A 54,209-nucleotide genomic window follows, 5' to 3' on the forward strand; every position below is an offset into this window, starting at 1 on the left:
TCGGCCACACGCCGAACACTTCGTTGTTCGAAGGCGTGCTGGACGCCAAAGACGGTTACCTGGTGGTGCAGGGCGGCCGCGAAGGCAACGCCACTGCCACCAACATCGAAGGTATCTTCGCCGCCGGTGACGTGGCTGACCACGTGTATCGTCAGGCCATCACCTCGGCCGGTGCTGGCTGCATGGCGGCATTGGATGCCGAGCGTTACCTCGACGGCCTGCAGAACGCTGCGTTCTAACTAACACCGCAAAACAAATGTGGGAGGGGGCAAGTCGAATCGTCGCACCGCCCCTCCCACATTTTGATCCGCGTATGATTCAGGATTTTCGAGTCAGGGGCTGGGCGGTGAACTTTACACCGGCCAGGCCGTTTGCGATCAATGCGCGGATATTGCCGTGGTCACTGCCCTCAGGCGTTGCCACCACCGAGCGGTAATGCTCACCAAATGCCAACAACGCTTCCTGGTCGCTCAAGCCTTCCAGCAGTGCCAGGCCCAAGGTCTTGCACGACCCTTCGTTCTGCCCCGCCGCATTTTCTACATCACCATTGGTAAAGGCTTGGGGCTGGTAGTCATAACCTGCGGCAACAAACGCCAAGGTATCGGCAAAAACGTGTTCGCCGCTGTTGAGGCTGGCGCGCAGGGTGTTCAGGTCAGTCATGGGTTTTTCCTTTGGCGAACGCCGCCTGCTGGTCGGCACTGGCTTCTTTTTGGTACTGGGCTTTCCACTCGGCGTACGGCATGCCGTACACCACTTCACGGGCGTCATCGAGGCTGACGTCGATCTGGCGTTCATCGGCCGCGGCCTTGTACCACTTGGACAAGCAGTTACGGCAGAAGCCCGAGAGGTTCATCAGGTCGATGTTCTGCACATCCTTGCGGCTGTCCAGGTGGGCCACCAGCCGGCGGAAGGCGGCGGCTTCGAGTTCGAGGCGTTGTTGGTCGTTCATAGGGCTCACTGACAATTCAGGGGTGGCGGCTGGCTGCCAGGGTAATCGAAACCGATTCGGCAAAGCGCAGCGCATGGGGCTTGTCCACTTCGACTTCGGCGTACAGCACCGACTCATTGCTCATCACCAAATCCAGCAGCTCCTGGGTCAGGCGCTCCAGCAGGGCAAAACGGTTGCCCTCGACGTGGGCGATGATCGCCTTAGTGATGGTGCGGTAGTTCAGCGCGTGGTCGATATCGTTGTCGCGCACGGCTTCCTGGGCGGCATACAGGATGGTCAGGTTGATCAGCACATCCTGTTTGTTGAGGATCTCGTCCTCGTTGATGCCGATAAAGGTGCGCAGGCACAGGTCCTTGACCCGGATGCGCGCCATGCCTGGTTGAAGTTGTGGCATTGCTACTTGCTCCGTCCGATCAGTTGCAGGAACTCCATGCGCGTGGTGTTCGACTCGCGGAACGCGCCGAGCATCACCGAGGTGTTCATGGTTGAATTCTGTTTTTCCACGCCGCGCATCATCATGCACATGTGCTTGGCTTCGATTACCACCGCCACACCGGCTGCCTGGGTCACGTCCTGGATAGCGTCGGCAATTTGCCGGGTGAGGTTTTCCTGGATCTGCAGGCGGCGTGCAAACATATCGACGATGCGCGCCAGTTTCGACAGGCCCAATACCTTGCCGGTCGGAATATAGGCCACGTGGGCCTTGCCGATGAAGGGCAGCAGGTGGTGCTCGCACAGCGAGTACAGCTCGATGTCCTTGAGGATCACCATCTCGTCATTGTCAGAGGTAAACAGCGCGCCGTTGACGATCTCTTCCAGGTTCTGCTCATAGCCATGACACAGGTATTGCATGGCCTTGGCGGCGCGCTTGGGGGTGTCGAGCAAGCCTTCGCGCTCGGGGTCTTCGCCCAAGCCCTTGAGGATCTCGCGGTAATGGTGGGGCAGGGATAAGGTCATACAACATCCTCACAAACGGCTTACTTGATATGCCGCCCGCCGTTGACGGTCAGGGTGGTACCGGTGACATAGGGGTTGTCCAGCAGGTAGCGCACGCTCTGGTAGATCACCTCGGGCCCGGGTTCGATGCCCAGTGCCGACTTGGCCAGTACCGTGGCGCGGTAGGCTGCGTCGTCGCCGTCGTTGAACATCACCATGGCCGGCGCGATGCCGTTGACCTTGATCGACGGCGCAAACTGCGCGGCAAACGACAGCGTCAGGCTGTCGAGCCCTGCCTTGGTGGCGCAATAGGCGATGTGTCGGCGGCTGCCCTTGCGCACCACGTCATCGCTGATATGCACGATATCGGCGGGTGAAGAGCGTTGCAGCAAAGGCGAACAATGCAGGTTGATCAGGTACGGCGCAAGCATGTGTACGCTGAACATGTCGGTAAAAGCGCGGCTTTCGTCGCCAGGCGTTTCCGCGACCCAGGCCGAGGCGTTATGGATGATCGCGCGCAGACTGTCGGTCCGGGTCTTGAGCTCAGCGATAAACGCCAGAATCCCGGCCTCGCTGGAGAAGTCGGCATACACACCGATCGCGCCGCGTTCGCGCAGGGCATGCACGCCGGGACGCTCATTGCGGTAGCTGAAAATAACCGAGTGGCCCTCGTCCAACAGGCGCTGGGCGCAATGCAGGCCGACACGTTGGCCGGCGCCGGTGATCAGGATCGGGGCGTTTGTTGCGGTCATGGGGAGCTCGAATCGCTGGCAGATTGAAACTATACCAGCGACCGGCCGCCCCTGTATTCACGCCGCAGCTTCAGTGCCCTTGCGCGGTGCCGGGGCAGGATGCAGCCAGTTTGCCAACAGATGGGTCGACAACGGGATGAACCAATAAACCATCAGCGGCGTAAGCGCCAGGGTGCTGACCAGTACGCGCGGCGCCAGGTCAAGCCCGCCGAGCAGTGGTCCCAGCACAAAGTTGAACAGCAGCGACACCGGGAAAAACGCCAGCCAGATCGCCACGGCCTGTTTCCAGCGAGGAGGGCGTGCACCCGCCGCGCCGAACCAACCATCAATGCCGCGTACGCGGTGCTCGGAAGGGTCGGCAAACAGTTCACTGCCACGGCTCAGCCACGTACTGCGCGAGGCTGAAAACTCCCAGGCATGCAGGGTTTTTTCATCGGCGAAGCGGAAAATGATCTGGAATTCATCATCGTTGGGCGGCGGGGCAAGTACGCCTGAGCCCAGGTAGCCGGGAAAGTCCGTGGCCAATTGCTCGCCTTCGCGCAGCCAGGCCATCAGTTCTTCGTAGCGACCCTTGGCCACGCGACGCGCAACCATCAAAGTGACGGGAGAGGTAGACATTGTGTATCTCCAAGTATTCGGGTGCGCTGGGCCGGGTAGGGGGCGCACAAACATAGCGGCGGGGTAGTGCCGCTACGTAAAAACAGGCAAGGATTATTCCCGTTTTGTAGAAATACACCAGAGGCATTGGTCGAATAAGCAGGGACCTTGAAAAAGACAGGTCTAAAGGCGTTAAATGAGGATCCAATTTTCGTTGGTCTTTTGGTCTCTCATACCTGTGATTACTGCCCCAAGTGATAGCAATTTGCATCTGGAATCCCTCGATTCAGATGAGCTGTTTCCGATTCGTGAAGTCTCGAGAATGACAGGCATCAATCCGGTCACCCTGCGTGCCTGGGAGCGGCGTTATGGTCTGATCCAGCCCGTACGCACCGAGAGTGGGCACCGCCTCTACTCCAAGACCGATATTGCGACCGTTAATCGCATCCTCGATTGGATTGAGCGAGGTGTAGCGGTGAGCAAGGTGGGCAAGATTCTCGCCCGCGACGATTTGCAGGCCAACGTGGTTCGCGCTGGGCACGATGTGATCGAGGAAGATGAATTGCCACAATGGCGGACGCGGCTGTTACACGCCGTCAGCGCCTTTGACGACCGACAACTGGAGAGCCTGTACGGCCAGATTTTTGCGCTCTACCCCATCAGCGTGGCGTTCCAGGACATTCTTATGCCCTTATGGAACGAGCTGTTGCGTCACCAGGGGCGTTTCGGCCAAGCCAGTGAGTGGCTGTTCTTCGACGCCTTCCTGCGGATCCATACCTTCCAGCGCCTGCAAACCGCGACCCTGTCGCCTGCGCCCCGTGTATTGCTGACGGCCATGCCTGGCGAGTGCCGCAAATTGGAGCTGCTGGTGGCGGCGCTGTTGATCAGTCGGGATGATCTGGCTGTTAAGGTGCTGGGCATGGGCCAGCCGTTTGATGAATTAACCCTGGTCTGTGAAAAGACTCGCCCCCAGGCACTGATCATCTTTTCCAACCACGCACATAACCATGACCTGCCCGGGCGCCTCAATCGCCTGGCATTGACCCTGGATTGCCCGCTGTTCCTGGCGGGTGCTGCGTCAGACCTGGCGCAGAAAGCGCTGGCAGGTTCGTCGATCGGTTGCCTGGGCAGTGAAGGGCGCCTGATGCAGCGCCGCTTGCAGCAGTTTCTCAGCGGTAACCTGGATACCTGAAATCAGGCGTGCGCCTGCGGGTGCACCATGCGGTGCTGATGCAGAATGAATTGGCGCAGGCGCTCGATTTCATCTGCATCACTTTGGCTCAGGCGGTAGGCAAACAAACCCCGGGCGGTTTCCCGCTCCAGTGTCCCGCGCAATGCGATGCGCTCGTAGCCGGATGGGCTGAACCAAAGCGAAAAGGTCTTCGGCGGCTTTACCCGACCACGAACTTCCACCAGTACGCCCTTGAATGACACTTCGTGCACCCACAGTGCGCCGGCGATGCCGTTGACGTTTTCCAGTGCCACCGGGGCCTCAAGCGCGAGACGCCACGGACGGATCATGGGCCCGTCTTCGAAGATACTCGGCACCCCCAGGCGAAGGTGAACGGCGTGAAACTCATCTTCCACCAGGTGCAGCGGGAAGGTCAGTTGCTGGTTATCGAACTGCGCCTGGATAGTGAGATGGTCGTGGGCGGCGAGTCGGGTGAGCAAATCGCGAATCTGTGCACCACCGTTGACTGTCAGGCTCGACGAAGTATCCCGCAGGTTGAGCTGCGGGTTGTGCTGCATATTCTGAATGAAATCCAACTCATCCTGGGTCAGAAGCGCGTCGCGTTGCATCGCTCTTGCTCAATGGTAGGAGGTATTAAAATGCCATTATCGCCTCTAATGATGACATCTCCTAAATTTTGTTGAATCCGCTCGTCGCTTTGAGCGCAGCCAGTTCGGCTTTTACTTGGTTGAGTTCGGCTTCCAGTTGACCCACCCGCTGCTGGGCCTTGACTTGCAAGGTGACGTCTTTCTGTACACCCACAAAATACGTCTGCTTGTCGGCTTCGTTATACACCGTCGAAAGCGACAGTTCGTTCCAGAAATGGCTGCCGTCCTTGCGGTAATTGCGCAGGATTTCCCGGCATGCGCCACCGCTCTCCAGTGTTTCCCGAATTGCCATCAGGGCCGGCTGATCGCGGTCGCCCGATTGCAGGAAGCGGCAATCCTGGTAGAGGATTTCATCCAGGGTGTAGCCGGTCAGGCGTTCGAATGCCGGGTTGACATAGATCAGCGGCTTGTCCTTGCCTTCGCGTTCGGCGACGACGATGCCGTCGTTGGAAGCGTTGATGACCAGTTGCATCAGCTTGGCGTTAATCATTGAGCGGTCCATGGCTTGTGATTGGAGTTGGCAGTTTATGACATGCTCTGAATGTTGCACGGGGTGCGCCGAAATATTTGCGTCAGCTGTTAATATCCCAGGCTTTCGCTCAACTACAGGATCAGATTGATGAAAGTCGCCATCCTTTCCGGCTCGGTCTACGGCACCGCTGAAGAAGTCGCCCGTCACGCTGCCGACCTCCTCAAAGAGGCCGGCTTCGAAGCCTGGCATAACCCCCGTGCCAGCCTGGCGGATGTACAGGCGTTTGCCCCGCAGGCCTTTCTGGCGGTGACCTCTACCACCGGCATGGGCGAACTGCCCGACAACCTGCAACCGCTGTATTCGAGCATTCGCGACCAATTGCCCGCCGCCTGGCGCGGCCTGCCCGGTGCGGTGATCGGCCTGGGCGACGCCAGCTATGGCGATACCTTTTGTGGGGGCGGCGAGCAGATGCGCGAGCTGTTCGGCGAGCTGGGCGTGCGTGAAGTGCTGCCGATGCTGCGCCTGGATGCCAGCGAAAGCGTCACCCCGGAAACCGACGCCGAGCCCTGGCTGGCTGAGCTGGTCACTGCACTGCGCGCTTTAGCGTAAATTCGCTTGATTCCCAGGCATCCAGTGCGGTGGCTGGCGGTGGCGGCGCCCATGAAAACCGCCCGCGCCGCGCCTTTATTGGCGGCACTTCTCTGACGCCGCTTGTAGGGATTTAAACTATTCTCAACGCTGACCCGCACGGTCATCAAGCTGGCTGCCAAGGCAACTCCTCCAGCCACGACCTCTGACTAGACTGGCCCATCACTCAAAAAAACAATAAGAAAACGCGCCAAGGAGGTCATTATTGTGAGTTTAGCCCCGGTCCTATCGTCGTTGAGTCTCAAAGATCAGGTCAGCGCCGCCGAGTGGCAAACCCGCGTCGACCTGGCCGCCTGTTATCGCCTGGTGGCGATGCATGGCTGGGATGACCTGATCTTCACCCACATCTCGGCCAAGGTGCCGGGCACCGATGATTTCCTGATCAACCCCTATGGGCTGATGTTCCACGAAATCACTGCGTCGAGCCTGGTCAAGGTCGATCAGGCCGGCAACAAGCTGATGGACAGCCCCTACGAGATCAACCCTGCGGGCTACACCATCCACAGCGCCATCCATGAAGTGCGTCACGACGTGACCTGCGTGCTGCACACCCACACCGCCGCCGGTGTCGCGGTGGCGGCGCAGAAACAGGGCGTATTGCCGATCAGCCAGCAGTCGATATTCGTCTTGTCGAGCCTGGCCTATCACGCCTACGAAGGGGTGGCGCTGAACCACGAAGAGAAGGCTCGTTTGCAGGCCGACCTGGGCGACAACAATTTCCTGATGCTGCACAACCACGGTCTGCTGACCTGCGGCGACACCATCGCCGACACCTTTTTGATGATGTTTGTCTTCCAGCGCGCCTGCGATATCCAGGTGCTGGCGCAAAACGGCGGCGCCGAATTGATCGCCATTGGGCCGCAGATACTCGCCGGTGCCAAGGCGATGGCGGCGGCGGTCACCAAGAGCGCTCAAGGTATGGGGGGCGCGCTGGCCTGGCCGGCGTTGCTGCGCAAATTGGACCGCGTCGATCCTGAGTATAAAACCTGATGCCACTCGCCGAGATCCCCCTCAGTGTCTGGCGCAAACGCAGCCAGACCTTCGACTTCCATGGCCGCACTATCCGTTACTGGGTGGCAGGGCAGGGTGAGCCGTTGCTGTTGATCCATGGTTTCCCCACCGCCAGTTGGGACTGGCATTACCTGTGGCAACCGCTGGCCCAGCGCAACCTGGTGATCGCCTGCGACATGCTCGGTTTTGGCGATTCCGCAAAACCCCTGGACCACGGTTATTGCCTGTTGGAACAGGCGGATTTGCAACAGGCGCTGCTGGAACACCTGCGCGTCGAGCAACCGGTGCACGTGCTGGCCCACGACTACGGCGACAGCGTCGCCCAGGAGTTGCTGGCTCGGCACTACGAGGGCCGTTTTCACATGGCCAGCTGTGTGTTTCTCAATGGTGGGTTGTTCCCTGAAACTCATCGCGCCGCGCTGGTGCAAAAGCTTTTGCTCAGCCCGCTGGGTTGGATGATCGGCCGAGCCTTCGGGCGTAATGCCCTGGCGGACAGCTTCAGCCAGATCTTCGGCCCCAATACCCGCCCGAGTGAGAGCGCTCTGGATGACTTCTGGAGCCTGATCAATAGTCACGAAGGCACGCGCATCCTGCACAAACTCATCGCCTACGTCCCGCAGCGGCGCCGTTTGCGTGAGCGTTGGGTGCAGGCGATGCAACGGGATGACGTGCCGCTGCGGGTGATCGATGGCGAGATCGACCCGATCTCCGGTGCCCATATGGTCGAGCGTTACCGCGAATTGGTGCCCCACGCGGATACGGTGCTGCTGGCCAATATCGGTCACTACCCGCAGATCGAGGCGCCGGTGCAGGTGCTCAAGCACTATCTGGCGTTTCGTGAGCGCATTGCTGGCCCAGTGTGGGCGCTGGCTTGCCTGCGATAGCGCCGCGGCGGTTCAACTGAAAGACCGAGGCGCTTGCATCGCAGGTACGCCAGCGCCCACATGATCATCCCTCTGCCTTATCGAGCACCATTCAGGCTCAGTCGTGGTTATTGTGACCATGGCCCCTGTGCCTGACACTCGACCCATTCCCATTGTCGCCATTGGAGTTTGGTATGAGTGAGTCAGTGCAGTTCCAGGATAAGGTCGTGATCGTCACCGGTGCCGGCGGCGGATTGGGCCGGGCCCATGCGCTGTTGTTCGCCAGGCATGGCGCCAAAGTGCTGGTCAACGATCTGGGCGGCTCCACCCAGGGCGAAGGTGCCAATGCTTCGGCCGCCGACCGTGTGGTGGCTGAGATTCGCGAAGCCGGCGGTATCGCCGAAGCCAACCATGACTCTGTCACCGACGGTGACAAGATCGTGCAGAACGCCCTCGACGCCTTCGGCCGTGTCGACGTGGTGGTCAACAACGCCGGTATTCTGCGTGACAAGACCTTCCACAAAATGGACGACAGCGACTGGGACCTGGTTTACCGGGTGCATGTCGAAGGCGCCTACAAAGTCACCCGCGCCGCCTGGCCGCATCTGCGCGAGCAAGGGTACGGGCGGGTGATCTTCACCGCGTCCACCTCGGGCATCTACGGCAACTTCGGTCAGTCCAACTACGGCATGGCCAAGCTTGGGCTGTATGGGTTGACCCGCACCCTGGCGCTGGAAGGGCGCAAGAACAACATCCTGGTCAACGCCATTGCCCCAACAGGCGGCACGCGCATGACCGAAGGCCTGATCCCGCCGCAAGTGTTCGAGCGCCTCAAGCCGGAGCTGGTCAGCCCATTGGTGGTGTACCTGGGCAGTGAGGCGTGCCAGGAAACCTCGGGCCTGTTTGAAGTGGGCGGCGGCTGGATCGGCAAGACCCGCTGGGAGCGCAGCCTGGGTGTAGGCTTTGATCCAGAGGCGGGTTTTTCACCCGAGGATGTGGCGGCGCACTGGCAGCAGATCTGCGACTTTGAAGGGGCGGCACACCCCAAGGACAACATCGAGGCCTTGAAGGAAATGATGGCCAATTTGCAGAAGTACAGCCTATGATCATTGCTTGAAAAAGCTTTAATCCTACGGGGCGCTGATGGCGCCCCGTTTTATTTTTGGCAAAAAAAAAGCCGCTGCAAAGGCAGCGGCTGAAGTAAGACGTTGGATCAAGGAGCGACAAATCAACGTCCGTTAACACGGGTAACAGATTGAATAGAGACATCAATCCATCTTGAGGCTGGCTTTTCTTCCGGAGGCGGAAGCGAGCGGTTTGCCCTGAAAGCCCGGCAAGAATAGCTGCTTGTAACAAAATGAGTAATGCCCATTCATGACAAGGACTGTTGCTGAATCGGCAACAGTCACGCTGCGCTCCATCCATTCTCCTGATAACCCGCCATCCACCCGACGCATGCGTGCGCCCAGACCCCGGCCAGAGCGCCTTGTCATCCTTTCGAGCGACAACACGAATCCCTCCTTGGTGCGCTTATCGCTCCCGATAGTCGGCAGTAGGGTGGGGCCTTCTGTCACTCACCGGGGAAGACGCATGACAAAAACAACAATGCGCGCCATCTTCAAGCCACAGGCGCTGGCCGCTGCCGTTGCGTTGGGTTGCTGTGCGCAGGCACAGGCTGTTTCGTTCAACATTGGCGAGATCGAAGGGCAATTCGATTCCTCGCTGTCGGTGGGCGCGAGTTGGGGCATGCGCGATGCGGACAAGAAGCTGGTGGGCACCGTCAATGGTGGCACCGGGCAAGCGTCCACCGGGGATGACGGCCGGCTGAACTTCAAGAAGGGCGAAACCTTTTCCAAGATCTTCAAAGGCCTGCACGACCTTGAATTGAAGTACGGCGATACGGGCGTGTTTGTGCGGGGCAAGTACTGGTACGACTTCGAGCTCCAGGACGAAGACCGCGAGTTCAAGCCGATCAGCAACCACAACCGCAAGGAAGGCGCCAAGTCCAGCGGCGCGCAAATCCTCGACGCCTTCGTCTACCACAACTATTCGCTGGGTGATTTGCCGGGCACGGTGCGGGTGGGCAAGCAGGTGGTGAGCTGGGGCGAAAGCACCTTCATCGGTAACTCCATCAACAGCATCAACCCCATCGACGTCTCGGCATTTCGTCGGCCGGGCGCCGAGATCAAGGAGGGGTTGATTCCGGTCAACATGCTGTTCGCTTCCCAGAGCCTGACCAACCAGTTGACCTTGGAAGGCTTCTACCAATTGGAGTGGGACCAGACGGTGCTGGACAACTGCGGCACCTTCTTTGGTGGCGATGTGGCGGCGGACGGCTGCACCAACAACTACACCGTCGGGAACCCGGCGATCAGGCCATTGCAACCTGTGGCGGCGGCGTTCGGCCAAGGATTTGGCGTGACCAATGAAGGGGTGATCGTGCGGCGTGCCGGCGACCGTGATGCGCGGGATTCCGGCCAGTTCGGCACCGCCTTGCGCTGGCTGGGGGATGACACCGAATACGGCCTGTACTTCATGAACTATCACAGCCGTACGCCTACGGTGGGGACCATCACCAACAACACCAGCCTGGCCACCCTGGGCGCTATCTCCGGCGCCGCCAACGGCATCGCGCCCGGCTCCGGCGCGGGCTTGGTCCAGAGCCTCATGCTTGGCCGTGGCCAGTACTACCTGGATTATCCCGAAGATATCCGCTTGTTCGGCGCCAGCTTCTCCACCACCTTGCCCACGGGCACGGCATGGACCGGCGAGATCAGCTACCGGCCCAATGCCCCGGTGCAACTCAATACCACGGACCTGACCCTGGCCTTGATCAACCCTGTCGCCGGCCAGGCCGCCTCGCCGATCCGCAGCAATTTCGGCGACGATAACAAAGGCTACCGCCGCAAGGAAATCACCCAGATCCAAAGCACCATGACCCAGTTCTTCGACCAGGTCCTGGGCGCCGAGCGCCTGACGTTGGTGGGCGAAGCGGCTGTTGTGCATGTCGCCGGCCTGGAAGATAAATCCAAACTGCGTTACGGCCGAGACTCGGTTTACGGCGCCTACGGTTTTCAGGGTGATACCGACGGCTTTGTCACCTCTACCTCTTGGGGCTACCGCGCACGGGCGATCCTGGACTACAACAACGCGATTGCCGGGGTGAACCTCAAGCCCAACCTCTCCTGGTCCCACGACGTTGCCGGCTACGGCCCCAACGGCCTGTTCAACAAAGGCGCCAAGGCCATCAGTGTTGGCGTGGATGCGGACTACCGCAACACCTACACCGCGAGCCTCAGCTACACCGACTTCTTTGGTGGCGACTACAACACCCTGACCGACCGTGACTTCCTCGCCCTCAGCTTCGGCGTGAACTTCTGATCTGGCTTAAAGAAGGACAAGACTCTATGCGTAAGATATTTGCGGTAATGGCCCTCAGCCTGCTGGCAGCCAACGTGATGGCCGCCGTGTCACCGGAAGAAGCCGCCAAGCTCGGCACCACCCTGACCCCGGTAGGCGCCGAAAAAGCCGGCAACGCCGACGGCTCGATTCCGGCCTGGACCGGCGGCATTCCGAAAAACGCCGGTGCGGTGGACAGCAAGGGTTTCCTGGCCGATCCATTTGCCAGTGAAAAGCCGCTGTTCGTGATCACCGCCGCCACCGTCGACAAGTACAAGGACAAACTCTCCGACGGCCAGGTGGCGATGTTCAAACGCTACCCCGAGACCTACAAGATCCCGGTGTACCCGACCCACCGCACGGTCAACCTGCCGCCGGAGATCTACGAATCGATCAAGCGCAGCGCGCTGAACGTCAAGCCGATCAACGACGGCAACGGCCTGGAGAACTTCACCGGCAACCGCTACTACGCGTTCCCGATTCCGAAGAATGGCGTGGAGGTGCTGTGGAACCACATCACCCGTTATCACGGCGGCAACCTGCGGCGCATCATCACCCAGGCCACGCCGCAGACCAACGGCAGCTACACGCCGATCCGCTTCGAGGAAGAAGTGGCCGTGCCGCAACTGATCCCCGACATGGACCCGGCCAAGGCCGCCAACGTGCTGACCTTCTTCAAGCAGTCGGTGACCGCGCCGGCGCGCTTGGCGGGTAATGTGTTGCTGGTGCATGAAACCCTCGACCAGGTGAAAGAGCCGCGCCTGGCCTGGATCTACAACGCCGGCCAACGCCGCGTACGCCGTGCGCCGCAAGTGGCGTATGACGGGCCGGGCACCGCCTCGGACGGCCTGCGCACCTCCGACAACTTCGACATGTTCTCTGGCGCCCCGGACCGCTACGACTGGAAGCTGGTGGGCAAGAAGGAGATGTACATCCCCTACAACAGCTACAAGCTCGACCAACCGACGCTCAAGTACGACGACATCATCAAGGCCGGCCACATCAACCAGGACCTGACCCGCTATGAGCTGCACCGCGTGTGGGAAGTGGTGGGCACGGTCAAGCCGAGTGAGCGGCATATCTACGCCAAGCGCCACATGTACATCGACGAGGACAGCTGGCAGGTGGCGCTGGTGGACCACTACGACGGCCGTGGCCAACTGTGGCGGGTTGCCGAAGGTCATGCGCAGTTCTACTACAACCACCAGACCCCGGCGTACACCGTGGAAACCCTCTACGACATCATCGCCGGGCGCTACATCGCGCTGGGCATGAAGAACGAGGAGAAGAGCAGCTTTGTGTTTGGTTTCAATGCCAAGGCGGCGGACTACACGCCGGCTGCGCTGAGGGCTGAAGGGGTGCGCTGATCCGGATCGAAGCAGGGTCAAACAGGTGGGGGGCTTGCCCCCGATGAGGGCGTGTCAGTCAATGGATGGGCCGACTGATACACCGCCATCGGGAGCAAGTCGAATCGTCGCACCGCCCCTCCCACATGGGGTTTTATGCATGGCTGGAAATCACCCAGCTGAATACTTCTTCAACAACCGCCAACCACAGGACTAGGGTAGGTGCCTGGTTGCATAACAATAAGAACGCAGGATGCAGCAATGACCGCCATGACACGCTGCCTGGACCGTCCTGGATTCATGCCTCGGCTGTCCGCCCACCATCTGCTGCGCCCACGCCTGGCCGAGCCTTTGCTGGCGGCGCAGGTCAGGGTCAAATTGCTGTGCGCCCCGGGTGGCAGCGGTAAGAGTGCGTTGCTGGCCGAGTGTGCATTGCAGGCGCCGGTGGGGTGCCAGGTGTACTGGCTGCCGTTCAACGGTGTTCCCTTAAGCCCGGTCGACGTTTGCCGACGCCTGGCGCAGAACCTCGGCCTGTCATTCACCGATGAAGCGACGTTGCTGCTGGACCTCACTCAGTGGCAGACGCCGGCGTGGGTGTTTCTCGATGACTTCTGTCGCTTGCCCACCCCCGACACCGACGCGTTGCTCGACCGCTTGCTCACCGTCAGCAGCCCGGCGTTGACGTGGTGGCTGGGGGCGCGGCGCCGGCCGATGTGCAATTGGCCACGGTTGCTGCTCGACGATGAGTTGCTGGAGTGCGGTGCCGATCTGGCGTTCAGCCCAGAGGAGATTCAGCAACTGCTCAATCCTGCGCTGGGGCTTTCTGTCGACAGCGTGCTGCAGTTCAGCGGCGGTTGGTGTGCCGGTGTGCGTATCGCTTTGCTCGGGGAAGGGCACCCGGAAAAGACCTTGCTCGACTACTTGCAGCACGAACTGTTCAGTACCTTGCCGCCGGAACTGGCCGAAGCCTGGCGCGTGCTCGCCCATCTGCCGCGCTTCAACACCGGATTGTGCGAGCACCTGTTCGGCTTTGGCGACGGTGACCACTACCTGCGCGACCTGCAGGCCCTCGGTGCGTTTATCCAGCCTTGGGAAGACACCGACTGGTTGCAGGTTTTTCCACCGCTCGCCCAATTGCTGCGCGATGAGCCCTGGCCGGCCAAACGTTCCTGGCACCGTCGCGCCTGCCAGTGGTTCACCACCGAGCAGGACTGGCAGGCTGCGTTTGAACAAGCGCTGCTGGCCGAAGAATATGAAGTGGCGGTGAGCCTGTTACAGCATTTCAGTTTCGAGGACTTGTTCCGTCAGCAGAACGCGGTGTTGCTGTTGCGCCTGCATGAACAGCACGGCGACGAATTGATGCTCGGCTCGGCGCAACTGGTGGGGCTGGTGACGGCGGCGCTGCTGTTCGCCGGGCGCTTCGACCAGGCCGCGCAATGCATCGACCAGTTGGCGCGCTTCGCTCCGCAACCGACGGCGGCACTGCAGCGGCATTTACTCGCGCGCTGGCAAGCGCAGTGGGGCTGGCTGTTGCACTTGGGCGGTGACGCCGAGCGTTCCCGCGAGCATTTCCTTGAAGCGTTGCAAGCCTTGCCCGACAGCGCCTGGACCTCGCGGTTGATGTGTCTGTCAGGCCTGACCCAGCAAGCCTTGCTGCGCGGCGAGCTGGACATTGCCCAGGCCCTGAACCGTGAAGCGCTGTGCCTGGCGCGCGCCCAGGGTTCATTGTTGCTCGAGGCCCTGCTCGAACTGGATCACGCACAGTTGCTGGAACAGCGCGGTGCACCCTATCGGGCACAGAGTTTGTTGGAAAACGTGCAGGCGATGTTGCTCAAACAGCGGCTCAAGGCCGGGCCATTGGTGGGACGTATTGCCCTGCGGCGCGGGCACCTGGCATTGCGCCAGGGGCAAGACAGCCTGGCGGACGCCTGTTTCCAGGCAGGCTTGAAAATGTGCCTGCACAGCCAGGATAAGCGCGTCCTTTATGGGTTTCTCGGCCTGGCCCTGCTGGCCGCCAACCGTGGCGACTACGCCCAGGCCTTTGTGCAGCTGCGCGACGCGGAACGGCTGATGCAGCAACGCCAGGTGCCCGAGACGGTGTACCGTGCGGTGCTGCTGTTGGTCAGCGGGCATTTCTGGCTGCAGCAAGGTCGCGCCGAACTGACGGCAGAAGCGGTGCGCCGTGTGCTCCGCCACTTCCGTGGGCCCCTGGCCAAACAGGCGCCGCCGGCCACCCTGGAATTGATTCCGCGCCTGGAATATTTGCTGGTGCTGGCAGAGGTCAAACTGGGCTGCGCCGAACAACCGGTGGCGCGGCTCAGTGCCTTGCTGGAAACCACCCACCAGCGCGGCATGCTCTGCCTGGAAACCGAGCTGCACCTGGTATTGGGTGAAGTGGCCTGGCAATTGGGCGACGCTGCCCTGGCGCGTCGCTCGCTGCAAACCGGCTTGGAACTGGCCGGTCGTTGTCAGGTGCAGCAGGCGATTCGTGAACTGCGTTTGCGTTCGCCGGGGTTGTTGAGTGAGCTGGGGATGGAGCCGCAGGCGTCAACGCCGGGCGCGGTGGACAACCCCCTGAGCCAGCGCGAATTGGAAGTGCTGCAGTTGATCGCCCTTGGCAACTCCAACCTGGAAATCGCCGATCGGCTGTTTATCTCCCTGCACACCGTCAAAACCCATGCGCGGCGCATCCACAGCAAGTTGGGTGTGGAGCGACGTACACAAGCGGTGGCCAAGGCCAAGGCCCTGGGGTTGATGACCTAAGCGCCGAGCGCCTGGCGGTATTCGCCGGGCGTGGCGCCCATGGCTTGGCGAAAACGATGGGTGAAGTGGCTGGCGCTGGAGAAACCGCACAGCAACGCGATCTCGCCCAGGGGCAAGGCGCCGCTGCGCAGTAGCGCCTGGGCGCGGGTCAGCCGCCGTGCCAGCAGGTATTGATGGGGCGGCAGGCCGAAGCTTTGGCGGAACATCCGCGCGAAATGGTACTCGGACAACGCGCACATCCCGGCCAGTTGGCCCAGGCTGATCGGGTCTTCCAGGTGCTGGTCGATGTACTCCACCAATCGCCGCCGTTGATGCGCCGCCAGCCCGCCTTTCAAACGCAGCCCCTCGCGCGCGCCTACCTGGCTGAGCAAGGTATGGCTGAGCATTTCATGGGCCAGGCTGCTGGTCAGCAGGCGCTCGGCGGGTTCGTGCCAGTTGAGGGCGATCAACTGGTGAAAGCGTCGGGCCTGGCTGGCGTCCTCCAGAAAGGTGCTTTCCCGCAGTTGCAACGCGCGGGGCTCGCGGTCGAGCAGGGTGATGCAACCGAGGGCAAATTGCTCCGGGCTGAAATACACATGGGCCAGGCGAATCTCGCCATTGATCACCCACGCCGATTGATGCTCGGCGGGCAGGATGCACAGCTTGTCCGGCCCACCCTTGGTGCCGGGCTGGTCGCGCCGGAACGTGCCGGTGCCGCCGCCGATGTAGCACGACAGGGTGTGATGGCTGGGCGCCTGGTAATCCTGCGAGTCGTGGTGGTTGCTCCACAAAGCTGCAGACAAACCGTCACCGAGCTCGGCGCAGGCTTCGAGCCGTGCGTTGGGCGAGCGGTTAAGCGCTTGAAAGACTTGCAGGGATTCCAGATCTGGCATGGTGAATACTCTCCGACGCCTTGCATCCTACTCCGCGATGCTGGCGCTGTGCTCCCGCTGCCCGACAAAAGCGCAAGATTGTGCAAGACCCTTCCGCGGGAGCAGGGTGACACTGGGGTTCAATCACCGGAGCCCCTCATGAACCTTTCCCTCTACTTACTCACCGTGCTGATCTGGGGCACTACCTGGATTGCCCTCAAATGGCAGCTGGGCGTGGTGGCGATTCCTGTGTCCATCGTGTATCGCTTCGGCCTGGCGGCGCTGGTGCTGTTTGCACTGTTGCTGCTGAGCCGCAAGTTGCAGGTGATGAACCGCCGCGGGCACCTGATCTGCGTCGCCCAGGGCTTGTGCCTGTTCTGCGTTAACTTCATGTGCTTCCTGACCGCCAGCCAATGGATCCCCAGCGGCCTGGTGGCGGTGGTGTTTTCCACGGCCACGTTGTGGAACGCACTCAATGCCCGGGTGTTTTTCGGCCAGCGGGTCGCGCGTAATGTGTTGATGGGCGGCGGCCTGGGGTTGGCCGGGTTGGGCTTGTTGTTCTGGCCGGAAGTGGTGGGGCATACCGCTAGCCCGCAGACCCTGCTTGGCCTGGGCTTGGCATTGTTGGGAACGATGTGTTTCTCGGCCGGCAATATGCTCTCGAGTCTGCAGCAGAAGGCTGGGCTCCGGCCGTTGACCACCAATGCCTGGGGCATGGCGTATGGCGCGGCGATGTTGGCAACGTATTGCGCGGTGCGCGGGATCCCGTTCGAGATGGACTGGAGTGCGCGGTATGTCGCGGCGTTGTGGTACTTGGTGATTCCAGGGTCGGTGATCGGGTTCACGGCGTACCTGACGCTGGTGGGGCGCATGGGGCCGGAGCGTGCTGCGTATTGCACGGTGCTGTTCCCGGTGGTGGCGTTGAATGTGTCGGCGTTTGCCGAGGGGTATCAGTGGACCGCGCCGGCGTTGGCGGGGTTGGTGCTGGTGATGGTCGGGAATGTGTTGGTGTTTCGTAAGCCTAAGGTTACGAGCCCGGTTTTCGAGGCGAAGGCTGTCTAGTGTGGGAGGGGGCTTGCCCCCGATGGCGGTGTGTCAGCCGCCTTATCTTTGATTGGTTCACCGCTATCGCAGGCAAGCCCCCATTTAGAGGAGGGGATCCTTTTATTTCATCCCCAGGCGCTTGGCCATGCGGCCGAGGTTGGCGCGGTCCAAGCCCAGTTCGCGAGCGGCGCTGGCCCAGTTGTGCTGATGGCGTTCCAGGCAGGCGCTGATGACCTGGCGTTGGTATTGCTCCGTGGCCTGGCGCAGGTCGCCGGTGACGGCGAGGCCGGTGTCGACCGGCGCTTCGACCACCGGCGCGCTGATATCGGGCAGGTCGAGGTCCTGTGCACTCAGGCTGAGAATCTTCGGACGCTCGCGACAGTTGCCGAGGGCTTTCAGCGCGCTGCGTCCGATCAAATGTTCCAGCTCTCGTACGTTGCCTGGCCAGTTATAGGCCAATAGTGCCGCCTGGGCATCGCTGGTCAGGCGCAGGCTGCCCAGGCCCATGCGTGAGCGGTTCTGTTCAAGGAAAAAACCGGCCAGCAGCAACACATCGCGCCCGCGCTCGCGCAGCGCCGGCACTTGCAGCGGGTACACACTGAGGCGGTGGTAGAAGTCGGCGCGGTAGCGGCCGTTGCGTACTTCGTCAGCGAGGTCGCGGTTGGTGGCGGCGATCAAGCGCACATCCACCTGATGCTCCTTGTCCGACCCCAGGCGCTGCAACTGGCCGCTTTGCAGCACCCGCAGCAGCTTGGCCTGTACCGTCAATGACAGCTCGCCCACTTCATCCAGGAACAGCGTGCCGCCATTGGCCAACTCGAACTTGCCCCGGCGTTCGTTCAGCGCACCGGTAAAGGCGCCGCGTACATGGCCGAACAGCTCGCTTTCCACCAGGGTTTCCGGCAGGGCGGCGCAGTTGAGGCTGATCAGCGGTTTGTCCGCGCGATGTGAGGCGGCGTGAATGGCCTGGGCCACCAGTTCCTTGCCCACGCCGGTTTCACCAGTGATCAGCACGGTGAGGTCGCTGCCGCCCACCCACTTGATTTCCTCCACCAGGCGTTTGTGGGTTTTGCTCTGCCCGATCATTTCCTTGTGCTGCTGGCCGCTGGCCTGGCGGTAGATCTCGGCACGCTGGTGTTCGTCTTCGGCACGCAGGGCCAGGCGCTCGATGCGCTCGGCGACGTTGACGGTGGCGGCGGCGAGGCTGGCGAAGGCTTGCAGGGCATCCAGCTCAACGCGTTCGAAACGTTCGGTGTCGAGCGCGTCCAGGGTCAGCAAGCCCCAGGGATGGTCGTCGACGAACAGTGGGCAGCCCATGCAGTCGTGCACTTCCAAGTGGCCGTGCAGGCCATCGACCAGGCCGTCGTAGGGGTCGGGCAATTCGCTGTCGCTGTCGAAGCGCGTGGGGCCGGGGCTGCTCAGCAATACGGCGAAGCGCGGATGTTCACTGACCTTGAAGCGCCGGCCCAGGGTATCGGCGCTCAAACCGTCGACGGCGAGCGGCACCAGCGAGTCGCCGTCCAGGCGCAACAGCGCGGCGGCGTCGCAGGGCAGCAGGGCGCGCATGGCTTGCAGCAGGCGGCGGTAACGCTCGCCTTCGGGCAGTTCGCGGGACAGGTCGGCGACCAAGGGCAGCAGGGTGGTGAGCAGTGATTTCGCAGTCATAATGACTCCTTGTAGTCCTTATGACTATATATTGTAGGAAGTCATATTGACTACCAGTCATTTAACTCATTGAAAAATATTGGTTTATAAGTTGGCACGAATACTGAGTGCGTCAGGGTAATCAGTGAAGAAGCCCAGGAGGCTCCCATGCTTAGTGCCCAAGACCGTGCCATCGTCAAATCCACCGTGCCCTTGCTGGAAAGCGGTGGCGAAGCGCTGATCACCCATTTCTACCGCATGATGCTCTCTGAGTACCCGGAGGTTCGCCCGCTGTTTAACCAGGCGCACCAGGCGAGCGGCGACCAACCTCGCGCCCTGGCCAACGGCGTGTTGATGTACGCGCGGCATATCGACCAGTTGGACCAGCTTGGCGATTTGGTGGCCAAGATCATCAACAAGCACGTGGCGCTGCAGATCCTGCCGGAGCACTACCCGATCGTCGGCGCCTGCCTGCTGCGCGCCATTTCCGAAGTGCTCGGCAGCGAGATCGCGACCCCCGAGGTGATGAATGCCTGGGGTGCAGCCTACGGCCAATTGGCGGATATCCTGATTGGCGCCGAGGCGGCGATCTATGAAGAGAAAGCCCAGGCCCCCGGCGGCTGGCGCGGTGCGCGGCCGTTCACGCTGGTCAAGCGCGTGGAGGAGAGTGCTGAAATCACCTCCTTCTATTTCGCCCCGGTGGATAACGCCCCGGTCCTCGCCGCCGCGCCTGGCCAGTACATCGGCATGAAGCTGGTGCTGGAGGGTGAAGAAGTACGCCGCAACTATTCGCTGTCGGCCCTGACCGATGCGGGCCAGTACCGCATCAGCGTCAAGCGCGAAGCGGGTGGTCGGGTGTCCAACTACCTGCACGACCAACTGCACGTCGGGGCGACCATCGACCTGTTCCCGCCGTCGGGCGAGTTCACCCTGGCGGCCAGCGACAAACCGTTGGTGCTGATCAGCGGCGGGGTAGGCATCACGCCGACCTTGCCGATGCTCGAAGCCGCCTTGGCCACTGAGCGCCCGGTGCACTTTATCCACTGCGCACGTAATGGCGCCGTGCATGCGTTCCGCGACTGGGTGGATGCCCTGGCGGCCCAGCACCCGCAACTCAAGCGTTACTACTGCTACGCCGAAGACGACGGCGTGAGCCCCGCAGCGGACAACGTCGGCCTGCTGAGCCAGGAACAACTGGCCGCCTGGTTGCCCGAGCAGCGCGACATCGATGCCTACTTCCTCGGCCCTAAAGGCTTCATGGCCGCGATCAAACGCCACCTCAAAGCCTTGGGTGTCCCCGAAAAACAAAGCCGCTATGAATTCTTCGGCCCAGCGGCGGCCTTGGAATAGGTACACATAACCTGTGGCGAGGGAGCTTGCTCCCGTTGGGCTGCGAAGCGGCCCAAAAAAGATGGGAGCGCTGCGCACTGGAGCGCCAGCCCGGTCCAACGGGAGCAAGCGCCCTCGCCACAGGTCCGCCACAACATTTCCCATGATTAATCCCCCGTTAACCCCCTCTGTTTAAACCACTCCCTGTGTGTAAACTTGCGGCCATACGCCACAACCATAATCAGGCAAAGGGAAACGGAGATGAGTGACGAATTGCGTTTAGGCAGGGAGCGGCGCTTTCTGGTGTTGCTGGGCATCATCTGCCTGGCGCTGATCGGCGGTGCGCTCTACATGCAGGTTGTACTGGGCGAGGCCCCATGCCCGCTGTGCATCCTGCAACGCTACGCCTTGCTGTTGATCGCGATCTTCGCGTTCATCGGCGCAGCCATGCGCACCAAAGGCGCCCTCACGCTGTTTGAAGGCCTGGTGATACTCAGCGCCCTCGGCGGGGTGGCCGCCGCCGGCCATCATGTGTACACCCAGTTCTTCCCTCAGGTGAGCTGCGGCATCGATGTGCTGCAACCGATTGTCGATGACCTGCCCCTGGCCAAGGTGTTTCCCCTGGGCTTCCAGGTCGACGGCTTCTGCAGTACCCCTTATCCACCCGTACTCGGCCTGTCGCTGGCGCAGTGGGCATTGGTCGCCTTCGTGCTGACGGTGATCCTGGTACCGCTGGGTATCTACCGGAATCGCCAGCACACAGCCTGAGCCCATCACCCAAACGCCCCGGTCTTTCTTAACGGAAGGCCGGGGCGTTTTTGCTTGTGGGGATTTGTGAACAGAACGTGACGCCGGACAATTTCAGGTGCGCGCAGCGTGCGACATGTTGTCACACGGAAGCGTCCGCAGGACGTTTCTGACCGGCCAAACGGCTGCTTAAATTTGCATCAAGCGGCCAAGATGTGCTGTCAGTTTGTGGTTGCGCCAATGCCACGCACCTCACGCCGAACCAGCGATTCGGTGATGTCCGAATGCCTTGTTTTATGGGGGGTTGCATCGGTTTGGCATGCCCTTACGCGCTGTAAGGGCTGTGGCGGATTGCCCTATAACACGGCAATTTTTGTGGTTTTTGTTGAGAATTGAACGCGATAAGATCGCGAACCGTTGCAATAATGGTGAAGGATTATTGCTGTAATCGATAAAAATTATTTCTTTATAAGACATGGTTTATACATCGCTAGCTAACTACAATCGCCCGCACTGAATGTCCTGTGCTGTTCAATATTTGAGCACTGGAGCGGTCGAGGGGCAGATGGATGGCTCTGTGCGACCCCAAGGTTCCGGCAGCCTTTCAACTATCCGCACCAAATGGAATTGGTCTGTAACAAGGCCTTTAACCACGAAATCGAATAAGAACTCACCGCAGGTCCGTGAAACGTACAGTTATGGCGTGACGGGCAGGCTCTTATTCAATCGAAGAGAAATGCCAACCCTTGGCAGGGTGAAGTGTTGGCGATCAAAACCCAACTGCATTGCGCAAGCTGCTTTAGAGGTCGTGAGATGAGTAAAAACAGGTACCCCCGATTACTAGGCTTTTTGCCGCTGCTGGGCATGATGTTAATGCTGGGAGGCTGCAAGTGGACCTTGATGGACCCAAAAGGACAGATCGGTCTGGATCAACGAAACCTGATCATCACCGCCACCCTGCTGATGCTGTTGGTCGTGGTGCCTGTGATCATCATGACCTTCGCCTTCGCCTGGAAATACCGCGCGTCGAACACCAACGCGACCTACGCGCCGAAGTGGTCGCACTCCACCAAGATCGAAATCGCGGTGTGGCTGGTTCCGATCCTCATCATCATCGCCCTGGGTTACATCACCTATAAGTCGACCCACGAGCTGGACCCGTACCGTCCGCTGGAGTCCGACGTCAAGCCGATCAACATCGAAGTGGTCGCGCTGGACTGGAAGTGGCTGTTCATCTACCCGGACCTGGGTATCGCCACCGTTAACCAGATCCGCTTCCCGGAAAACACCCCGCTTAATTTCCGGATCACCTCCGACGCCGTGATGAACTCGTTCTTCATCCCTGCCCTGGGCGGTCAGATCTACGCGATGGCAGGCATGCAGACCCGACTGCACCTGATCGCCAACGAAAAAGCTGAAATGGAAGGCATCTCCGCGAACTACAGCGGCGCTGGCTTCACCGGCATGAAATTCAAAGCCATCTCGACGAGCCAGGAAGATTTCAACGCCTGGGTAGCCGAAGTCAAGGCCGCACCTAAACAGCTTGATCAAGCTGAATACGACGCCCTGACCAAACCAAGCCAGAACAACCCAGTCGCCCTGTACTCCACGTATGAGCCGAACCTGTTTCAGAAAATCGTCGACAAGTACGAAGGCATGAAACCAGGCAAGCCGGTCAAGCACGAGAAGAAAGAAGTGGCCGCGGTTGAAGGTTCTGACACGGGCTCGCATTCAACTGCTGGGGCAGAGGAGTAAACGATGTTTGGTAAATTAAGTTGGGATGCGGTCCCGTTCCACGAGCCGATTGTGATGATTACCATCGCCATGATCGCGCTGGGTGGTCTGGCACTGTTTGCAGCAATCACTTATTTCAAGAAGTGGACCTACCTGTGGACCGAGTGGTTGACGTCGGTCGACCACAAGAAAATCGGTGTCATGTACGTCATCGTGGCCATGGTCATGCTGCTGCGTGGTTTTGCCGACGCCATCATGATGCGTACCCAGTTGGCCATGGCCACCGAGGGTTCGCCTGGCTACCTGCCACCTGAACACTATGACCAGATCTTCACCGCCCACGGTGTGATCATGATCATCTTCATGGCGATGCCATTCTTCACCGGCCTGATGAACCTTGCCTTGCCGCTGCAGATTGGCGCCCGTGACGTTGCCTACCCGTTCCTGAACTCCCTGAGCTTCTGGCTGCTGGTTTCCGGCGTTGTGCTGATCAACGTGTCCCTGGGTGTCGGCGAATTCGCCAAGACCGGTTGGGTTGCGTATCCGCCATTGTCGGGCCTGCAATACAGCCCTGGCGTGGGTGTGGACTACTACATCTGGGCGCTACAGTTATCAGGACTCGGGACGACACTGACGGGGGTCAACTTCCTGGCCACCGTCCTGAAAATGCGCGCCCCTGGCATGAAACTGATGGACATGCCGATCTTCACCTGGACCTGCACCTGGGCCAACGTCCTGATCGTGGCTTCGTTCCCGATCCTGGCCGCTACCATGGCGCTGCTGTCGCTTGACCGTTACCTGGATTTCCACATTTTCACCAACGAACTTGGTGGCAATCCAATGATGTACGTGAACCTGTTCTGGGCATGGGGTCACCCTGAGGTGTACATCCTGATCCTGCCAGCGTTCGGTATCTTCTCCGAAGTGATCTCGACCTTTACCGGCAAGCGCCTGTTCGGTCACCACTCGATGGTTTACGCATCGGGCGCAATCTCCGTACTGGGCTTCATGGTGTGGCTGCACCACTTCTTCACCATGGGTTCGGGGGCCAGCGTCAACGCCTTCTTCGGCCTGGCGACGATGCTGATTTCCATCCCGACGGGGGTGAAGCTATTCAACTGGCTGTTCACCATCTACCACGGCCGTCTGCGCATGACCAGCCAGGTCCTGTGGACCCTGGGCTTCATGGTGACCTTCGCCATCGGCGGCATGACCGGCGTACTGCTGGCCATCCCGGGTGCTGACTTCGTCCTGCACAACAGCCTGTTCGTGATCGCTCACTTCCACAACGTGATCATCGGTGGTGCGGTATTCGGTTACATCGCTGGTTTCAGCTTCTACTTCCCGAAAGCGTTCGGCTTCAAGCTGCACGAAGGCTGGGGCAAGGCTGCATTCTGGTTCTGGATCTCGGGCTTCTTCGTCGCGTTCATGCCGCTCTATGCACTGGGCTTCATGGGCATGACCCGTCGTCTGAACGCCACCACCAACCCTGAGTGGGTGCCGTACCTGTACGTCGCCATGTTCGGTGCAATCATGATCGCTGTGGGTATCGCCTGCCAGTTGATCCAGCTGTACGTGAGCATCCGTGACCGTAAGCAGAACGCTTGCGACTCCGGCGACCCATGGAATGGCCACACCCTGGAATGGTCGACCTCGTCGCCACCACCGTTCTACAACTTCGCCGTGATCCCGACTGCGAACACCATTGATGCGTTCACCGAAGCCAAGGAAGACGGTACTGCGTACCAGCGTCCTAAGCACTACGAACCGATCCACATGCCAAACAACACCGCCACTGGCGTGGTGATGGGTGCGCTGTTGACCGTGTTCGGTTTCGCGATGATCTGGCACATCTGGTGGCTGGCAATCGTGGGCCTGGTGGGCACCATCGGTTACTTCATCGTCCACGCTGCACGTGATGATCAAGGCTACATGGTGCCGGTCGAAACGATCGAACGCATCGAAGCCGAGCAACACGCTCGCCTGGTCGCCGAGAAGAAAATCCCGGCCAACCGTGTAGAAACCTCGTTGGAACAGGCTTAAACCATGTCGAACTTAGTGACCAATGCTGGACACGCCCATGTCGATGACCATGGGCACGATGACCATCACCACGACTCGGGGCCGATGACCGTTTTCGGTTTCTGGCTCTACCTGATGACCGACTGCATCTTGTTTGCGTCGATCTTCGCGGTGTACGCGGTACTGGTAAACAACGTAGCGGGTGGCCCGTCGGGCCACGACATCTTCGAACTGCCTTACGTGCTCGGCGAAACTGCCTTGCTGTTGTTCAGTTCGATCACCTACGGCTTCGCCATGTTGGCCTTCTACAAGGGCAACAAAAAAGGCGTACTGAGCTGGTTGGCACTGACCTTCCTGTTCGGCCTGGGCTTCATCGGCATGGAGATCAACGAGTTCCACCTGCTGATCTCCGAAGGCTACGGCCCGCACCGTTCCGGTTTCCTGTCGGCGTTCTTCACGCTGGTCGGCACCCACGGTCTGCACGTAACGGCCGGCCTGCTGTGGATGGCGGTGATGATGTATCAGGTCAATAAACACGGCCTGACCAACACCAACAAGACTCGCCTGAGCTGCCTGAGCCTGTTCTGGCACTTCCTGGACGTGGTCTGGATCTGCGTCTTCACCGTTGTTTACCTGATGGGGACTCTGTAATGGCTAATGCACACTCCCATGACCATGACAGCCATGATGCGAGCCACGGCAGCGTTAAGTCTTACGCTATCGGCTTCATCCTGTCGGTAATCCTGACGCTCATCCCGTTCGGTCTGGTGATGTACCCGACCCTGCCGAAGTCGATCACCTTGATGATCGTACTGGCGTTCGCGGTGATTCAGGTGCTGGTTCACCTGGTGTACTTCCTGCACTTGGACCGCTCTAAAGAGCAGCGCGATAACGTGATTGCGTTCGTGTTCGCAGGCTTAGTAATCCTGCTGCTGGTTGGCCTGTCGATATGGATCATGTTCAGCATCCATACGTTCATGATGGCGAAGTGAGGTAAGACCCGATGTCGCTTAAGCACTTTATCCAAATCACCAAACCGGGGATCATTTTCGGTAACGTGCTTTCTGTGGCGGGCGGTTTCTTCCTGGCCTCCCAGGGACATGTCGATCTGGCCATCTTCCTGGCTGCGATGATCGGTACGTCCCTGGTGGTAGCTTCCGGTTGTGTATTCAACAACTGCATCGACCGCGACATCGACATCAAGATGGAGCGCACCAAGAATCGCGTGCTGGTCCAGGGCCTGATCTCCCTGAAGCTGGCACTGATCTTCGCGACCGTCCTGGGTGTTGCCGGCGTGGTGTTGTTGTACAAGGTGGCCAACCCGTTGGCGGCGTTGTTTGCCGTTATCGGCTTTGTCATCTACGTCGGCCTCTACAGCCTGTACCTCAAGCGCAAGTCGGTTCACGGCACGCTGGTGGGCAGCCTGTCGGGGGCGATGCCGCCGGTGATTGGTTATGTGGCTGTGACCAATAGCTTCGACATGGCTGCGCTGGTGCTGCTGGTGATGTTCAGCCTGTGGCAGATGCCGCATTCCTACGCCATCGCGATCTTCCGTTTCAACGACTACCTGGCTGCGTCGATTCCGGTATTGCCGGTCAAGCGTGGCATCCAGGTCGCCAAGAAACACATCCTGCTGTACATCCTGGCCTTCCTCGTGGCGACCTTGATGTTGACCTTCAGTGGCTACGCCGGCATGAGCTACCTCGCCGTCGCGGCGGCCATGGGCATGTACTGGTTGTACATGGCCTGGACCGGCTACAAGGCGGTGGACGACACCGTCTGGGCCCGCAAGCTGTTCGTGTTCTCGATCTTCACCATCACCGCGCTCAGCGTGATGATGTCCCTGGATTTCCAAGTGCCGAAAGAGCTGTTGCTGACCTACGCTCACTGAGTGGTCTGGCAGTGAAAAAGCCCCGCCTTCGAGAGAAGCGCGGGGCTTTTTCTTGGACGCGGGTTTAAATCTGCGCAGGTTTATCTCGTCATACCCCTCTGTACGAGTTGTGCGAATCCATCACCCGTCTACAAGGACGTCTTTACAAGGAGTAGCCCTATGGTCACCGTCAGTCGCCGGTCCCTTCTCGCCCTGGGCGCAGCCCTGCCACTGCTGGGGCGCTTGGATTGGGCCGTTGCCAGCCCACCGCCGACCAAGACTGATAAGGTGCTGCTCAACTACAACGAAAGCCCCTACGGGCCCTCACGCGCCGCCCGTGACGCAATGCAGCAAGGGATCGCCACGTCCGGGCGTTATCCCTACAAACACATGTACGCCCTGGCCGGGTTGTTTGCCCAGCAGCAAGGCATTGCCGAGGAGCAAGTGGCCGTTTTCGCAGGCTCGATGGCCGCGTTGCGTTATGCCGTGCTGGCATTCACCAGCGAAACCCGCGGCCTGGTAATGCCCACGCCGTCTTACGAAGTGCCGCGCCAGGCCGCCGAATCGAGTAGAGCGCCGGTGAAGGAGGTCAGCCTGAACGCCGACCACGCCCACGACATCCCGGCCATGCTCGCCGCCGATCCACAGGCCGGCATGCTCTACCTGTGCAACCCCAACAACCCCACGGGCACCGTGACCCCCATCGACGCCATCCGCCAGGCCTTGGCGGATAAACCCAAAGGCAGCGTGCTGGTGGTGGACGAGGCCTATATCGACTTCGCCGACGTGCCCAGCGTCGTCAGTTGGGTCAAGGACCACGACGACCTGCTGGTGCTGCGCACCTTCTCGAAAATCTATGGCATGGCCGGCGCCCGCCTGGGCTTGGCGATCGGCCACCCGGCGCTGTTGGAGCGGCTGGCCGTGTTTGGCGGCGACAACGTCCCGGCGGGCTGTACCCTGCTTGGCGGCCTCGCCAGCCTTGAAGATGTGAAACTGCTGCCGCAACGCAAGGCGCTCAATAACCAACTGCGCGACGAGACGGTAGCCTGGCTGAAAGGGCGTGGGTTCACCTGCACGGCCTCCCAGGCGAACTGTTTCATGATCGACGTGAAACAACCGGCGGCGCAGGTGATCGAGAAACTGGCCGCGCAAGGCGTGCTGATCGGACGGGTGTGGAAAGACTGGCCGCAGTGGGTGCGGGTGACAGTAGGGAACAAGCGGGAGATGGAGCGGTTTCGCGAAGTGTTTGCGGCGCAGATCGAACCGATCAACTGACACAATTCAAGCTGTGGGAGGGGGCTCCCACAGTTACTCCATGGTGTCAGTTACTGCTGCGCGATGCTGTACCCCTCAAACGCCGTCTGCTGCTGCAACGCAGTGATCACGCTCTTGCGGCTCAACGGCTGCTCGGCGCCGGCGTTATCCACAAAGCTCTCCACCTCCAGCTCCGCTTCATCGCCTTCACCCACAAAGCTGAAGCCCAAAAACTCGAACGCCTCACGGTCAACGTTCAGCTTCGAGCGCGGCGTGCGCAACGGTAGGGTGACACTGATGCCATCCTTGCTGATCACAAACACCTCGGCTTCTTTCTTGGGCCGTGACGCCTTGCTCTTGCCGGCGCTCGGGTTGCTGATGGCCTGGTGGCTCTGGTTCAGCACCTTCAACGCCAAACCGTAGACCAACTCCTGAAACTCGGGGTCGTCCTTGAAGCTGGACAGGATGCGACTGATGGAAAACTGGCTGCTCAGGTTTTCCAGGGCGGCGTTGTCCGCGGCTTCTGCATCCTTGAGTTGCTTGAGCTGGCCCATCAGGTCATAGGCCTTGTCGTCGTCGAAGGCGTCGTGGGCCTGGCGGATCGCCACGCGCAGCTCGCGGATCTGGTCGCTTTCCTTGGAGGTGTGGAAAGCGTCCAGCACCATCTCGCTGATGATCTTGGCGGCCGGCACATGCTGTGAAAGATTGATGGCGTTTTCGTACTCGGCTTTGGACTGCAAGGCGACTACGGATTCTTCGGGGGCGGATTTTTCGGTGTAAGAATCGGACATTGAAATTTCACTACTTCAGTAAACGAGGACAAAAAAGCGTCGCGCATTTTCAGCGCGCAGGGGGATCAGGTCAAGGCAGCACAATGCCCTTGTCCCGACGCAATGCCGTCAGCGTCCGTTGCAACCGGATTGCCCGTCCGCAAAACAGGCCCACGGTAAAGCCCGATACGCCGCCCAGCGTCATCAGCATCGACGGCGTGCTGAGCAGCAACGGATGTACCGCCTGTTGGTAGCCGAAGTAATACTTCACCGCAAAGAACAACTGTGAGATCAGCAGGGTCTTCCAGGTGCCTGGCAACACCAGGGTTTCGCCATTGGCATCCAGCCGGGCGCCTTGCGCATTGAACAGCAGCATGCCCACCAGGCTGCCCAGAGCCGCGCCGCCGCCCCAGGCGCCGCTCGACAAGATTGAAGGCGCCAGCGACATCAGCGACCACACCACCAGCACCACCGGCAAGATCACCAGCGAGCGACGATTCTCGCGGCCGCCCAGGCAGGCCTTGATGCCGTAGTAGCAGACCCACAGGTAGATGGCGTAAACCCAAACGGGCGTGCCTTGGAGGATATCAAGCATCGAATGCTTCCTTGCGCTGCATTGGGCAATTTCAGATCGGTCTGAGCAGGTTGTTAGTAGTGATAGCGGCACATCAGAATCTGTACCTCATTCTCTTCTATTCCATATACGAGACGATGCTCTGCTGTAATCCGCCGCGACCAGAAACCACTCAGGTGGTGCTTGAGGGGTTCAGGTTTTCCAACCCCATCAAACGGATCTCTCTGGATGGCCTTGATCAGCAAATTGATACGCTTGAGCCCGGCCTTATCGTTTTGTTGAAACCAGAGGTAGTCGTCCCAGCCCTCAGGGGTAAAGGGTATGTTCATTCTTCAATCAACCGCCTTGGCTTGGCTTTGCCAGCTTGCAGGCTGTTGACTGAGTTGATGAGGCGTTCGGCATTTTTAGGCGAGCGCAGCAGATAGGCCGTCTCTTCAAGCGCATTGAACTCTGACAACGAAATCATCACCACCGGCTCACCTTTTTGCCGTGTTACCAGCAGTGGTACGTGGTCTTCGTTAACCCGATCCATCGTTTCGGAAAGATGGGCGCGGGCGTTGGTGTAGTTGATGGTTTCCATGATGGCGTCCTCGTTCGATGGTTGAAACGTACAGAAATACGTACATGTCTTCAAACGGCATCTTATCAATGGTCAAGTGCAAGTTTTTGCCATCGATTCGTCCTGACCCCTATCAACGGCCCTTTTCGCTGAACCCGTTGAAACATACTGGCCTGATGAACCTATAAAAGCGACCACTGACCTGCACCCAGCCAGGGTGCGGTGGACGTGGCGGCGTATTTCTCGGGGCAAGCGAGCCCGGACGTCCCCGGCAAGGTCAAGGACAGGCCAACCCGTGGATGCGCGTTACGAGTCCAACTGCTTGAAGCAGGCCTCGAGGATATCCAGGCCTTCCTCCAGCACCGCCGGCTCGATGGTCAGCGGGGCCAGCAAACGGATGATGTGCCGCGCCTTGCCGCTGGGCATCAGCAGCAACCCGGCGTCCCGCGCCAGGCTCAATAATTGAGCCAGCTGTTTTGGCGCTGGGGTGCCATCGGCGTTGGCCAGCTCGATACCGCGCATGGCGCCGACGCCGGTGAGCCGGCCGAGGTAGGGTGTCAGGCCCTGTGCGCGCCAGGTTTCATAACGGCGGACGATGGCCTCTTCCTGTTGTGAACCCCAGGTTTTCAGGTGCTCATCGGTCATTGCATCCAGCGTGGCCAAGGCCGCCGCACAGGCGATGGGGTTGCCGGAATAGGTTCCGCCCAGGCCGCCTTTGGGCAGGTTGTCCATCAGCGCCTTGCGTCCGACGACTGCGCCCAGCGGCACACCGCCTGCGATGCTTTTACCCAACAGGATCAAGTCCGGTTCGATACCCAGGCGCGAGAACGCGAAACGCTGGCCGGTACGACCAAAACCCGACTGGATTTCATCGGCAATCAGCAGGATGTCGTGCGCATCGCAGAAGCGCCGCAGGGCCTGGGCGAACGCGATGTCCAGCGCAAGGAAACCCCCTTCGCCCTGCACCGGCTCGATGATGAAACACGCTACGTCGTTGACGTCGATTTCCACGCTGAACAAACGGTCCATGGCCTTCAGCGCTTCGGCGCAGGTCACGCCGTTGTCGGCGCTGGGGTAGGGTAGGTGATACACCGGGCCCGGCAGTACACCGACCTTTTGTTTGTAGGGCGCCACCTTGCCGTTGAGGTTGAGCGTGGCCAGGGTCCGGCCATGGAAGGCGCCGTCAAAGGCGATCACCGCCGTACGGCCGGTGGCGCCGCGCACAATCTTCAGCGCGTTTTCCGCCGCTTCCGCGCCGCTGTTGGTGAGCATGCCGCTGACCGCGTAGTCCACCGGGATGAACGCCGTCAGGCGATCCATCAGCTCGAGGTAGGGCGTGTGAGGCGCGGCGTTGAACGCGTAATGGGTCAGCCGGGTCGCCTGTTCACGAATTGCCTCGACCACGCCAGGGTGACAATGGCCGAGGTTGAGCACGCCGATACCGCCGACAAAATCGATATAGCGTTTGCCCGAAGTGTCCCAGACCTCGGCGTTTTTACCGTGGCTGAGGCTGATGGGGTGAACGATGGAAATCGACTGGCTGATGGTTTCGCGGCTCATGAATCGGGGACTCGGCAGTGACGGGTTTGTTTTTATCTAAGCCGGGTGCCCGCCCTTGTCGCAAACGAAATAAAATCGCCGGGTCATTATTAAAAGTCGGGATGTGCTTGGGTGTATTCCACCATCCAGTTCAGGAAAGCGTTCACCTTGGGAATCTCACCGGCATGTTCGGCATGCGCGATAAAGTGCGCGCCGCTGCTGGGCATCGCGTAGTCCCACGGAATCATCAGGCTGCCCTGGGCCAGTTCTTCGGCCACCAGGTACTGCGGCACCAACGCCACGCCATAACCCGATTGCGCCGCGCGAATGCACATGTAGAACGTGTCAAAACGCGGCCCGTGGTAGCTGTTCTGCGAATGCAGGCCCTGTTCCAGGAACCATTCGTGCCAGGCCTCCGGGCGCGAGGTGCATTGCAGCAAGGTGTGGCGCGACGAAGCATCGCTGCCCTCGGGGACAAACCCCGGTGCACACACCGGCACCACCGCCTCACGGAACAGCTCGATGCAAGTCGCCCCCGGCCATGAGCCCTGGCCGAAGAAAAACGCGATATCGGCCTTGGCCTGCAACACGTCAAAAGGCTCCAGCTCGTTGCGCACATCCAAGTGAATGTTCGGATGTTTCGCCGCAAAATCCTTGAGCTTGGGCACCAGCCAACGGTCGCCGAAGGTCGGTTGGGTGGCGATGCGCAGCACTTCGGTTTCGCCGCCGTAGGTGAGGATATAGCGGCTGGAGATGTCCACCTGGGTCAGGATCTTGTGCACTTCGGCGAGGTACAGCGACCCCGCCGGCGACAGGTACAAGCGCTGGCGCACCCGTTCGAACAAGTTGTGGCAGAGCATCTCCTCCAACTGCGCCACCTGCTTGCTCACGGCACTCTGGGTCAGGTGCAGCTCTTCGGCGGCGCGGGTGAAGCTTAAATGGCGGGCGGCGGCTTCGAAGCACTGCAGGGCCGTCATCGAAGGGGTCAAGCGTTTTGAAATCATGCAGTTCATTCCAAATCGGAAGGAGCCTTTGCCTAAAGGTCGTTTGTGGCAGTGGTATAAGCCGTTGATACTGCCCGGCAGCACTATAAACCGGCGCGGGCTGTGGGGCGCCGAATAATAAGGAATGACAGGGAGAGCCTTGCATGAACCCATTCAAAACGACGTTGGCCGCGATCGGCGCCACCGCGGCCCTTGGCCTGGCGAGCACCGCTCAGGCAGGCGTGACCTTGGACGCCATCCAGAAAAAAGGCTTCATCCAATGCGGCGTCAGTGACGGGCTGCCGGGCTTCGGCGTACCGGACAGCAATGGCAAGATGACTGGCATCGATGTGGACGTGTGCCACGCGGTGGCGGCGGCGGTCTTCGGCGATGCATCGAAAGTGAAGTTTACCCAGTTGACCGCCAAGGAGCGCTTCACCGCGCTGCAGTCCGGTGAGATCGACGTGATCTCACGCAACACCACGTGGACCAGCTCCCGTGACTCGGGCATGGGCCTGGTGTTTACCGGTGTGACTTACTACGACGGCATCGGCTTTCTGGTGAACAACAAGTTGGGCGTCACCGGTGCCAAGCAATTGGACGGCGCGACCGTGTGCATCCAGGCGGGTACCACCACCGAACTCAATGTCTCCGATTACTTCCGTACCAATGGCATGAAGTACACGCCGATCACCTTCGACACGGCCGACGAAAGCGCCAAGGGCCTGGAGGCCGGGCGGTGTGACGTGCTGACCACCGACCAGTCGGGCCTGTACGCCCAGCGCATCAAGATGGCCCATCCGGACGAGTTCGTGGTGCTGCCGGAAGTGATCTCCAAGGAGCCGTTGGGGCCGCTGGTGCGTAAAGGCGATGACGAGTGGTTCAGCATCGTCAAGTGGACCCTGTTCGCCATGCTCAATGCCGAGGAAATGGGCATCACCTCGCAGAACGTCGAAGAGCAGGCCAAGACCACCAAGAACCCTGACATTGCACGCTTGCTGGGTGCCGACGGCGAATACGGTAAAGACCTGAAACTGCGCAAGGACTGGGTGGTGCAGATCGTCAAGCAAGTGGGCAACTATGGCGAAGTGTTCGAGCGCAATATCGGCCAGGGCAGCGTGCTGAAGATCAAGCGCGGGCTCAATGCGCTGTGGAACAACGGCGGCATCCAGTACGCGCCGCCGGTTCGATAGCCTTGCGGGGTGTTACACCGACACCCCGTCCTTTCCCGCAGCCTTTGCGCGATACAGCGCCTGGTCGGCGCGCATCATCAGGGCGGCGGGGGCTTCATGCGTTTTTCGCTGGGCCACGCCCAGGCTCAGGGTGACCTTGACGTCATCACTCGGGAGGTTCTTCAACGTTTGCCGAATGCGCTCTGCCAATGCCGTTGCAACCTCCAGCGAGGTCTTTGGCAGGACCAGCACAAACTCATCGCCACCCCAGCGGGCCAGCAGGTCATCGGGGCGAATAGCATGTTCCAGGCATTCCACCACCCGTACCAGCGTCTGGTCGCCCACGCCATGACCGTAACGGTCATTGATCGGCTTGAAATCATCGATATCCATCGCAATCATTGAAAGCGGCAGGCGAAAGCGCTGGGCACGGTCACATTCTTCCAGCAGCACTTTTTCCAGGCGATAGCGATTGGCGACGAGGGTCAGTGCATCCCGCTCGGCCATTGAGCGGTTCTCGTCCAACTGAAGTTGCAACTGCTGATTGACCCGCGACAGCTCGTGCGTGCGTTCTGCCACCAGCGCTTCGAGGGATTGATTGCGTCGTTCCAACTGTTCGACGGAACATTTTCTGAGATGAATATCGCGGTGGGCGCCCACCATGCGCGCCACGGAGCCGTCAGCATTACGGGCAATCACGTAGCCCCGGTCTTCGATCCACAGGTAGCTGCCATCTTTTTTGCGGCAACGGTACTCGGCTTGATAGTGGGGCGCCCGACGGTGAATGTAGTCGTCAAACAGCTTCATCACCTGAGGATAGTCCTCCGGGTGAATCACGTTTTCCCAGGTGAACACGCTGTTCTCCAGCGCATGGCGGGGATAGCCGAGCATTTCGTACCACCCTGGGTTGCGGTAGACGAACCCGGTATTGGCGTTCCAATCCCAGATTCCATCGCTGACCAACTCCAGAACGGTGTGCAGCATGTCGGCGTTGAAGTGAGAGAAATCTTGCCTCAACGGAGTGTTGTCGGAGGTATCGTCCATCTGCGCATTCCTTGCGTGGGCAGCCGTCAAGGCCTGCCATTGTTGACGCCGATACTCCGTGGCTGGCGCTACTGTACAACGGGGCTTGGATGCTTTGAATAGGGCAGATGTACGGCTAAAGGTTGATGGCTTTTGGCTATTGCTGCATTTTTGTAGAACGTGTTTCCCGATATCCAAGGGTCACGCAGTGTTTCAGTTTATCGAGGGCCTTGCGTCTGAATCAGGTACAAGCCGAACTTCTACCCGTTGGCCCAGTGCCCGTGCTGCACTTGCCAGAGTGGCCAAGGTCATGCCTGCATCGTTCTGATCGAGTGCGCGATCTACGGCGGTGCGGCTGGTATGCATACGTTCAGCCAGCGCTTTTTTGCTGATTTTCTGCGCCTTCATCGCTTCAGCCAACTGCCAGGCGATAACACGTTTCAACGCTCCGGCGGATACTTCCTCAATGAGCCCGTCGTCGTTGAGAAAATCGTCGAAGTTGGAACCGATATGTTTGTTCATGTGGTTTTCCTCATAGCTTGTTTTTACGACGCCGCGCGGTATCCAGCTCTACCACAGGCGTTTTCTGGCTCTTTTTAATGAAGCCGTGCAGCAGCACGATCTCACCGTCAACCAGCGTAAAAATCACCCGTGCGATATGCCTCCCAAGATCGGTTCTGACCTCCCAAAGCCGGTGCTCCAGCTTTCGAACCAGAGGCATTCCCTGCGGCCATCCGATCTGGACGGATTTGATGTCGATACCTATGAGTTTTCTGGCTTCCCTAGGTAGCTCCATTAACCATTCGCGTACCGGCTCGTTACCCGCATCGGTTCGATAGAAAACAACGTTCAGCACGAAATGTAGGTCGTTCACTGGAGAGTGTACCAAAAAAGGTTCATTTGACCATCGGCGATTGATAAGGCTTATCGCGAGGAGAGGTCAGAGCCTGGCACTTTTTTTGAATGAAGACGGGGTTGAATTTTTTCAAATAAATTCAACTAAAACAGATGCTTGTGAAATTTCCACAAGCTTGGCGTGAACATGCTTTCATATCTGTGGGAAGGGTTACTTCGGCGCCACCATCCTCGTCGGCGCCTTGCCATCCGCGTTGTGCTGGTAAATCGCTTCAGGCTGGCCTTGTTGGTTGAAAAACACCTGGCCAATCCCCGCCGAATTCCATAATCGTTCGCCCGCTTCGGCATGTTCCGGAATATGCGGCACCACCTGCATGGTGCGTCGGCGGGTGAACCAGTTGAGGGGCGAGCGCGGCGAGTAGAGCCAGCGGTTGAGGCGGTCGAACCATTCCAGCAGGCGTGGAGGGAATTCGTTCTTGATGCCACTGCTGGTGATCTGCCAGATCCGGGGACCGGCGTTGCGATGGCGGATCAGCACTTCGTAGACGAACGAGTAATGCACGTCACCTGACAGGATCACGTAGTTACCCGGCGTTCGCGAGTGGCGGAATATATTGAGGATCACCTGGGCTGCGCCGCGATGGGCCATCCAGTTTTCTGCGTCCACCAGCAAGGGGTGGCCGCACCAGCTGAAGATTTTCTGCACCGTCTCGATCAACTTGACGCCAAAGATCGGCGCGGGCGAGACGATGATGGCCGAAGGGTGGTCGAGCAGTTCCTGTTGCAGTTCGCTCAAGGCTTCCCAGTCGAGCAGGCCGGAAGGTTGCTTGAAGGTGAACTCGCTGCGCCAGCGGCGGGTGCGGGTGTCGAGCACCACCAGCGCAGGGGTGGTGGGCAGTACGTAGTGCCAGTGCTGGAACGTGAGCAGCGCTTCGAGCAATTCATTTTGCGCGGCGGCATCCAGGTGGTTGGCCTGGGGCTGGTGGGTGAGCGCCTGGCTTTGCTTTATCAGCCCGTCAAACACATCCGGCTGGTTGCCCCAGCCCTGGCACAGCAGATAGGCCAGCAGGGCGTTGCCGATGATGCGTTTGGAGAACGGGTGACCGTAGGCGGTTTCTTCCCACTGTGCGCTGAGGTTCCAGTCGTCGGTGATGTCGTGATCGTCAAAGATCATCAAGGTGGACAGGTGGGCGAAGACCCGCGCAACGCCCGGCAGGCCGTCGCGGAATGTATCGACCTGCACCTGTTCGCGGGCATAGCGCTGCTGTTCTTCTGTGTTCAGTTGCGGCGTCTGCGGTGCGATCAGCGTCCAAGGCGTGGGCGACCACACCAGCAAGTACATCGCGATGACTTCAGCGAAGGTCACCAGGTGATTGTCGGCGGTGCTGCTGGTGAAGATCGGTTTTTTCACGCCACCAAAAAACCGCTCGCGCAGAGTTTCGTTGCTGTCCAGTGCGGGCAGCAAGTCGGCGCGATGGTAATAACTGGCGCGATGCCCATAGAGGCTGGCGCTGTCATCCACCACGGCGCCCTCCAGGTATTCGTCGAAGAGGCCCAAGCGTGTGATCAACGCATGTATCGCCCGTAGCATCGGGCCGGCGACATCGTCGGCGTAGACTTGGTCGCCACTCATCATCAGCAGGGCGGGGCGGTCGGCCGGGGTACGGGCGTCGGCCAGCAGGCGGTCGACGCACAGCAGGCCTTCGTCGGCGCTGTGATGGGGTTTGCGGCAGGAGCCGTGCACCAACTGATGGATACGGCTGTGCAAAACGAAACTGGGCAGTTGGGCGTCGGCGTACAGCAGGTGCGGTGCCCAGTCGGCGATGCCGGTGTTGTCGAACAACAGGTCGTAGCTGATGACCACGTCGAGGGGCAGGGCATCGCTCAACGGCACATCGATCAGGTGGATAAAGGCATGGCGCCCCACGGGGATGACCTGGCACTGGTCGAGGTTTATCTCCACCGTCTGCGCGGGCAGGTGCAGCTTCAGCGTCAACGCCAGTGTTCGACTTCCCACCAGCCACATAACCAGGCGCCGGGGTTCAAGGCGTCGCAGCAGTGGGCCGGCCAGTACGGCGGGCAGTGTATCGGTGTGCGGCATGCAGTTATGGATTCCAGACTGGATAGAACCAGCAAGATTAATCCAGTGAATGTCATGGTTTTGTTAAGGGCGAGTACGAAGGGCCGTGCACTGCCCTTCGCATCAGGCGGTTTAAAGGATGTTGCCCTGACCCAGGCTGTCTAGCCCGCCGCCGTTCTTGCGGGGCCGGTCGTTGGCTGCTGTGTGGGGGGCGTCGGCAGCGTACGGTTGCGTGTGCATTGCATCAGCGCTGCGCTTCTTGCGCTGGGGCTCTGCATCATCCTGCTGCAGGGGAGGGTATTGAATATTGCCCAGTGGGTGGTTGATAGCGCTAAGCATGGATGTTTCCTTCTATTGAGCAGAGGGTTACTTCGCCTGTCGGAGCGAAGTGAGGCCAAACTTATAGAGGCCAAAGCGGGTCGGCTATAAACACGCTGCTGCAAGATATGACTGCCCTGCGGGGTTCGAATCAGAAGTCATCCGCGCGGCCCTTCGCGCAGCCGTCCAGCCCGGGAGAGGTCGCGCCTTCTTTACCCTCCTGCACAAAGGCCAGCCGATTTTCCGCCACCACATTGCGTAACGCGCTGTAGTAATCCGGTAGCTTTTGCAGGCTGTCGGATTACGGGCACACCGAGCGTGAGCGAGGTGCCGAGTGTTGGGGCAAGAGCGTTTTGCTTACTTTTGCGCTCTTCAAAAGTGAGCCGCTGTAAAAGCGGAACCCATAGTGGCCGTTACCTAAATAACAGATATGTACCCGGTCCGATCCAACATCCAGGTCAGCTGTCAGGCCGCCACGGGAGCAAGCTCCCTCGCCACAGGTCCAGCGCCGTACCCAGCGTGGTGTAGATACCTATGCCCATCGCGGGCAACCCCGGCTCCCACGCAAACCTTACATTCTTACCGCGTCAGGTATACGAGTCTTCGATGACCCTCGGCACCGTAAACCGAAACTCACTCCCCCGACCCACTTCACTCTCGGCAACGATCTTGCCGCCATGGGCCTGGACGATACCTTGCGTGATGTACAGCCCCAGCCCACTACCGGTCGGGTTGTTTTCCGTCTGGGTCCAGTAGCGATCAAACACATGCGGCAGTTGTTCCGGCGCAATCCCTTCGCCGGAATCGCGTACCGAGAAGACAATTTCTTCGCCATTGCTCATGGCGCTGATGCCGATATTGCCCTGACGCGGCGTGAACTTGATGGCGTTGCCGATCAGGTTCGACAGCACCTGGAACAGGCGCTCGGGGTCGCCATTGATCTGCAGCCCAGGCTCGGCGTTGAACGACAGGTCGATGCCTTTCTCCATCGCCAGCGGTGCGAGCAACGAGTAGGCCTCTTCGAACATCTGGCTCACGTCCAGCGCTACCGGCTTGACCACATAGCGTCCGGCCTCGATTTTCGAGGTGTCGAGCAAGTCTTCCAGCAGCACGTTCATGCGCGCGGCGGCCTGTTGCATGGTGTCGATGGCCGAGGAAATCCGCCGCGAAGTATGTGGGCCATCGGAACTGAAGGCTTTTTGCATCATGCCGCAGAGCATGGAAATCACGGTCATCGGGTTGCGCAAGTCATGGGACACCACCGCCACCAGCTCATCACGCGCACGCACGGCTTGTTGCTCACGTTGCACCTGGCGCGCCAGGTCGTTTTCCAGCGCGGAGCGGCGCAGGTCGTTGGCCGCAAACAGGTCGCCATGGCTCCACTTGGTGGAGATGCCGGCCATTTCTACCTTCCAGATTTCAAACGAGGTGCGTGGGCGAAGGCGCAGGCCGGCGTCGGAATTTTCCAGGTCCAGCGGCTTTGTCGGGTCACCGCTCCAGTTGATGTTCTCTTTCACTTCCGGGCGGAACCACAGCACGCCGTTATCCACGGGCTTGGGCAAGCTCATGGCCAATACACCACTGGCTATCTGTTGGAACTCCACCGCCGGCGGGTAGACCGACGCCAGGTTATGGCTGGAAAACACCGGCTCGCCGCTCTCCTGCAGCCACCTGTGCAACGCGCGGATCTGCGCCGGTTCCGGGCAGTTGCCGTAGCGGTGCAGTTGCTTGTCTTCGATGATCGCCACGCCACCGGACAGCGTCAGGTCCATCAGCAACTGACCTTGCTGTGCCAGGCCGTCGAATACATTCACTTCCGACGCCTTCATCGCCCGATCCAGCAGGGCCAAAGCCTCGACTTTCTCCTCGCGCTGGCGGCTCAGGTCCAGGGCTTCCATCGCGCTGATCTGCAACGACAGTACCTGGCCGATGGTCTGGCAGGCGGTGCGCAGGTCGTTAGGCACCAACAGTGGCTGGCGGTTGCCGCAGCTGATCAGGCCCCAGAGTCTGTCGCCCTTCATCAGCGAGATACTCATGGACGACAACACGCCCATGTTCTGCATGTACTGGCAGTGAATCGGCGACACACTGCGCAGGGTGGCAAAACTCAAGTCCAGCGGCTGGCCGGTGTCCGGGCGCAGCTTGGGTAGCAGGGGTACTGGCTCGTAGGCCGCATTCGGGATGATGCGCAGCCAGTTGGTGCGATACAGCTCGCGGGCTTGCTCCGGGATGTCGGACGCAGGGAAGAAGAGTCCGTTGAACAGCTCCATGGACGGCGCGGACGCCTCGGCGATCACCTGGCCGTGGCCTTCCTCTTCGAAGCGATAGATCAGCACACGGTCGTAGCCGGTCATGGCCTGGATTTCATTCACGCTGATTTCGTACAGCGCTTGCAGGGTTTTTGCCGACTGCAGGCGTTGCAGCATCTTGCCCAGGTCGCTGGTGCGACCGTTGAGCGCCCGTGGGCGGAAATCCTTGAGCAGGGGTTCGAACTCGAGCACCAGCACGTTTTGATGGCGATGCAGCAGGCCTTCGAACTCCGCGCCGTTAAAACTGACGTGCAGCGGCGGGGCGTCGAAAAACGTGTTGTTTTCGGCCATGGCGGCGACGGCCTTGGCGTGTTCGGTGCCCACCAGGGTGTGCAGCGGCTGGTTCAGCAGCGCTTCGGGCGCATGCCCGAACAAGGTGCCGATGTTGGCGCTGACCTGAATGACCTTCAGGTCCGGCTCCGACAACGTCAGCAACACGCCGTGGGGCTGGATCGCCCCTGGAAAGCGGATGGGCTCGTCGGCACAGTTGGCAAGCAGCTCTTCAAAATCGTCGGGTTTCATAGCAGTACCTCCTGGCTGTCGAGCCATTGCTCAAAGCAGCTGAATGTCGAACGGGCGGCGTCCACAGCGTGCTGTCTGGCGAGAGCGTCCAGCGGCAGGCGGCCCAGGTAATCAAGGAATTCTTTCCAGCGACGGCCGGTCTCGGCGCCGTATACGTTGAGGAACGCGCCGCCGTTGTCGCCGCTCACGTCCAGGCGCTCGGCCATTTCCCGGCGCAGTACCTGGCCACCCAAGGTCGCGCCTTCCAGCACGTACAGGGCACCCAGGCAGGCGGCGGGAGTATCCAGGGGCGGCAGGTTGGCGCAGCGGGGCAGGGTGTTGATAGCGCGGTCATTCAGGCCAAGGGCGTGAAGGTCGTTCACCAGCGTAGGCGTTTTCACCCGCATCACCGGGTCCAAGCCTTCGGGGATCAACTCACCGTCGTACAGTACCGCTTCCATCGGCGCATAAAAGCCGTAGTACGCCTGGAGTAAGCGCTGATACCAGCCGGCGTCCAAACGCTCGGAAAAAAACGGCAAGCGCTTTTCCAGCGCCACGTGCAGCAGGGCCGTACCGGTGCGCAGCGCTTCCAGCGTTGAGGGCGCACCGACATCAGGGGCCTGTGAATGCATTCAATGAGCTCGAACTGTGGGCCTCTCGGCCATGAATGACGCATGGAAATGGGCGACAATTCTACACAACTCGTCGTCGGCAACTGAGCGCACAAGGCGAAAAGGCTGACCGACGGATCAGAAAAGTCGCTCCTTGCATCAATAATGACCTCCGAGCCTGCAACGAAGTTCGGTAAGCGTGATATCGCGAAGCTATCAATGCATGGACATGCCTTGCTGTGTCAATGCTGTTTGCACACACTCAATCAAGTGCTCAGTGCTCCACGGCTTGGGCAGAAACCGCACCGACCCCCCCAGCTGCGACGCAATTTTCGTGTTACCGGAGGTCAGCAGCACCGGCACCGACGGCCAGCGGTGTGCAACCACGCGGCTCAAATCGTAGCCATTGAGTAAACCAGGCATCTGGATATCGCTGACAATCAGGTCGACCGGATCATCGGCCCGCTCCAGGTAAATCATTCCCTCATCCGCCGAAGGAAAAGACGTGACGACTGCACCGAAATCTTCCAGCACATCCACCATTAACGCGCGAATGATTTCGTCGTCTTCCAGTACCAAAATCGATGGCTGAGCCATGATCCTTACTCCTCCATCATGGGTTCAGTAAGGTGGAGTGGAATGGGTTGGAATAGGTTCGATTGGATGTCTGTGGGGCGATGGGTGGTCGTTTTAGAGCGGTTTAGAGAGTGTTTCCTCGAACGGCGCAGCGCAGCGGATACAGGCATAATCGCTCACTCCTTGCCCGATGCGGAGCCATCATGAAGTACGCGTTACTCTCCCTCGTCCTGTTACTCAATACCCACTCGGCGTTTGCGGCGGGCGATGCCGAGGCGGGCGGCAAGCTTTTCGCCAAGACCTGCGGCGGTTGCCACAGTATCGGCGAAGGCGCGCGCGGCGGCTTTGGCCCGGAACTCAACGGCATCATCGGACGCCCTGCGGGGACGACCGCTGACTATCAGTACTCCGATGCGATGAAGAACTCCGGTGTGGTCTGGACCCGCGACAAACTCGCGGCCTACATCGAGGCCCCGAAGAAAGTGGTGAGTGGCACGCGGATGATTTTCTGGGGTATCAGTGACCAGGAGAAGATCGAGAACATCCTGGCGTACCTCGAAACGTTCCAAGACAAATAATCACTCCCGCACATTCCTGAACAGCATCAACCGCGCGCTCTCATGCAGGCCTCGGGTCAGCCCCTGCAAACGCTTAAACTCATCGGGATGCAGTGCGGCCACGTCGTCACGCGGGGTGGGCGATGCCAGGTCGTGCAGGGTCGGTGAGCTGCCGTCATGCTGCATCTGCAACAGGAAGTGGCGGGTCACGCCGCCGATCACCGGGAAGGTCCCCTCGCGCAACACCAGCGGCACCATGCGTTCACCTTCTGGTGCCGGTTGCTGGATATCGCGCCCCATCGTGCCGTGACTAAACGGCACACCCGCCAAGCCGGCCACGGTGGGCAGCAAGTCCGCCAGGCCGACGGCTTCTTCGATCACCCGGGGTTGCAGGCCGGGCGCGTGGATCAGCAACGGCACGTTATTACTCTCCAGCCCCAGTTGTTCGAAAGCCGGCGCCATGTGCGGAATTTGGCTGATGCGGGTGTTGTGGTCGCCGAAGAACACAAAGATGCTGTTGTCGTAGTAACCGCCCGCCTTGGTGATTTCCATCAGCCGGCCGATGTTGTAGTCCAGCAGGCGCACGGCGTTGTATTGCTCGACACTGCGTGAACCGGCGGCTTGGGCCTGCTCCAGCGTCACGTCGCGGACCTGGAAGCCATCGTTGTGCTTGGGAATGGTGAACGGACGGTGATTGCCGGAGGTTTGCAGGTAGGCAAAGAAGGGTTGGTCCTTCGGGACCGCGCGCAGTAGTTCGTCACCTTCCTTGAACAGATCCAGGTCGGAAATGCCCCACACGTCTACCCGTGGCGAGCGCCAATGGCTTTCTTCAAACAGCTGCACGCCGTCGATGCTCTGGCGGATCAAGGCATTGATATTGGCCCAGCCGGCGTTGCCACCGATCATGTAGAACTTCTGGTAACCCTCGAACGCGTTGATCAGCGTGTGTTGCCGAGTGATCAGCGGGTTGCGGGTGGCAGTCTCCTGGCGGGTGACGTCGGGCACGCCGGTGATGCTCGCCCATACGGTCTTGGCGGTGCCGGTGACAGGCACGTAGAAGTGTTTGAAGAACCAGCTTTGCGTGGCCAGTTTGTCCAGGTTCGGTGTGGGGTTGAGTGGGTTGCCGTAGGCGCCGACAGCGCTGGTGCCGAGGGATTCGAGCATCACGAAGATCACGTTGGGCGCTCGCTCGCCGGCCAGTCGATAGGGCTGCACGCCTTGTTCGCGGATGAAGTTCAGTTGCTGGGCATCGGGGCGGTCGACGCCCAGGTAGTGGGCGACCTGTGGGTAATGCTCGCGCACCTGGGCCTCATCGAATTGCGATTGGCCGACCTTGAGCGTGTCGTACAGAAACAGCACCGGGTTCAACCCCACGGCGGCCACCTGCGGGTTGCCGGAAAAGAACGCGTCGCTCCAGCGCAGCGGCACCGGGTTCTCCAGGTTGAGATGGGCGACACGGCCGAGCAGGGCCAGCAGTACGCCGATCACGCCGATGACGGAAACAGCCACCAATGACAGTTTGCCGCGGGTGCTGGGCGCGCGGTCCAGGGTCAACCGCTCAAGGCAGACCAGCGCCCACACCCACAAGGCCACCGCCGCCAGCCAGCACGCGGTTATCCACAGCACCGGGTAGGTTTCCCACACCATCTGTTGTGAAATCTGCGCGTCTTGCAGGTAACGCAGCACGGTCGCGTTGATGCGCACGCCGAGGTAGGCGTAGTGGCCGAAGTCGACGATGTACACCAGGCCGACCACGGCCAGCGCCACCACCAGATAGGCGCGGGCCAGCCAGCGCAGGGCCGGGAGGGTGGTCAGGTTCCAGTGGGGAATCCAGGCCAGCAGCGCCAGCGGTAGCAGGAGCAGCACCGCCAGGCGCAGGTCGAAACGCAGGCCGATGCCCAGGGTTTCCAGCAGTGCCGGGGTACTCAAATCAAGGCCGGAAAACCCCAGCACAAACACCAGCCGCAATGCGGCCAGCAAGGCAAACACCAACCCGATCGCGCCCACGCCGTAGCGCAGGCGGCGTGATTGCAACGCACTCATCATTTTTCCCATTCTCTAAAACAACACAAATCCAATGTGGGAGAGGGGGGCTCCCGATGGCGGTGGTTCAGTGCCGGAGGTGCTGGCTGACACGCCGCCATCGGGAGCAAGCCCCCTCCCACAGTTTGAATTGCATCAGTCCAGCGACGATGCAGTAGCCCGCCAACAGCGGATCGACCAGATAATCCCAATAGTTTTCCGACGCCTTGAGCCGCAGCGCGAAGGCCAGCGTGCCGATCGCCAGCATCCACACCGCCAGGGCATTGCGCAGCCACAGCATCAGCAGTGCGGCCGCGCCCACCAGCACAATCATCGGCCGGGGGTTGAAGCCCCAGCGGTACGGATCGAAGTAGGTCAGGCCCAACGTGGCCGGGTACAGGGCCAGGCTCAACAGCCCAAACACCATCAGCGTCTGCACGTGGTGCCGTCGATTGAGCGGCTGCACCACGCCCAGTCGACTGAGTGCAACCCAGGCCAGCAACACCAACGTGCTGATCGCCAGGTCATCGGTAAAACTGCGCACATACGCCGCCAGCGGCAATTCATTGACCGGGATAAAACTGACCGCCGCCAATAGCGGCAGCAACCACGGCCGCCACGGCGCGGTGAATCGAAACAGGCTCAGGAACACAAAACCCAACAGCACAAAACTCAAATGCGCCTGCCACAGATAAACCATCACAGCCGCTCCGCCAGCCAGGCTTCGTTGAAGCTGACATGTTTGATAAAGGTGTTATTCCACGAGTAGACCAAGTGGTACATGCCGTCCGGGCTGCGGCTGAAATACGGGTACTCGTATTCGAAATCGCAACCACGGGGTTTGCACACGCGGTAGTCGAGGTTGCTGAGGAAGCGCTGCTCCAACGGCAGACGCCGGGCGCCGCTGGAAGCACGGAAACCTTCGCCGATGATTTCTTTATAGGCCTCGGGTGAGAATGGCTGGCCGAGCGGGTCGGGAGACTCATCCAACTGCACCACCGTGCGCCATTGGCTGAGCTGGGCGTCGGTGCCGTAGAGACTGAGTTTGAAGCGGCCGTCCTGCAGATCGTTGAGGGCCACCAGCAAGCCGTCGTCCTGCGTGGCCACTGCCGCCAGCGATGAATTGGGGTTGGCCGGCTCCAACGGATACGGCTCGCTCCAGGTTTGCCCGGCGTCTTCGGTGCGGCTGGCGAGCACGCGGTGATGGGTGTCACCGGCATAGCGCAACATCGCTACGGCGCGCTGGCCATCCAGCGGCACGATGGTCGGCTGCAGGGAATTCTTGCCGCGGCTGATACGGAATTTATCGATCACCGCCCCATCGGCGCTCAGGTACAGGTATTCGGCAAACTTGCCCATGAACTCGTGGTACACCGGCAGGCCGATGGAACCGTCGGCATGGAACACCGGCGCGGCGCGCACCAGGGTGCTGATATTGAAGAACGGCGAAGTCACCAGTTGCCTTGGCGCCGACCAACTGGCGCCGAGGTCGTCCGACACCATCAGGTTGATCGCACTGGCGGCCCAGCCGCCGACTGACACCGACACGTAAAACATCCACAGGCGTTTATCCGGGCCCAGGGCGATCACCGGGTTGCCCAACTTGCGGATGTAGCGCTGGGTGCCGTCGCGGGTGCTTTCGCGCGTGGCCAGCACCTGTTCGGCGCCCCATTCGCCGCTGCGTGCATCAAAGCGTGCGGTGCGCACCTGCACATCGGCCGCGCCTTCGCGGGAGCCGGCGAACCACACCGCCATCAAGTCGCCGCCGGGCAGGGCGGTGACGGACGACGAGTGCACAAAGTCGGTGAGCTGGGTGGACACGAACCGGCTGCTGTACTGCGCCGGCGCCGCGACTTTTGCGGTGTTCGGGCTGGCCTGGGCAAACGGCGCCAATACATGGGGCGGATGGCTCTGCCAGGCGGCGAAAAACACCGCCAGCAGGCTGCAAATCAATAAGGCGGAGCGCATAGGGGACCTGTGGATAAAGGATTACTGCGCAGGTTCATCCGGCAGGCGCTTCCTGCGACCGGTGAGCATGGATAACGGCAGGTTGTCCCGCACCTGGATACTTTCGAACACCGCCGCCAGCACATGCACGCAGACCAGGCCGAGCAGCACGTTGGCAGCGGTTTCGTGGATTTGCAGCGGCCAATCGGCTCCCCACAAGGCGTCGACTTCCTGCATCAGGAAACCGCTGATGCCGATGCTCAGCAGCGCCAGCAACATCAACAGCATCACCAGCGCGCCAATCGGCGAATGGCCCAGGCGATGCTGGGGCCGACCGTTGAGCAGCGAGCGCATGTGGGCCGTCAGGCGCTTTGGCGTCGGCCAGAAGTCCGCCCAACGCGCACTGCGCGGTCCGACAAATCCCCACACCCACCGCACCAGCAGCCAGGCCATGGCGTAGTAGCCCAGCCAGACATGCCAGTCATCGCCTGCTTCGTTAAAGAAGTAATTGGCGACAAAGACCCCGGCGATCGACAGATGAAACAGTCTCACCAGCGGGTCCCACAGGCGCAGGGATTCGCCTGGCATCAGCCCTTGATCTCAGTCTTCACGGCTTTGCCGGTGACGGGATCGTGATAGATCTCGACCTTGCGCTTGTCCTTGTCGAAGCCGTAGATCTCGTAGCAGTTGCCGTCGGTGACTTTGAACTTGCTGATTGTGTAGCCTTCAGTCTTGAGCTTCTCCTGGAAGGCTTTTTCGTCTTGCCATTGCGAACGCTCGGCGGTGGTGCACTGCGGGCCGGCGACGGCCAGGGGACTGGCGAGAATCAGGGACAGCAGGAGAATTTTGCGCATGGAAAAGCTCTCAGCAGAGGTGGGAGGTTTCACAGTGCAAAACCAACCTTAGCGCAACCTTAGTTGGCAACGCGCCGTAACATCTTTGCCGAAATAACCCATGCCAGAACCCGGCATGATGCCGCCGATTCCTACAGAGATTCTGCTATGCGCCTACTCCTTGTCGAAGATGATCGTGCCCTCGGCCAAGGCATTCGCGTGGCATTGGGCGCCGAAGGCTACACCCTCGATTGGTTGCAGGATGGCGTTGCGGCCCTGCATGCCTTGCGCACGGAAAACTTCGACCTGTTGCTGCTCGACCTCGGCCTGCCGCGCCTCGACGGCCTCGACCTGTTGCAGCAACTGCGCGCCGAGCAACATGACGTGCCGGTGCTGATCCTCACCGCCCGCGACGGTACCGCCGAGCGCATCGCCGGCTTGGACGCGGGGGCCGACGACTACCTGGTCAAACCCTTCGACGTCGAAGAACTCAAAGCCCGCGTGCGCGCCCTGTTGCGCCGCAGCCAGGGCCGCGCACAACCGATGTTGGAACACGCCGGCATCAGCCTCGACCCGGCCACCCAGCAAGTGCGCTACCAGGATGCTGACATCATCGTCACCCCGATGGAGTACCAACTGCTGCACCAACTGATGGTGCGCCCCGGCAAAGTCGTGACCCGCGAGCGGTTGTCCCGCGCGTTGTATGGCTGGCAGGATCGGGTCGAGAGCAATACCTTGGAAGTGCTGATCCACAACCTGCGCAAAAAGTTATCCACCGAGCTGATCCGCACCGTGCGCGGTGTCGGCTATGTACTGGCGCTCAAACCATGACCTCGGTTCGTGCACGTATCCTCATCCCTGTCTTGCTGCTGATATTGGCGGGTGACGCCCTGATCAGCTGGCTGGTGCTGCGCGACAGCCACCATGAAATCGAAGAAGTCTACGACGCCCAACTCGCCCAGAGCGCGCGCCTGCTGCAAGGCGTGCTGCGCCAACGGGATCCAGGGGAAGCGGATTGGGAGCGGTTGTACCAGGCGTTCGACCAGGCCATGAGTCGCGTGGGTAAAGATGGCGTGGCCCATCCCTATGAAACCCGCCTGACCTTCCAGGTGTGGAACCGCGCGGGTGAGTTGCTCGTGCGCTCCGCCGAAGCGCCCGTGCTGGCGGCACCGCCGACGACCCTCGGTTCCCACGACCTGATGGACAACGGCAATGACTGGTGCGCTTTCCTCCTTGCCGATCCGCAACAGGGATTGCTGATCTGGGTGGGCGAGCGCGATGACATTCGCCAGGACGTGATCCAGCGCATCATGCGCCACACCCTCTGGCCGACGCTGATCGGCGTGCCGCTGCTGACGCTGTTGATCTGGTGGGTAATCGGCTGGGGCTTCAAACCTTTGCGCGCCATGGCCCTGTCCATCCGTGGGCGAACTGCCGAGACCTTGCAACCCTTGCACCTCAAGCCTTTGCCCAGCGATCTTGAACCCATGCAAACCGCGCTTAACCGGCTGTTGGTGCAAGTGGATGAGCTGCTGGAGCGCGAACGCCGCTTCATCGCCGATGCCGCCCACGAACTGCGTACACCGTTGGCGATCCTGCGGATTCACGCCCAGAACGCGCAGAGTGCCATCACTGAGGAGCAGCGACGTGAGGCGTTGGACTTTTTGGTCAACGGCGTCGACCGTGCCACCCGCATCGGCAGCCAACTGCTGACCATGGCCCGCATCGAGCCGCAATTGAACAACCGCGTGTGTGAACGTGTGCAATTGACCGAACTGGTGCGCGAAGAACTTGCCGAGTTGACCCCCTTGGCCATGGAAAAAGGTGTGGAGCTGGTGCTTGAAGGGGAGGAGCAATGTTGGGTGAAAACCGAACCGGCGGCGTTGGCGATTGCATTGCAGAACCTGGTGACCAATGCCCTTAACTTTTCCCCGGCAGGCAGTGAAGTGAAGGTGGTGATTGGTGCTCATTGCCTGAGCGTGGAAGACCAGGGGCCCGGGATTGATGAGGCGCAAATGGAGCGTCTGTTCGAGCGGTTCTACAGCCGGGGCAATGCCAATGGCGCGGGCTTGGGGTTGGCCATTGTGCAAATGATCGTGGGCAAGATCGGCTGCCGGTTGGCGCTGCATAACCGCAAGCAGGGTGGGTTGTGCGCGCGGTTGGTGTTTGACCGCGTTTGAAACGGCCGCACCGCTAATCCCCTCCTAAAACGGAACAATCCGTTTAAATTCGGGTCCAGTCATCACACTCTTCTCCGATAAGGACATCCCCGTGAAGCGAATCGTGCTGCTCTCCCTCGCCCTGGCCCTGGGCGCCTGTCAATCCAACCAACGTGACTCATCGCCCAGCCTGCTCAAGGACGGCATTCAGTTTCGCCAGAAAACCGTGGCTGTGGATGCGGAACACGCCAAGGTCATCATGAAGTCCAGTGGCGGCACTCCTGCCGTCGACTTCTCGATCAGCCGCGAAGGCGACCCCGACCCACGCATGGAAGCCCTCGGCACGGTGATGGACACCGGCGAAGGCAAGGTCTTCAACTGGATCGCCAAGCTCAACCAAACCGTTGCCAGCGCCACGTTCAAGCGTTTTCCACAACTGGAAATCCAGGCCGACCCCGGCAAGAAACTCACGGTATCGGGTTACGCGAACGACACCCGCACGGGTTACTACTACACCTGCGGGCCGGCGATGAATACGTTCCGCCCGGAGAGGGCAAAAGTGTACCTGGTGGAATTCCAATTCAAGGGTTCGGGGTGTGAGCAGCATGTGTATGACGTGACGGACCCGGCGAATCGGGTACCGGTGGCGGAGGCGGGCAGTGGGGTTAAGTCGGGTTGAGGGTTAGCCATTGTGGGGTAGACCCTGTGGGCATACCACACCGTTGAAGGTGTGGGTGCAGCAGTTGCAGCAGGGTTTCATCTGCTCGGGCGTCAGCTGTGGGTTGACCTTTTGCAGCAGGCCGCCTTCGTCGACATACAAGCCGCTGTAGTAGCTGTTTTCATCCGTTCTCACGTAATCCTGCTTGTCGCTTTCATGTTGCGCGACCATCCAGAATACCGGATCCGGACGATCCAGGCGGGCGTTGGCTTCGCTGAACACCTGATCCCATGGGTGGCCGACTTTGGACAGGAGAAACCGGAACAGTGGGGTGTAGTCAAAACCATGCCGTTGATGGCTATGCATCGAACCGCGATTTGATTGTTTGTCTTTTTCGCTTTTGGTTTGCCGCTCATACCGGTAGGCGCGACAACTGCCGTGGCGCACGCCATGGGTTCGGGTGTTGACTGGGCGGTAGAGGAGGGGCTTTTGCAGTGCGGGTTTCATTGCATTAGGACGCCTTTTTGGGTTGCTTTGGGGGCGGTGGCCAGGCGCCTTGGTAGTGAAAAGAAATCTGGAAGTCGAACAGATTTGGCTCTATCACCCGTCGGAAATGTGGCTGAAGAATCGCGATCCAACTGGGGAGAACGTCAAATCCTCCAGCGTAGATTTGTGGTTCCTCGTGTAGACCGAGTTCGTTAAGAATGCTGTCGTGTTCCTCAAAGTCTGCTGAGTATTCAGCTGCCTCCAGGGCTTCTGTTTGTTTGTTGAACCACTGTAGCCGTATTTTCATTGCCATAGCGAACGCTCCACTTACTTGTCTATACGTCTCTCATCTTTCGCCGGCCCCCGCTGCTCACCGGTATAAGGGTCAAATGAACCTAGATGTTTCACATCACTGTATCGGTAGACTTCCAGCTCTCCTTGTTCTGAATCCCACTCCAAAGCCATGCCGTTGATGGCTATGCATCGAACCGCGATTTGATTGTTTGTCTTTTTCGCTTTTGGTTTGCCGCTCATACCGGTAGGCGCGACAACTGCCGTGGTGCACGCCATGGGTTCGGGGGTTGACTGAGCGGTAGAGGAGGGGCTTTTGCAGTGCGGGTTTCATTGCATTAGGACGCCTTTTTGGGTTGCTTTGGGGGCGGTGGCCAGGCGCCTTGGTAGCGGAAGGACAGTTGGTAGTCGTGATGGTCGGGTTCGATCATGTGCTGGAAGTACGGCTGAATAATCGTAATCCAGTTAGGCTGAACGTTGAATACGTCGGCGTATATCGCGGTTTCTTCGCCTAAACCCAATGCTTCAAAAACATTGTCTGGATCTGCGATATCGGCTGAGTACTCATCCGCCTTCAAGTCATTACTGTGTTTTTCGTACCATCGCAGTCTGATTTTCATCAGCATTTTCCGAGTTCCTTTTTATCTGTAAATACGACGTTTCGGGTCCGCCGGTCCTCGACGCTCGGCGGTATAAGGATCAAATGCGCCGAGGTGTGCCAAATCGCTGTTTCGATAGACTTCCAGCTCGCCTTTTTTGGAGTCCCACTCAAATATTTTTCTTCCTTTTGCGTCTATCCAACGTTCACGTAAGCCGGCTCCGCCTTTTCTTGGTGTCACAGGCTTTTGGGGAATCAGACCCGGGAAGCCTGTTATGTCTTCGGTTTCGGGTGGAGAAAAGTAATCATGGTCTGGGTTTCTAAGCCCTTTCCTTGGCTGGTTTACCACCACATACAGCGGCCGAACCCCCGACTCAACCGGGAACACCAGAATAAAATCCCGATACTCCGGCGGATAAATCGGGTTCACCAGAATTTGCGCGGCTTTCTCCGTCGGCGGATAAATCCAGATCACCGGCGCCTGCGGCGCAGCCTCCAAGGCTGGAATACCCAGCGTGTCACTGGGATCAACGGCGGGTGTCCAGATCAGCTCCACGCCCTCATCCAAATCCGCCACAAACTGATCGCCACGGCTTTGAAACTGCACCACATCAATCATCTGCCAATCGGCATGGTTGCCCGTGTAAAACCCATACCCCTTGAGCGTGCCGTCCTCGCGTTGCTCGATATGCAACCGCATCTGCGAGCGCGCCCGTTGCATCGAACGCAACTGCTCCTCGCTGTAGAGCGCGCTGTCACCCAGCTCCGACGGCCAAGCCAGCGCCACCAAACCCGTCAACAGGCCACCGGCGACGGCCCCGACGGCAGTGGCCGCCGACTCCCAAACCGCCGAGCGTAATGCCAACTGCCCCAAACCTGCGGGCAATGCGCTGCCGCCGATCTTGCGCAGGGCAACCGCGCCCCTGCTATCCACCTCACGCCCACCCAGCAAGCTTAAATGGCCGTACTCCTTAATCAGCTCCAGCGGTACATACCCGGCCGGGTTGAAGTAATGGGTGATGCCGTCAGGCAGTTGGCAGGGCTTGATGAAAACGCAGCCGGGAGGTTTGGTTAGCGTGGGTGTCGGGGCAGGGGATGGCTCGAAAAAATCAACAGACGGCGAATACGGCACACGCGACGGCTGCGGTGTCAGGATCCGTCGTTTGCGTAAGTCCTCTCCGGTGGGTGGGTACAAGCGCTCTGACATGACGGGCTCACTTCCTTGTGCGAGGGAGTGAGCCTACGAGGGGTAATCAGAATCTGATGTCGGCTTAATTCGGCGGTTGGTGTGGGAAAAGTGGACAGGGCTTCAGTTGGTAATTCCGTTTCGAATATTGCGATTTTCGTTTGTTTCGTTTAGCGTTGGTCGCAACTGAATTAAGCGTCGCCGGAGTTGCATCATGATCACCAACCACCTTCCCAAAACGATCCTTCCGCTGGAAAAGGAAGTCGAAGCCGCCGTGCAAGGCCAGCGCGAACTGGCCTCGCTGCTGTCGACCAAGTTTGAAACCCAGCGCATCGACATTTTCGACAAAGAAGACAAACCCCACACGCTCGTACTCCCAACCTCAGCACTGCGCTTATTGGTCGATATCCTGGGCGAGTTGGCGATCGGCAATGCCGTCAAGGTCGTCCCGGTGCATGCCGAACTCACCTCGCAGGAGGCCGCCGACCTGCTTAACGTTTCACGACCGCACTTGGTTAAGATGCTGGAGGAAGGCGCCATTCCCTTTACAAAAACCGGTCGGCATCGGCGCATCCGGTTTTCGGATTTGATGGCGTTCAAGCAGCGGCGAGATGAGGAAAGCCAGGAAGCAATGGAAGCGCTGGCGCAACAGGCCCAGGAGTTGGGAATGGGGTATGACGGATGAGGTGTTCGCCTTTTACCGCGGTATATGATGCCTGCGTTCTCTACCCGGCGGCCCTCAGTGATTTGCTGATGTGGCTTGGCTTGTCAGGGTTGTATTGAGCCATATGGACTAGTCCTATTCTCGAAGGGTGGATGCGTAAGCTGTTAATTTAATTAGATTTTTTTTCGCTCTCGGTACTTTGTTTATTTTCTCAACATTCTTATTTTTTTGCTCGCTTGATGTTATTTTGATATCGTGCGCTGTAGGTTCGAGGCGAATCCACTCTATTGCTTTGCTCAAAGCAAAAATTAGTATTTTTAATGTTAAGGGATGAAGTGAATTAAATGGATTTTCCAGCGCCATCTATGAATGCTGCATCCGCTTTAGTTTTGATGTCATTAGCTTTTTTTTCCTTGTATATGGTCCTTAAAAAAGCTTCCGAGAAAATAAGTTTTTTTTGGTTGGGCGCTAAGGCTAGTTTGGTTGGATTTTACGTTGGTAAAAAAGATCTGTTGTTGAGCACTCTGTTAATAGTGTCAGTAGCTTTCAGTTTAATAGCGGCGGGAGGAGGGAAGCTGCTTGATCTAGATACCGCGAAGTCGGAAAAGATAATTAATGGAATGCCTACTGATTTTATGCGCGCTAGAATGCGGGAGTTCCTGGCGGATAGTAATTTCAATTCTTCATTTTGGTTTATTAGTTTGTTGCCTGGTGTTGCAGGTTTGTTGAATTATATGGCTTTTTCTTATTATCGTAGGAAGGTTAATTCGCTGGCTGGGGCATTGAAAAAAAAGACGTCCGAGATTGATTCTGTTCCGCGTGTGGATATAGATTATTTATTCGAGATTGAATTAAAGCAATGGTTGAG

Annotated in this window: 60 protein-coding genes and 2 pseudogenes (2 of these 62 running past the window's edge); 26 read left to right on the forward strand and 36 right to left on the reverse strand. The window is 59.7% G+C overall.

Features of this window, described 5'->3' with window-relative positions; all coding sequences use genetic code 11:
• Positions 1-239, forward strand: partial view of a thioredoxin-disulfide reductase gene (gene trxB / locus QCBJ_RS29465; RefSeq protein ID WP_102062155.1) — the 3' portion only. The gene continues 724 nt to the left of window position 1, outside the view; 239 of the gene's 963 nt are visible here — the last part of the coding sequence; its start codon lies off the left edge, out of view; it ends in the stop codon at positions 237-239.
• A 79-nt stretch (positions 240-318) separates the two neighbouring features.
• On the opposite strand, the gene QCBJ_RS29470 is transcribed toward trxB, so the two are convergent.
• Genes QCBJ_RS29470 through QCBJ_RS29495 form a run of 6 tightly spaced genes read right to left on the reverse strand, consistent with a single transcriptional unit; the run spans position 319 to position 3,255 of the window.
• Positions 319-660: a HopJ type III effector protein gene (locus QCBJ_RS29470; RefSeq protein ID WP_015885835.1), complete on the reverse strand. Its 342-nt coding sequence runs from the start codon at positions 658-660 to the stop codon at positions 319-321.
• Complete coding sequence (locus QCBJ_RS29475; protein ID WP_015885834.1) at positions 653-949, reverse strand: DUF1244 domain-containing protein; 297 nt, start codon at positions 947-949, stop codon at positions 653-655. The genes QCBJ_RS29470 and QCBJ_RS29475 overlap by 8 nt, the downstream gene beginning before the upstream one ends.
• 16 nt (positions 950-965) lie before the next feature.
• Positions 966-1,343, reverse strand: a complete 378-nt coding sequence (gene folX / locus QCBJ_RS29480; protein ID WP_043205882.1) for a dihydroneopterin triphosphate 2'-epimerase — start codon at positions 1,341-1,343, stop codon at positions 966-968.
• A 2-nt stretch (positions 1,344-1,345) separates the two neighbouring features.
• On the reverse strand, positions 1,346-1,906 hold the full coding sequence (gene folE, locus QCBJ_RS29485) for a GTP cyclohydrolase I FolE (protein WP_015885832.1): 561 nt from the start codon (positions 1,904-1,906) through the stop codon (positions 1,346-1,348).
• Between the two features lie 20 nt (positions 1,907-1,926).
• Entirely contained in the window at positions 1,927-2,637 is a 711-nt protein-coding gene (folM, locus tag QCBJ_RS29490; RefSeq protein WP_093543372.1) for a dihydromonapterin reductase, read from the reverse strand.
• Positions 2,638-2,694: 57 nt separating this feature from the next.
• Positions 2,695-3,255 (reverse strand): antibiotic biosynthesis monooxygenase, encoded by a 561-nt coding sequence (locus QCBJ_RS29495; RefSeq protein WP_093543370.1) that lies wholly within the window; start codon positions 3,253-3,255, stop codon positions 2,695-2,697.
• A 301-nt stretch (positions 3,256-3,556) separates the two neighbouring features.
• Here QCBJ_RS29495 and QCBJ_RS29500 point away from each other — a divergent pair, with 301 nt between their 5' ends.
• Positions 3,557-4,426 (forward strand): MerR family transcriptional regulator, encoded by an 870-nt coding sequence (locus QCBJ_RS29500; RefSeq protein WP_241090916.1) that lies wholly within the window; start codon positions 3,557-3,559, stop codon positions 4,424-4,426.
• A 2-nt stretch (positions 4,427-4,428) separates the two neighbouring features.
• Here the strand turns inward: QCBJ_RS29500 and QCBJ_RS29505 are convergent, their stop codons facing one another.
• The gene (locus QCBJ_RS29505; RefSeq protein WP_015885828.1) at positions 4,429-5,034 is read right to left on the reverse strand and encodes a hypothetical protein; all 606 of its coding nucleotides are present in this window, start codon (positions 5,032-5,034) and stop codon (positions 4,429-4,431) included.
• Between the two features lie 61 nt (positions 5,035-5,095).
• Positions 5,096-5,563 (reverse strand): PAS domain-containing protein, encoded by a 468-nt coding sequence (locus tag QCBJ_RS29510; RefSeq protein WP_015885827.1) that lies wholly within the window; start codon positions 5,561-5,563, stop codon positions 5,096-5,098.
• A gap of 129 nt (positions 5,564-5,692) precedes the next feature.
• Here QCBJ_RS29510 and QCBJ_RS29515 point away from each other — a divergent pair, with 129 nt between their 5' ends.
• The 4 genes from QCBJ_RS29515 (at position 5,693) to QCBJ_RS29530 (ending at position 9,173) form a co-directional block, all read left to right on the forward strand.
• Positions 5,693-6,154 (forward strand): flavodoxin, encoded by a 462-nt coding sequence (locus QCBJ_RS29515; protein WP_015885826.1) that lies wholly within the window; start codon positions 5,693-5,695, stop codon positions 6,152-6,154.
• Positions 6,155-6,400: 246 nt separating this feature from the next.
• Positions 6,401-7,183, forward strand: coding sequence for a class II aldolase/adducin family protein (locus tag QCBJ_RS29520; RefSeq protein WP_015885825.1), 783 nt, complete (start codon positions 6,401-6,403; stop codon positions 7,181-7,183).
• Entirely contained in the window at positions 7,183-8,088 is a 906-nt protein-coding gene (locus QCBJ_RS29525) for an alpha/beta fold hydrolase (protein WP_015885824.1), read from the forward strand. The genes QCBJ_RS29520 and QCBJ_RS29525 overlap by 1 nt, the downstream gene beginning before the upstream one ends.
• A 173-nt stretch (positions 8,089-8,261) precedes the next feature.
• The gene (locus QCBJ_RS29530; RefSeq protein ID WP_015885823.1) at positions 8,262-9,173 is read left to right on the forward strand and encodes an SDR family oxidoreductase; all 912 of its coding nucleotides are present in this window, start codon (positions 8,262-8,264) and stop codon (positions 9,171-9,173) included.
• 162 nt (positions 9,174-9,335) lie between these two features.
• On the opposite strand, the gene QCBJ_RS30115 is transcribed toward QCBJ_RS29530, so the two are convergent.
• Complete coding sequence (locus tag QCBJ_RS30115) at positions 9,336-9,578, reverse strand: hypothetical protein (RefSeq protein WP_139237972.1); 243 nt, start codon at positions 9,576-9,578, stop codon at positions 9,336-9,338.
• Positions 9,579-9,657: 79 nt separating this feature from the next.
• Here QCBJ_RS30115 and QCBJ_RS29535 point away from each other — a divergent pair, with 79 nt between their 5' ends.
• The 3 genes from QCBJ_RS29535 (at position 9,658) to QCBJ_RS29545 (ending at position 15,575) form a co-directional block, all read left to right on the forward strand.
• On the forward strand, positions 9,658-11,448 hold the full coding sequence (locus QCBJ_RS29535) for a DUF1302 domain-containing protein (protein WP_015885822.1): 1,791 nt from the start codon (positions 9,658-9,660) through the stop codon (positions 11,446-11,448).
• Between the two features lie 26 nt (positions 11,449-11,474).
• Entirely contained in the window at positions 11,475-12,833 is a 1,359-nt protein-coding gene (locus QCBJ_RS29540; RefSeq protein ID WP_015885821.1) for a DUF1329 domain-containing protein, read from the forward strand.
• A gap of 240 nt (positions 12,834-13,073) precedes the next feature.
• Positions 13,074-15,575, forward strand: a complete 2,502-nt coding sequence (locus QCBJ_RS29545) for a LuxR C-terminal-related transcriptional regulator (protein ID WP_102062157.1) — start codon at positions 13,074-13,076, stop codon at positions 15,573-15,575.
• On the opposite strand, the gene QCBJ_RS29550 is transcribed toward QCBJ_RS29545, so the two are convergent.
• Entirely contained in the window at positions 15,572-16,447 is an 876-nt protein-coding gene (locus tag QCBJ_RS29550; protein WP_093543363.1) for a helix-turn-helix domain-containing protein, read from the reverse strand. The two genes, QCBJ_RS29545 and QCBJ_RS29550, sit on opposite strands and share 4 nt — an antisense overlap.
• Positions 16,448-16,585: 138 nt before the next feature.
• Here QCBJ_RS29550 and QCBJ_RS29555 point away from each other — a divergent pair, with 138 nt between their 5' ends.
• Positions 16,586-17,488 carry a DMT family transporter gene (locus QCBJ_RS29555; protein WP_102062158.1) on the forward strand — a complete coding sequence of 301 codons (903 nt, stop codon included), beginning with the start codon at positions 16,586-16,588 and terminating at the stop codon, positions 17,486-17,488.
• A 102-nt stretch (positions 17,489-17,590) separates the two neighbouring features.
• Here the strand turns inward: QCBJ_RS29555 and norR are convergent, their stop codons facing one another.
• Complete coding sequence (norR, locus tag QCBJ_RS29560) at positions 17,591-19,135, reverse strand: nitric oxide reductase transcriptional regulator NorR (RefSeq protein ID WP_093543361.1); 1,545 nt, start codon at positions 19,133-19,135, stop codon at positions 17,591-17,593.
• 147 nt (positions 19,136-19,282) lie between these two features.
• On the opposite strand from norR, the gene hmpA reads away from it, so the two are divergent.
• The 8 genes from hmpA (at position 19,283) to QCBJ_RS29605 (ending at position 28,091) form a co-directional block, all read left to right on the forward strand.
• Entirely contained in the window at positions 19,283-20,464 is a 1,182-nt protein-coding gene (hmpA, locus tag QCBJ_RS29565) for an NO-inducible flavohemoprotein (RefSeq protein WP_102062159.1), read from the forward strand.
• 240 nt (positions 20,465-20,704) lie between these two features.
• Positions 20,705-21,211, forward strand: coding sequence for a disulfide bond formation protein B (locus QCBJ_RS29570; protein WP_015885815.1), 507 nt, complete (start codon positions 20,705-20,707; stop codon positions 21,209-21,211).
• Positions 21,212-22,003: 792 nt separating this feature from the next.
• On the forward strand, positions 22,004-22,945 hold the full coding sequence (cyoA, locus tag QCBJ_RS29580) for a ubiquinol oxidase subunit II (protein ID WP_043205874.1): 942 nt from the start codon (positions 22,004-22,006) through the stop codon (positions 22,943-22,945).
• A 3-nt stretch (positions 22,946-22,948) separates the two neighbouring features.
• Positions 22,949-24,967, forward strand: a complete 2,019-nt coding sequence (gene cyoB, locus QCBJ_RS29585; RefSeq protein WP_015885813.1) for a cytochrome o ubiquinol oxidase subunit I — start codon at positions 22,949-22,951, stop codon at positions 24,965-24,967.
• 3 nt (positions 24,968-24,970) lie between these two features.
• The gene (locus tag QCBJ_RS29590; RefSeq protein WP_010206435.1) at positions 24,971-25,597 is read left to right on the forward strand and encodes a cytochrome o ubiquinol oxidase subunit III; all 627 of its coding nucleotides are present in this window, start codon (positions 24,971-24,973) and stop codon (positions 25,595-25,597) included.
• Positions 25,597-25,938 carry a cytochrome o ubiquinol oxidase subunit IV gene (gene cyoD, locus QCBJ_RS29595; RefSeq protein ID WP_010206434.1) on the forward strand — a complete coding sequence of 114 codons (342 nt, stop codon included), beginning with the start codon at positions 25,597-25,599 and terminating at the stop codon, positions 25,936-25,938. The genes QCBJ_RS29590 and cyoD overlap by 1 nt, the downstream gene beginning before the upstream one ends.
• Before the next feature lie 11 nt (positions 25,939-25,949).
• The gene (gene cyoE / locus QCBJ_RS29600; RefSeq protein ID WP_015885812.1) at positions 25,950-26,837 is read left to right on the forward strand and encodes a heme o synthase; all 888 of its coding nucleotides are present in this window, start codon (positions 25,950-25,952) and stop codon (positions 26,835-26,837) included.
• Positions 26,838-26,996: 159 nt separating this feature from the next.
• Positions 26,997-28,091 (forward strand): pyridoxal phosphate-dependent aminotransferase, encoded by a 1,095-nt coding sequence (locus QCBJ_RS29605; RefSeq protein ID WP_102062160.1) that lies wholly within the window; start codon positions 26,997-26,999, stop codon positions 28,089-28,091.
• 50 nt (positions 28,092-28,141) lie between these two features.
• Here QCBJ_RS29605 and QCBJ_RS29610 read toward each other — a convergent pair whose 3' ends face one another.
• The 6 genes from QCBJ_RS29610 to QCBJ_RS29635 form a co-directional block, all read right to left on the reverse strand.
• Positions 28,142-28,861, reverse strand: coding sequence for a hypothetical protein (locus QCBJ_RS29610; protein ID WP_093543355.1), 720 nt, complete (start codon positions 28,859-28,861; stop codon positions 28,142-28,144).
• 70 nt (positions 28,862-28,931) lie between these two features.
• Entirely contained in the window at positions 28,932-29,435 is a 504-nt protein-coding gene (locus QCBJ_RS29615; protein ID WP_015885809.1) for a DUF6622 family protein, read from the reverse strand.
• Positions 29,436-29,488: 53 nt separating this feature from the next.
• The gene (locus tag QCBJ_RS29620) at positions 29,489-29,743 is read right to left on the reverse strand and encodes a Txe/YoeB family addiction module toxin (RefSeq protein WP_102062161.1); all 255 of its coding nucleotides are present in this window, start codon (positions 29,741-29,743) and stop codon (positions 29,489-29,491) included.
• A complete protein-coding gene (locus QCBJ_RS29625; RefSeq protein ID WP_043205868.1) occupies positions 29,740-29,994 on the reverse strand; it encodes a type II toxin-antitoxin system Phd/YefM family antitoxin in 255 nt (84 codons plus the stop codon). Before QCBJ_RS29625 ends, QCBJ_RS29620 begins: the two co-directional genes overlap by 4 nt.
• A 285-nt stretch (positions 29,995-30,279) precedes the next feature.
• The gene (locus tag QCBJ_RS29630; RefSeq protein WP_064055168.1) at positions 30,280-31,533 is read right to left on the reverse strand and encodes an aspartate aminotransferase family protein; all 1,254 of its coding nucleotides are present in this window, start codon (positions 31,531-31,533) and stop codon (positions 30,280-30,282) included.
• Between the two features lie 89 nt (positions 31,534-31,622).
• Positions 31,623-32,516, reverse strand: coding sequence for a LysR substrate-binding domain-containing protein (locus QCBJ_RS29635; RefSeq protein WP_043205867.1), 894 nt, complete (start codon positions 32,514-32,516; stop codon positions 31,623-31,625).
• 143 nt (positions 32,517-32,659) lie between these two features.
• Here QCBJ_RS29635 and QCBJ_RS29640 point away from each other — a divergent pair, with 143 nt between their 5' ends.
• Positions 32,660-33,688 carry an amino acid ABC transporter substrate-binding protein gene (locus QCBJ_RS29640; protein WP_046035205.1) on the forward strand — a complete coding sequence of 343 codons (1,029 nt, stop codon included), beginning with the start codon at positions 32,660-32,662 and terminating at the stop codon, positions 33,686-33,688.
• A 12-nt stretch (positions 33,689-33,700) separates the two neighbouring features.
• On the opposite strand, the gene QCBJ_RS29645 is transcribed toward QCBJ_RS29640, so the two are convergent.
• The 9 genes and pseudogenes from QCBJ_RS29645 to QCBJ_RS29685 form a co-directional block, all read right to left on the reverse strand.
• Positions 33,701-34,711, reverse strand: a complete 1,011-nt coding sequence (locus QCBJ_RS29645; protein ID WP_102062162.1) for a sensor domain-containing diguanylate cyclase — start codon at positions 34,709-34,711, stop codon at positions 33,701-33,703.
• 192 nt (positions 34,712-34,903) lie between these two features.
• The gene (locus tag QCBJ_RS29650; protein WP_015885802.1) at positions 34,904-35,212 is read right to left on the reverse strand and encodes a helix-turn-helix transcriptional regulator; all 309 of its coding nucleotides are present in this window, start codon (positions 35,210-35,212) and stop codon (positions 34,904-34,906) included.
• A gap of 10 nt (positions 35,213-35,222) precedes the next feature.
• A complete protein-coding gene (locus QCBJ_RS29655) occupies positions 35,223-35,564 on the reverse strand; it encodes a type II toxin-antitoxin system RelE/ParE family toxin (RefSeq protein WP_015885801.1) in 342 nt (113 codons plus the stop codon).
• 192 nt (positions 35,565-35,756) lie between these two features.
• The gene (locus QCBJ_RS29660) at positions 35,757-37,646 is read right to left on the reverse strand and encodes an alkaline phosphatase D family protein (RefSeq protein ID WP_102062163.1); all 1,890 of its coding nucleotides are present in this window, start codon (positions 37,644-37,646) and stop codon (positions 35,757-35,759) included.
• Between the two features lie 111 nt (positions 37,647-37,757).
• Entirely contained in the window at positions 37,758-37,964 is a 207-nt protein-coding gene (locus QCBJ_RS29665; protein WP_102062164.1) for a hypothetical protein, read from the reverse strand.
• A 130-nt stretch (positions 37,965-38,094) separates the two neighbouring features.
• Positions 38,095-38,244, reverse strand: a pseudogene (locus QCBJ_RS30540) (VacJ family lipoprotein); the annotation flags it as partial.
• Positions 38,245-38,530: 286 nt separating this feature from the next.
• Complete coding sequence (locus QCBJ_RS29675; RefSeq protein ID WP_093543341.1) at positions 38,531-40,774, reverse strand: ATP-binding protein; 2,244 nt, start codon at positions 40,772-40,774, stop codon at positions 38,531-38,533.
• A complete protein-coding gene (locus QCBJ_RS29680) occupies positions 40,771-41,385 on the reverse strand; it encodes a biliverdin-producing heme oxygenase (RefSeq protein WP_102062165.1) in 615 nt (204 codons plus the stop codon). The genes QCBJ_RS29675 and QCBJ_RS29680 overlap by 4 nt, the downstream gene beginning before the upstream one ends.
• Before the next feature lie 195 nt (positions 41,386-41,580).
• Positions 41,581-41,961: a response regulator gene (locus QCBJ_RS29685; protein WP_015885796.1), complete on the reverse strand. Its 381-nt coding sequence runs from the start codon at positions 41,959-41,961 to the stop codon at positions 41,581-41,583.
• 182 nt (positions 41,962-42,143) lie between these two features.
• Between QCBJ_RS29685 and QCBJ_RS29690 the strand changes: the two genes are divergently transcribed.
• Positions 42,144-42,518, forward strand: coding sequence for a cytochrome c family protein (locus QCBJ_RS29690; RefSeq protein WP_015885795.1), 375 nt, complete (start codon positions 42,144-42,146; stop codon positions 42,516-42,518).
• Here the strand turns inward: QCBJ_RS29690 and QCBJ_RS29695 are convergent, their stop codons facing one another.
• From QCBJ_RS29695 to QCBJ_RS29715, 5 genes are all read right to left on the reverse strand, one after another.
• A complete protein-coding gene (locus QCBJ_RS29695; protein WP_102062194.1) occupies positions 42,519-44,540 on the reverse strand; it encodes an LTA synthase family protein in 2,022 nt (673 codons plus the stop codon). It abuts the gene before it with no gap.
• A 67-nt stretch (positions 44,541-44,607) separates the two neighbouring features.
• Positions 44,608-45,219, reverse strand: a complete 612-nt coding sequence (locus QCBJ_RS29700; RefSeq protein ID WP_102062166.1) for a hypothetical protein — start codon at positions 45,217-45,219, stop codon at positions 44,608-44,610.
• Positions 45,219-46,487 carry an exo-alpha-sialidase gene (locus QCBJ_RS29705; RefSeq protein WP_102062167.1) on the reverse strand — a complete coding sequence of 423 codons (1,269 nt, stop codon included), beginning with the start codon at positions 46,485-46,487 and terminating at the stop codon, positions 45,219-45,221. Before QCBJ_RS29705 ends, QCBJ_RS29700 begins: the two co-directional genes overlap by 1 nt.
• 21 nt (positions 46,488-46,508) lie before the next feature.
• Positions 46,509-47,054, reverse strand: coding sequence for a cytochrome b/b6 domain-containing protein (locus tag QCBJ_RS29710; protein ID WP_015885791.1), 546 nt, complete (start codon positions 47,052-47,054; stop codon positions 46,509-46,511).
• On the reverse strand, positions 47,054-47,320 hold the full coding sequence (locus tag QCBJ_RS29715) for a PepSY domain-containing protein (protein ID WP_102062168.1): 267 nt from the start codon (positions 47,318-47,320) through the stop codon (positions 47,054-47,056). Before QCBJ_RS29715 ends, QCBJ_RS29710 begins: the two co-directional genes overlap by 1 nt.
• Before the next feature lie 147 nt (positions 47,321-47,467).
• Between QCBJ_RS29715 and QCBJ_RS29720 the strand changes: the two genes are divergently transcribed.
• The 3 genes from QCBJ_RS29720 to QCBJ_RS29730 all read left to right on the forward strand — a co-directional run bounded on the left by QCBJ_RS29720 (position 47,468) and on the right by QCBJ_RS29730 (position 50,137).
• Positions 47,468-48,130: a response regulator gene (locus QCBJ_RS29720; RefSeq protein ID WP_046035211.1), complete on the forward strand. Its 663-nt coding sequence runs from the start codon at positions 47,468-47,470 to the stop codon at positions 48,128-48,130.
• Positions 48,127-49,479 carry a sensor histidine kinase gene (locus QCBJ_RS29725; RefSeq protein ID WP_102062169.1) on the forward strand — a complete coding sequence of 451 codons (1,353 nt, stop codon included), beginning with the start codon at positions 48,127-48,129 and terminating at the stop codon, positions 49,477-49,479. Before QCBJ_RS29720 ends, QCBJ_RS29725 begins: the two co-directional genes overlap by 4 nt.
• A gap of 91 nt (positions 49,480-49,570) precedes the next feature.
• Positions 49,571-50,137, forward strand: coding sequence for a hypothetical protein (locus QCBJ_RS29730; RefSeq protein WP_015885787.1), 567 nt, complete (start codon positions 49,571-49,573; stop codon positions 50,135-50,137).
• A gap of 3 nt (positions 50,138-50,140) precedes the next feature.
• Here the strand turns inward: QCBJ_RS29730 and QCBJ_RS29735 are convergent, their stop codons facing one another.
• Genes QCBJ_RS29735 through QCBJ_RS29755 form a run of 5 tightly spaced genes read right to left on the reverse strand, consistent with a single transcriptional unit; the run spans position 50,141 to position 52,698 of the window.
• Positions 50,141-50,623 carry a hypothetical protein gene (locus QCBJ_RS29735; protein WP_102062170.1) on the reverse strand — a complete coding sequence of 161 codons (483 nt, stop codon included), beginning with the start codon at positions 50,621-50,623 and terminating at the stop codon, positions 50,141-50,143.
• Positions 50,624-50,627: 4 nt separating this feature from the next.
• A complete protein-coding gene (locus QCBJ_RS29740) occupies positions 50,628-50,915 on the reverse strand; it encodes a colicin E3-like toxin immunity protein (RefSeq protein WP_102062171.1) in 288 nt (95 codons plus the stop codon).
• A 14-nt stretch (positions 50,916-50,929) separates the two neighbouring features.
• Positions 50,930-51,172, reverse strand: coding sequence for a colicin E3/pyocin S6 family cytotoxin (locus QCBJ_RS30910; RefSeq protein WP_102062172.1), 243 nt, complete (start codon positions 51,170-51,172; stop codon positions 50,930-50,932).
• 59 nt (positions 51,173-51,231) lie between these two features.
• Positions 51,232-51,519 carry a colicin E3-like toxin immunity protein gene (locus QCBJ_RS29750; RefSeq protein ID WP_093543331.1) on the reverse strand — a complete coding sequence of 96 codons (288 nt, stop codon included), beginning with the start codon at positions 51,517-51,519 and terminating at the stop codon, positions 51,232-51,234.
• A 15-nt stretch (positions 51,520-51,534) separates the two neighbouring features.
• The gene (locus QCBJ_RS29755) at positions 51,535-52,698 is read right to left on the reverse strand and encodes an S-type pyocin domain-containing protein (RefSeq protein WP_102062173.1); all 1,164 of its coding nucleotides are present in this window, start codon (positions 52,696-52,698) and stop codon (positions 51,535-51,537) included.
• Between the two features lie 193 nt (positions 52,699-52,891).
• On the opposite strand from QCBJ_RS29755, the gene QCBJ_RS29760 reads away from it, so the two are divergent.
• From QCBJ_RS29760 to QCBJ_RS29770, 3 genes and pseudogenes are all read left to right on the forward strand, one after another.
• The gene (locus QCBJ_RS29760; RefSeq protein ID WP_015885783.1) at positions 52,892-53,362 is read left to right on the forward strand and encodes a helix-turn-helix domain-containing protein; all 471 of its coding nucleotides are present in this window, start codon (positions 52,892-52,894) and stop codon (positions 53,360-53,362) included.
• Positions 53,359-53,457 (forward strand): annotated as a pseudogene (locus QCBJ_RS30550) (PIN domain-containing protein); the annotation flags it as partial. The gene QCBJ_RS29760 and the pseudogene QCBJ_RS30550, both read left to right, overlap by 4 nt.
• 228 nt (positions 53,458-53,685) lie before the next feature.
• Positions 53,686-54,209, forward strand: the 5' portion of a protein-coding gene (locus tag QCBJ_RS29770) for a hypothetical protein (protein WP_145994256.1). 496 nt of this gene lie beyond the right edge of the window; the window shows 524 of its 1,020 coding nt (coding positions 1-524); its start codon is at positions 53,686-53,688; its stop codon lies beyond the right edge, outside the window.

This window comes from Pseudomonas sp. QC2, assembly GCF_002859085.1.
GTDB lineage: Bacteria > Pseudomonadota > Gammaproteobacteria > Pseudomonadales > Pseudomonadaceae > Aquipseudomonas > Aquipseudomonas petroselini.

Bases quoted from the DNA above. Each gene is read 5' to 3' on its own strand.
- QCBJ_RS29470 (WP_015885835.1), bottom strand. From the start codon at position 660: ATGACTGACCTGAACACCCTGCGCGCCAGCCTCAACAGCGGCGAACAC.
- QCBJ_RS29475 (WP_015885834.1), bottom strand. From the start codon at position 949: ATGAACGACCAACAACGCCTCGAACTCGAAGCCGCCGCCTTCCGCCGG.
- folX (WP_043205882.1), bottom strand. From the start codon at position 1,343: ATGCCACAACTTCAACCAGGCATGGCGCGCATCCGGGTCAAGGACCTG.
- folE (WP_015885832.1), bottom strand. From the start codon at position 1,906: ATGACCTTATCCCTGCCCCACCATTACCGCGAGATCCTCAAGGGCTTG.
- folM (WP_093543372.1), bottom strand. From the start codon at position 2,637: ATGACCGCAACAAACGCCCCGATCCTGATCACCGGCGCCGGCCAACGT.
- QCBJ_RS29495 (WP_093543370.1), bottom strand. From the start codon at position 3,255: ATGTCTACCTCTCCCGTCACTTTGATGGTTGCGCGTCGCGTGGCCAAG.
- QCBJ_RS29500 (WP_241090916.1), top strand. From the start codon at position 3,557: ATGACAGGCATCAATCCGGTCACCCTGCGTGCCTGGGAGCGGCGTTAT.
- QCBJ_RS29505 (WP_015885828.1), bottom strand. From the start codon at position 5,034: ATGCAACGCGACGCGCTTCTGACCCAGGATGAGTTGGATTTCATTCAG.
- QCBJ_RS29510 (WP_015885827.1), bottom strand. From the start codon at position 5,563: ATGATTAACGCCAAGCTGATGCAACTGGTCATCAACGCTTCCAACGAC.
- QCBJ_RS29515 (WP_015885826.1), top strand. From the start codon at position 5,693: ATGAAAGTCGCCATCCTTTCCGGCTCGGTCTACGGCACCGCTGAAGAA.
- QCBJ_RS29525 (WP_015885824.1), top strand. From the start codon at position 7,183: ATGCCACTCGCCGAGATCCCCCTCAGTGTCTGGCGCAAACGCAGCCAG.
- QCBJ_RS29530 (WP_015885823.1), top strand. From the start codon at position 8,262: ATGAGTGAGTCAGTGCAGTTCCAGGATAAGGTCGTGATCGTCACCGGT.
- QCBJ_RS29535 (WP_015885822.1), top strand. From the start codon at position 9,658: ATGACAAAAACAACAATGCGCGCCATCTTCAAGCCACAGGCGCTGGCC.
- QCBJ_RS29540 (WP_015885821.1), top strand. From the start codon at position 11,475: ATGCGTAAGATATTTGCGGTAATGGCCCTCAGCCTGCTGGCAGCCAAC.
- QCBJ_RS29545 (WP_102062157.1), top strand. From the start codon at position 13,074: ATGACCGCCATGACACGCTGCCTGGACCGTCCTGGATTCATGCCTCGG.
- QCBJ_RS29550 (WP_093543363.1), bottom strand. From the start codon at position 16,447: ATGCCAGATCTGGAATCCCTGCAAGTCTTTCAAGCGCTTAACCGCTCG.
- QCBJ_RS29555 (WP_102062158.1), top strand. From the start codon at position 16,586: ATGAACCTTTCCCTCTACTTACTCACCGTGCTGATCTGGGGCACTACC.
- norR (WP_093543361.1), bottom strand. From the start codon at position 19,135: ATGACTGCGAAATCACTGCTCACCACCCTGCTGCCCTTGGTCGCCGAC.
- hmpA (WP_102062159.1), top strand. From the start codon at position 19,283: ATGCTTAGTGCCCAAGACCGTGCCATCGTCAAATCCACCGTGCCCTTG.
- QCBJ_RS29570 (WP_015885815.1), top strand. From the start codon at position 20,705: ATGAGTGACGAATTGCGTTTAGGCAGGGAGCGGCGCTTTCTGGTGTTG.
- cyoA (WP_043205874.1), top strand. From the start codon at position 22,004: ATGAGTAAAAACAGGTACCCCCGATTACTAGGCTTTTTGCCGCTGCTG.
- cyoB (WP_015885813.1), top strand. From the start codon at position 22,949: ATGTTTGGTAAATTAAGTTGGGATGCGGTCCCGTTCCACGAGCCGATT.
- QCBJ_RS29590 (WP_010206435.1), top strand. From the start codon at position 24,971: ATGTCGAACTTAGTGACCAATGCTGGACACGCCCATGTCGATGACCAT.
- cyoD (WP_010206434.1), top strand. From the start codon at position 25,597: ATGGCTAATGCACACTCCCATGACCATGACAGCCATGATGCGAGCCAC.
- cyoE (WP_015885812.1), top strand. From the start codon at position 25,950: ATGTCGCTTAAGCACTTTATCCAAATCACCAAACCGGGGATCATTTTC.
- QCBJ_RS29605 (WP_102062160.1), top strand. From the start codon at position 26,997: ATGGTCACCGTCAGTCGCCGGTCCCTTCTCGCCCTGGGCGCAGCCCTG.
- QCBJ_RS29610 (WP_093543355.1), bottom strand. From the start codon at position 28,861: ATGTCCGATTCTTACACCGAAAAATCCGCCCCCGAAGAATCCGTAGTC.
- QCBJ_RS29615 (WP_015885809.1), bottom strand. From the start codon at position 29,435: ATGCTTGATATCCTCCAAGGCACGCCCGTTTGGGTTTACGCCATCTAC.
- QCBJ_RS29620 (WP_102062161.1), bottom strand. From the start codon at position 29,743: ATGAACATACCCTTTACCCCTGAGGGCTGGGACGACTACCTCTGGTTT.
- QCBJ_RS29625 (WP_043205868.1), bottom strand. From the start codon at position 29,994: ATGGAAACCATCAACTACACCAACGCCCGCGCCCATCTTTCCGAAACG.
- QCBJ_RS29630 (WP_064055168.1), bottom strand. From the start codon at position 31,533: ATGAGCCGCGAAACCATCAGCCAGTCGATTTCCATCGTTCACCCCATC.
- QCBJ_RS29635 (WP_043205867.1), bottom strand. From the start codon at position 32,516: ATGATTTCAAAACGCTTGACCCCTTCGATGACGGCCCTGCAGTGCTTC.
- QCBJ_RS29640 (WP_046035205.1), top strand. From the start codon at position 32,660: ATGAACCCATTCAAAACGACGTTGGCCGCGATCGGCGCCACCGCGGCC.
- QCBJ_RS29645 (WP_102062162.1), bottom strand. From the start codon at position 34,711: ATGGACGATACCTCCGACAACACTCCGTTGAGGCAAGATTTCTCTCAC.
- QCBJ_RS29650 (WP_015885802.1), bottom strand. From the start codon at position 35,212: ATGAACAAACATATCGGTTCCAACTTCGACGATTTTCTCAACGACGAC.
- QCBJ_RS29660 (WP_102062163.1), bottom strand. From the start codon at position 37,646: ATGCCGCACACCGATACACTGCCCGCCGTACTGGCCGGCCCACTGCTG.
- QCBJ_RS29665 (WP_102062164.1), bottom strand. From the start codon at position 37,964: ATGCTTAGCGCTATCAACCACCCACTGGGCAATATTCAATACCCTCCC.
- QCBJ_RS29675 (WP_093543341.1), bottom strand. From the start codon at position 40,774: ATGAAACCCGACGATTTTGAAGAGCTGCTTGCCAACTGTGCCGACGAG.
- QCBJ_RS29680 (WP_102062165.1), bottom strand. From the start codon at position 41,385: ATGCATTCACAGGCCCCTGATGTCGGTGCGCCCTCAACGCTGGAAGCG.
- QCBJ_RS29685 (WP_015885796.1), bottom strand. From the start codon at position 41,961: ATGGCTCAGCCATCGATTTTGGTACTGGAAGACGACGAAATCATTCGC.
- QCBJ_RS29690 (WP_015885795.1), top strand. From the start codon at position 42,144: ATGAAGTACGCGTTACTCTCCCTCGTCCTGTTACTCAATACCCACTCG.
- QCBJ_RS29695 (WP_102062194.1), bottom strand. From the start codon at position 44,540: ATGAGTGCGTTGCAATCACGCCGCCTGCGCTACGGCGTGGGCGCGATC.
- QCBJ_RS29700 (WP_102062166.1), bottom strand. From the start codon at position 45,219: ATGGTTTATCTGTGGCAGGCGCATTTGAGTTTTGTGCTGTTGGGTTTT.
- QCBJ_RS29705 (WP_102062167.1), bottom strand. From the start codon at position 46,487: ATGCGCTCCGCCTTATTGATTTGCAGCCTGCTGGCGGTGTTTTTCGCC.
- QCBJ_RS29710 (WP_015885791.1), bottom strand. From the start codon at position 47,054: ATGCCAGGCGAATCCCTGCGCCTGTGGGACCCGCTGGTGAGACTGTTT.
- QCBJ_RS29715 (WP_102062168.1), bottom strand. From the start codon at position 47,320: ATGCGCAAAATTCTCCTGCTGTCCCTGATTCTCGCCAGTCCCCTGGCC.
- QCBJ_RS29720 (WP_046035211.1), top strand. From the start codon at position 47,468: ATGCGCCTACTCCTTGTCGAAGATGATCGTGCCCTCGGCCAAGGCATT.
- QCBJ_RS29725 (WP_102062169.1), top strand. From the start codon at position 48,127: ATGACCTCGGTTCGTGCACGTATCCTCATCCCTGTCTTGCTGCTGATA.
- QCBJ_RS29735 (WP_102062170.1), bottom strand. From the start codon at position 50,623: ATGAAACCCGCACTGCAAAAGCCCCTCCTCTACCGCCCAGTCAACACC.
- QCBJ_RS29740 (WP_102062171.1), bottom strand. From the start codon at position 50,915: ATGGCAATGAAAATACGGCTACAGTGGTTCAACAAACAAACAGAAGCC.
- QCBJ_RS30910 (WP_102062172.1), bottom strand. From the start codon at position 51,172: ATGGCGTGCACCACGGCAGTTGTCGCGCCTACCGGTATGAGCGGCAAA.
- QCBJ_RS29750 (WP_093543331.1), bottom strand. From the start codon at position 51,519: ATGCTGATGAAAATCAGACTGCGATGGTACGAAAAACACAGTAATGAC.
- QCBJ_RS29755 (WP_102062173.1), bottom strand. From the start codon at position 52,698: ATGTCAGAGCGCTTGTACCCACCCACCGGAGAGGACTTACGCAAACGA.
- QCBJ_RS29760 (WP_015885783.1), top strand. From the start codon at position 52,892: ATGATCACCAACCACCTTCCCAAAACGATCCTTCCGCTGGAAAAGGAA.